Raw genomic sequence first — 55,823 nt, forward strand, 5'->3', positions numbered from 1 at the left:
ACATGAGCTGGGGTGAACTGGACGCTCTGCGCCTCTCGGACGAGTTGCAGCGGCTGGGCCTGACCGGCGCGCCGCTGGCCGAGCCGCCGTCGTTTGCCGACGAGTTGGAACAGATCTCGCGGATCCATGGCGGGCCGATGACCCGGTTGCCGGTCGCAGCGCCGGGTTAGGCTGCGGCCCGGGCGTGGCGCGAGGACGCAAGGTCACGCGACGGCGGTCTTGGGCTTGGCGGGGTGGCGGATTATCTGTGGGGGACCGGAACCCGCGCAATGGACGCAACACGACCCGGAGAAGGGGGACATGTGACAGAAAAGGTCATCGAAACCATCAGGCTGTCGGGCCAGGACCTGCGCTATGCGCTGTTCGGGCCGGCCACGGCAAAGCGTACCTTGCTGGTCTTCAACGGAATCGGCGCAAGCCTCGATACGGTGTCCGGCTTTGCGGCGCGCTTTGACGACACGCGGATCCTGACCTTCGACATGCCGGGGATCGGCGGCTCGGCCGTTCCGCTGCTGCCCTATCGCATGCCCTGGGTGGCCCGGCTGGCCGCACGGCTTCTGGACGCGCTGGACATCGCGCAGGTCGATGTCTTCGGCATCTCCTGGGGCGGCGCGCCGGCACAGCAATTCGCCCGCGACTTTCCCCGGCGCACCCGCAGCCTGACGCTGGCGGCGACCTCGGCCGGTTTTGTGATGGTGCCGGGAAACCTGAGCGTGCTGATGAAGCTGGTCACGCCGAAACGCTATCTGCAGCCGGATTACATGCTGAGCATCGGCCCCGAGATCTATGGCGGCCAGTTGCGCATGAACACCGAACTGCTGCGGGAACATGCGGCGGCCATGGTGCCGGCCTCGCAGCGCGGCTATCTGTTCCAGCTCATGGCGGGCATGGGCTGGACCAGTTGGTTGTGGCTGCCGCAGATCAAGGCGCCGGTGCTGATCATGATGGGCGAGGATGACCCGATCGTGCCGGTCGTCAACGGCCGCATCCTTGCGGCGCGGCTGCCGGATGCGCGGATCAGGATCATGGATTGCGGGCATCTGTTCGTGCTGACCGACCCGCAGGGCACCGCCGCGGCCGTCGAGGAATTCCTGCGCCGCGATGCCGGCGGCGCGGCTGCCTGATGTCGGGGGCCGCGTCCGCGGGCGCGGACCCCATGGACGCCCTGCGCCGGACCCGGCGGCTGGCCGGGCAGGTGCTGGCCGGCCTGACGGTCGTCTATTTCGCCACCTATCTGATCGGGGTTCCGCCCGGCTGGCTGATGCTGGTGCGGGCGATGGCCGAGGCCGGCATGGTGGGCGGGCTGGCTGACTGGTTCGCGGTCACGGCGCTGTTTCGCCACCCGCTGGGGATCCCGATCCCGCATACGGCGCTGTTGCCGAAAAACCAGGCGCGGGCGGCCCGGAATGTCGGGCGCTTCTTCGAGACGCATTTCCTCGAGCCCGCGCAGCTGGAGGCGCGGGTGCGGGCGCTTGAGCCCTCGGGCTTCATTGCCGGCTGGGTGTCGCACCCGCAGAATGCGCGGCTGATCGCGCGTGATCTGTCGGGGATGCTGGCGGCGGTCTTGCGCCACGACCCGCCGCCGCGGGCGCTGGCGCGCGGGCGGCAATGGCTGCGCGCGCAGGCCGCGCATCTGGGTTCGGACGCGGCCATCGCCGCCGGCATCGCCGATCTGGTCAAGGTGGGCGCGCGCAGGGGCCTGCTGGACGACACGCTGGCGCTGGTTCAGAGGACCATCGACGAGAACCGCGACACCGCCGTCGATCTGGTGCGCGACCGCAGCCGCTGGTGGATCGCCTCGGGGGTGGATCGCGAGGTCGCCAATCTGGTGGTTCGCGGGGTGCTGTCGATGCTGGACGAGTTGCACAGCCCGGATTCGTCGCTGCGCCGGGGTTTTGAAGAGGCGTTCGACGGCATGGTCGAGCGTCTGGCCGAAACCGGCGCCCTGACCCGCGCCGTCACCGAGGCCCGGCTGCAACTGATCCGCTCGGGCGCCTTCGATTCGGCGCTTGGTGCCTTGACCGAGGAGTTGCGCGCGGATGCGCTGGCGCGGCTGGCCGAGGAACCCGACCTGATGGTCGAGCCGATCGCCGAACTGGTCCGCGGCTTTGCCGGGCGGGCGCTGGCCGATCCGGCCGCCCGCGCCGCCTTCGATGCCCGTCTGGCCGAGCTTGCCGGGCGCATGGTCGGCGAATTGCGCCCGCAGATCGCGACCTATGTCGCCGATGTGATTGCAGGCTGGGAGCCGGCGGAACTGAACGCCCGCTTCGAGGCCGAACTTGGGCCGGACCTGCAATATATCCGCATCAACGGCGCTGTCCTGGGAACACTGATCGGCGGCGCCCTGTTCGGGTTCGAGGCCTTGCTCGGCTGATCCGCAGGCCCGGTGCGGGGCGTCGATCCGGCGCAGGGCGGTCGAGCCGCTATTTGCCAAAGCCCGTCGCCGCCGTCTGGCGCAGGCAGGCCACCACCGGGGCGAGGATCGCGGGATCGGCATCGGCGCAACTGGCCACATAGATCGGATAGGCGAAACTGGGCGCGCCCGGCACCCGATGCAGCCGGCCGGCGTGGATATAGGGGTCGACCACATGCCCCCTGAAATAGCCCGCGCCGCCGTTGTCGAGCACATATTTCAGGGCAAAGCGCCCGAGATTGACGGCGACGGCAGGGACCGGCAGGTCGGGAAAGCCGGCGGTGAATTCGCGAAGGAATTCCGGCCCCCAGTCGACTGAGAAGAACCTGCCCTCATCCAGCGGATCGGCGCCGGGATCGGTCGTGACCAGCACCAGCTTTTCGTTCAGCAGCAGGTCCAGCTTCACGCCTGGGCGCGGCGGCGGGGCATGCAGGACTGCGGCATCGACCCGGCCGGCGGCCAGATTCTCGATCAGGTTCTGCGGCTTGTCGATCTCGATATGCAGGGCGATGTCCGGTCGCTGCCGCCTGAGGGCGGCGGCCCAGTTCAGGACCGTGGGCTGCCACAGGTTGATCTCGCCGCCGATGGTCGCCAGCGCGACATGCCGGCCCGAGGCGGTCACGTGCCGCTGCAGGCGCTGCCAGCTTTGCAGGAATTCCGGCGCATGGCGCAAAAGCCGCTCGCCCGCCGGCGTCAGCGTGGCGCCGCCCCTGCGGCGGACGAACAATTGCTGGCCCAGCCGGTCCTCCAGCGTGCGGATGCGGGCGCTGACGGTGGTCTGGGCCACGTTCAGCCGCTTGGCCGCGCGGATGAAGCTGCGGCATGAGGCAACGTCGAGAAAGGTCTTGATGAGTTCTGTTTCCACACATCAGTCATAGCAAGAAAACTGCACCATAGAAGCAAGAATAATCATTTGCTTGCTGCAAGACTCTCTCATATCGTGGAAATTGCATTGGATAGGCAGCGAAGCTCGGGGAGGCTCGTTTTCCCTCGGGCCGCCACCGGGAGGAAGCTGATGAATATGGACATATCCAGGCGAAGGTTTCTGCAGGGGGCCGGCGCGGGAGTTGCCGGCACCGCACTGGGGGCCTTCGGGTTCGGCGGAGTGGAGGCCGCCTATGCCGCAACCGTGAAGGAATTCCGTCTGTTCCGCACCACCGAAGCCCGCAGCACGTGCCCCTATTGCGCGGTGGCCTGCGGGATGATGGTGTTCTCGGCCCCAAGCGCCGAGACCGGGCGCATGGAGGTCGTTCACATCGAAGGCGATGTGGACAACCCGGTGAACCGCGGCACGCTGTGCCCGAAGGGCGCCGGCGCGCTGGACTATATCCGCTCGCCCCAGCGGGTGAAGGTGCCGATGTACCGCAAGGCCGGCGCCGACGCCTTCGAGGAGGTCAGCTGGGATTTCGCGATGGAACGCATCGCCCAGCTGATGAAGGAGGACCGGGACGCGAATTTCATCGAGACCAATGCGGATGGCGTGACCGTCAACCGCTGGCCGACGATGGGGTTCCTGTCCGGCAGTTCCTGCACCAATGAAACGGGCTGGATCACCTGGAAGGTCGCGCGCGGCCTCGGGATGCTCCAGATCGAGAACCAGGCAAGGATTTGACACGGACCGACGGTGTCCAGTTTGGGCCCATCTTTCGGTCGCGGTGCGATGACCAACAATTGGACCGATATCCAGAACGCTGATATCGTGCTTGTCATGGGCGGCAATGCCGCCGAAGCCCATCCCTGCGGATTCAAATGGGTGACCGAGGCCAAGTCCGAACGCGGGGCGAAGCTGATGGTCGTCGATCCGCGCTTTACGCGGACGGCCGCGGTGTCGGATCACTATGCGCCGATCCGCTCGGGCAGCGACATCGCCTTCCTGTCGGGGGTGATCAACTATCTGCTGAGCAACGACGCCATCCACACGGAATATGTGCGCAACTACACCAATGCCGCCTATATCGTCGGCGAGGGCTATGGCTTCAGCGAGGGCCTGTTCACCGGCTATGAGGAGGATCGCCGGGCCTATGACCGGTCGTCCTGGGAATACGAGATCGGCGAGGACGGATTTGCCAAGCGTGACATGACGCTGCAGCATCCGCGCTGCGTCTATCAGCTGATGAAGGCGCATTTCGCGGCCTATACGCCCGAAATGGTGCAGCGCATCTCCGGCACGCCCGAGGACAAGTTCCTGAAGGTGGCGGAATGGGTCGCCTCGACCGCCAATGGCGAACGCTCGATGACGATCATGTATGCGCTTGGCTGGACCCAGCATTCGCATGGCGCCCAGAACATCCGCAGCGCCGCGATGATCCAGCTTCTGTGCGGCAATATCGGCGTGCCCGGCGGCGGCATCAACGCCCTGCGCGGTCACTCGAACGTGCAGGGGATCACCGATATCGGCACGCTCACGGCATCGCTGCCGGGCTACCTGGCGATGCCGACGGATGCCGAGCCGACGCTGGATTCGCACCTGGCCAAGCGCGCCTTCACGCCCCTGCAGGAAAACCAGGTCAGCTACTGGCAGAACTACAACAAGTTCTATGTCAGCTTCCTCAAGGGGATGTATGGCAGGAACGCGACGGCGGACAACCAGTTCGGCTATGACTGGCTGCCCAAGCTCGACACCACCTATGACGCGCTGAAGATGTTCGATGTCATGCACAAGGGCCAGACCACCGGCCTGCTGTGCCAGGGGTTCAACCCGCTGATGTCGATCGCCTATTCCGGCAAGTCCGTGGCGGCGCTGGCAAAGCTGAAATTCCTTGTCAGCATGGATCCGATCGAGACCGATACCGCCTATTTCTGGCAGAACCACGGCGAGTTCAACGATGTCGATACGGCCAGCATCCAGACCGAGGTCTTCATGCTGCCGGTGACCTCCTTCGTCGAGGAAGAGGGCTCGCTGACCAATTCCAGCCGGAACATCCAGTGGAAGTGGCGGGCGGCGGATCCCTATTTCGAGTCGCGCCGCGATACCGACATCCTGGCCGATCTGTTCCTGCGGCTGCGCAAGCTCTATGACGACGAGGGCGGCACGGCTCCGGGGCCGATCCAGGCGATCGACTGGTCCTACGCGGATCCGATGGCGCCCGCCGCCGAGGAGATCCTGCGCGAACTGAACGGCCGCGCGCTGACCGATCTGCGCGATGCCGAAGGCAAGGTCGTGCGCCGCGCCGGCGAACAGCTTGCCGGTTTCGGCGAGATGCGGGCGGATGGGTCCACCGATGGCGTGCAATGGATCTATACCGGGGTCTACAGCCCCGAGGGCAACCTGTCGCAGCGGCGGGACAATTCCGACCCCTCGGGCAAGAACGTCTATGGATCCTGGGGGTTCTGCTGGCCTGCCAACCGGCGGATCCTGTACAACCGGGCCTCGGCGGATCCGGACGGCAAACCCTGGAGCGAAGAGAAGGCCTATGTCTTCTGGGACGGCCAGCGGTGGGGGGGCGCGGATGTTCCCGACTTCCCACCGACCAGCAATCCGTCCCTGCGGACGGGGCCGTTCATCATGACGCCCGAGGGCACCTCGCGCCTGTTCGCGCGGGGCTTCATGGCCGAGGGTCCGTTCCCGGTGCACTACGAGCCGTTCGAGGCGCCGGTCCTGAACCCGATGTTCCCCGCGATCCGGGGCAATCCGGCGGCACGGGTGTTCGACAACGACATGGAGATCTTCGGCGATGCCGAGGAATTCCCCATCGTCGCCACCACCTACCGGCTGACCGAGCATTTCCACTACTGGACCAAGTCGGTGCGCTACAACGCCGTCGTCCAGCCCGAGTTCTTCGTGGAAATGTCGCATGCGCTGGCCGAGGAACGCGGCATCAGCCCGGGCCAGATGGTCAGCGTGCGGTCGCATCGCGGCGAGGTGAAGGGCCGGGCCATGATCACCAAGCGGCTGCAGCCGCTGCAGGTGGATGGCCGGACCCTGCACTATGTCGGCTTGCCGCTGCATTTCGGCTTTGTCGGACAGGCCCGCAAGGCGTCGCCGGTCAATTCGCTGACGCCGCCGGTCGGGGATGCCAACGCCCAGACGCCCGAATTCAAGGCGTTCCTGGTCGATGTCACACCGCTGGCCGATCCGGTCGCGTGAGGGAGGAAAGATCATGTTTCCACCAGTCCCCAATCCCGGCACCGAAGCCACCGACCAGACCTTCGGTGCGGGTGATCTGATGCGGCGGTCGGCGTCCAAGGTGACGCCGCCCGCCGAACGGCAGACCGAGGTCGCCAAGCTGATCGACGTGTCGAAATGCATCGGCTGCAAGGCCTGCCAGGTGGCCTGCCTCGAATGGAACGAGCAGGTCGAGGAGATCGGCTTCAACGACGGCCGCTACGAGAACCCGCCCGACCTGACCGAGCATTCCTGGACCCTGATGCGCTATGCCGAATACGAGAACCCGGAAACGGGCAATCTGGAATGGCTGATCCGCAAGGACGGCTGCATGCATTGCGAGGATCCGGGCTGCCTGAAGGCCTGCCCGGCGCCCGGTGCCATCGTGCAGTATTCCAACGGCATCGTGGACTTCAAGCAAGAGAACTGCATCGGCTGCGGCTATTGCATCCAGGGCTGCCCGTTCAATATCCCGCGGCTCTCCAAGACCGACAGGAAGGTCTATAAATGCACGCTCTGCGTTGATCGCGTGGCCGTGGGGCAGGGGCCGGCCTGCGCCAAGGCATGCCCGACCCAGGCCATCGTCTTCGGCACCAAGGCCGAGATGACCGAATATGCCCAGACCCGGATCGCGGATCTGAACTCGCGCGGCTATGATAAGGCCGGGCTCTACGATCCGCCCGGCGTCGGCGGCACCCATGTCATGTATGTGCTGCAGCATGCCGACCAGCCCGAACTGTATTCCGGGCTGGCGAACGCGCCGAAGATCAGCGGGCTTGTCGAAACCTGGAAGAGCGGGGCGGCCAAATATACCGGGCTGGCCGCCGTCGGGATCTTCGCGGCTGCGGGCTTCCTGCACTACCTCGTCAACGGCGCCAACCGCGTCAGCGCCGAGGATGAGGCGAAGGCCAGGGATCTGGTGGAAGGAGACAGGACATGACGGCCGAGCCCAATGTCTCGAAAAATCCCGCCATCCATCGCGGCGATCCGGTCACGGTCGACCGCTATTCCGGGCTGGCGCGGCTCAATCACTGGATCACGGCCGTCGGCCTGATCCTGCTGGCGCTGTCCGGGCTGGCGCTGTTCCATCCGGCCTTCTTCTTCCTGACGGTGCTGTTCGGCGGCGGCCAGATGGCGCGGTTCCTGCATCCCTGGATCGGGGTGATCACCGCGGTCAGCTTTGCCGGCCTGTTCCTGCGCTTCTGGCGTTACAACCTGTGGCGCGGCGATGACAGCCGCTGGATGGGGCGGCTGTCGAAGGTGCTGGCGGGCGATGAGGAAGGCGTGCCCGAGGTCGGACGCTACAATGCCGGCCAGAAGGTCTATTTCTGGGTCATGTCGCTCTGCATTGCCGTGCTGTTCTTCAGCGGGCTGGTGATCTGGATGGAATACTTCGCCGACAGCTTCACGATCGAGCAACGCCGGGTCGGTGTGCTGGTGCATTCGACCGTGGCGATCCTGGCGATCTGCACCTGGATCGTCCATGTCTATGCGGCGATCTGGGTCCGTGGCACGATCAGCGCGATGACGCGCGGCAACGTCACCGGCGGCTGGGCCTGGCGACACCACCGCAAGTGGCTGCGCGATCTGGCCTCGGGGAAACCCTCGGACTCCGAATGAACCCTGTGCGGGGCCGGCCACGGCCCCGGATCCTTTCAACCCCGATGTGATCCGTGTGATTCATGAGGTGAACCATGGCCGCTAGCACGGCGCCCCAGCCCGACCCGTCCGCAATCGGACGCATCCCCAAACCCCCCTTCGCCCATGTTCCCGGCACCGAGGCGCTGTTTGCCACCCGCGCGGCGCGGTTCGAGGCGCTGGCCGGGGGCGGGCACGGGCTGGCCCCCTATCTGGGTTTCCTTGCCGGCCTGACCCGGGTCCAGCAGCAAGTGGCAGCCGCGGCGCCCGAGCCAGCCATGCCCTCGTCCGGGCAGCTTGAACGGGCCCGGACCCATGCCATGCCGCCGCTGGATCGTGCGGGCTTTAGCCCCGATGCGACCAGTTTTGCGATTGTCGCCGCGGTGATCGAAGGTGCGGCCGCCCTGCCGATGCCGGCCGAGGCCGGCGCGGCGCTGGCGCGGCTGCAATCGGCCGAACGACCCACGCTGGCCGCCCTGATCGGCAATGTCCTTGCGAATGCGATCCCCCCGGACGAAGTGGCCGAGCATGTGTTCATCGCCGCGGCCCTGCAGGTCGATTTCGCCCGCCGCGCGGCCAAGTTGAACGCAGCCGATCTGCAGCCGGTCGCCGATGGCGTCTGCCCCTGCTGTGGCGGCGCCCCCGCGTCCAGCCTCATCGTCGAATGGCCGCGCTATGAGGGCAACCGTTACTGCGCCTGCGCGCTGTGCGGGACAATGTGGCATTATGTGCGGGCGAAATGCACCCTCTGCGCCCAGACCGGCAAGATCAGCTTTCGCGAGATCGAGGGCGGCGGCCGCGTCAAGGCCGAGATCTGCGGCGACTGCAACGGCTATGCGAAGGTCCTCTATACCGCGCAGGAGGCGACGCTGGATCCGGTCGCCGATGACGTGGCCAGCCTGGCGCTGGACCTGCTGCTGCGCGACGAGGGGTTCCATCGCGCTGCGGTCAATCCGTTCCTGACCGGATACTAGGGGATGAGCGACCGCAAGGCTCAGGGGCGGCCCCCGTCCGTCGATCAGGTGTTGCGCAGCGAAGCCGGTGCCGCATTGCGTGCCCGGCACGGCCATGCGCCGACCGTCGAGGCGATCCGGGCGGTGCTGGCCGAGCTGCGGGCCGATGGCGGGCCGGCCGCCCTTCCCGACGCGGTTGCGCTGAGCGCCGGGCGGCGCCTTGATGCGGCGGGCCGGTCGCGGCTCAGCCCGGTGCTGAACCTGACCGGCACGGTCCTGCACACCAATCTGGGCCGGGCGCTGCTGGCCGAAGAGGCGATCGAGGCCGCGACCACCGCCATGCGCGCGGCACTGGCGCTGGAATTCGATCTGGGCAGCGGCCGGCGCGGCCAGCGGGATTCGATCCTGCGCGATCTGCTGGTCGACCTGACCGGGGCCGAGGATGCCACCGTCGTCAACAACAACGCCGCCGCGGTCCTTCTGGTGCTGAACACGCTTGGCCTCGGGCGCGAGGCGATCATTTCGCGTGGCGAATTGATCGAGATCGGCGGCAGTTTCCGGATGCCCGACATCATGGCCCGCGCCGGCACCCGGATGATTGAGGTCGGCACCACCAACCGCACCCATCCCCGCGACTATCAGGGCGCCATCGGACCCGAGACGGCGCTGATCCTGAAGGTGCATACCTCGAATTTCCGGGTCGAGGGGTTCCACAAGGAGGTGCCGGCCGCCGATCTGGCCGCGATCGCGCATGAGGCCGGGCTGCCCCTGGTCAACGACCTCGGCTCGGGCACGCTGGTCGATCTGGCGCAATGGGGTCTGGGGCACGAGCCGACGGTTGCCGGGGCCCTGGCCGAAGGCGCCGATCTGGTCACCTTCTCGGGCGATAAGCTGCTGGGCGGGCCGCAGGCCGGGTTCATTCTGGGCCGCGCCGAACTGATCGCCCGGATCAACCACAACCCGATGAAGCGGGCCATGCGGCTGGACAAGATCCGCATGGCGGCGCTGGAGGCGACGCTGCGGCTTTATCGCGCGCCCGATCTGCTGGTCGAGAGGCTTCCGACCCTGCGCCATCTCGCGCGTCCGAAGGCCGAGATCGCGGCGCTGGCCCGGCAGTTGCAGCCCGAACTGGCGCGGCTGCTGGCCCCGGATTTCAGCGCCGAGGTGATCGACTGCGACAGTCAGGTCGGCTCGGGCGCGCTGCCGACGCGGACCACGCCCAGCAGCGGGCTGGCGCTGCGCGCGGCCGGCGCGGCGGCGGGTGGCAGCGCCGTGATCCGGCTGTCGGCCGCCCTGCGCGCCCTGCCGGTGCCGGTCATCGGGCGGATCGCGCAGGATGCGCTGATCCTCGATCTGCGCTGCCTCGACGACCCGGACGCCCTGCGGTCGGCCCTGTCGGCGCTGGAGCCGGACCAATGGCGGCGCTGATCGACCGTATCCGCCGCGCCATCCGGCCCGCGCCCGCGCTGGCCGAACAACTGGCGCTGGCCGATCAGGCGGCGCGGCGGGGCGATCACGATGCCGCACTGGCGATCTGGGGGCCCTTGGCGCAGGAGGGCCAGCCCGAGGCCCAGACCCGGGTGGGGATGTGTTTTGCGGAAGGTACCGGCCTCGGGCGCGACCCTGCGCTGGCCTTTCGCTGGTTCTCGCTGGCGGCAGCCCAGGGCGACCCGGCTGGATGCAGGCTGCTTGCCCATGCCTTCTTTCGCGGCGAGGGAACGGTCGAGGATCCGGCCCGCGCGGCCGAACTGTACCGGCAGGCGGCGGAGGCGGGGGATGCCGAGGCGATGGACATGCTCAGCTGGATGCTGACCGAGGGCGAGATTCTGCCCCCCGATCCGGCCGAGGCCCTGCGTCTGGCCGAGGCCGCCGCCGCAGTTGGAAACGCCGCCGCGACGACCCGGCTGGGGATGTTCTATCACAACGCGCTTGGCGTCGCCCGCGATCCGGCCCGCGCCGCCGGCTATTGGCAAAAGGCCGCGGTCATGGGGGATGCGGATGCGCAGGCGATGCTGGGCGCGGCGCTGCTGCTGGGGACGGGTATCGCCCGCGATCCCGTCATGGCCTTCGTCTGGCTGCTGCGCGGTCACGCCGGCAACAGCCCGCTGGCCTATCCCTTCCTGCAACGCGCCGCCGCCGCCCTGCCGCCCGAGGAACAGGGCCGCGCGCGGCGGCTGGCCGGGATGCCGCCTGACGGGGCCGCGCCATGATCGTCGGCACGGTCGGGCATATCGATCACGGCAAGACGGCGCTGGTTCGGGCGCTGACCGGCACCGAAACCGACCGCCTGAAGGAAGAGAAGGCGCGGGGCATCACCATCGATCTGGGCTTTGCTTATATGCCCGCGGGCGATTGCGGCGTGGTCGGCTTCATCGACGTGCCGGGGCACCAGCGGCTGATCCGCAACATGCTGGCCGGCGCCACCGGCATCGATCTGATGCTGCTGGTCGTCGCCGCCGATGACGGGGTGATGCCGCAGACGCGCGAGCATCTGGCGATCCTTGACCTGCTGGGCATTTCGCGCGGGCTCGTGGCGATCACCAAGGCCGATATCGCCACCCCCGACCGGATCGCCGGGATCCGCAACCAGATCGACAACCTGCTGTTGGGCAGCGCCTTGCAGGGAAGCCCGATCCTGCCGGTCTCGGCCGTGACCGGGGAGGGGGTGGATGAGTTGCGCCAGCGGATCGCGTCGCTGGCGCCAGAGATCGGCAGCCGCCCGGCGGATCGTCTGTTCCGCCTGGCCGTCGATCGCAGCTTTTCCATCCGCGGCGCCGGAACCGTGGTGACCGGCACGGTGCTGTCGGGCAGCGTGCGTCCCGGTGACGAGCTGATGCTGAGCCCGCGGGGCCAGCTGGTGCGGCTGCGCGGCCTGCATGCCCAGAACCGGCAGGCCGAGGAGGGCCGCGCGGGCGAGCGCTGCGCCCTCAATCTGGCCGGCATCCATCACGAGGCGATTTCGCGCGGGGACATGATCCTGTCGCCCGCCCTGCACGCGCCCAGCACCCGCATCGATGCCCGGTTGAAGGTACTGGCCTCGGAACGCGGGCCGATCACGCAATGGATGCCCGTGCATCTGCATCACGGCGCGGCCGAACTGCCCGCGCGTGTCGTGCACCTGTCGGATGATCCGATCCCGCCCGGCGGCGAGGCCTTCGTCCAGCTGGTGACCGAACGCCCGATCGCGGCGGTCAGCGGCGACCGTTTCGTGATCCGCGACACCAGCGCCTCGCGCACCGTCGGCGGCGGCGTGCTGATCGACCTGCGCGCCCCCGCCCGCCGGCGCCGCACGCCCGCGCGGCTGGCCCGGATCGCCGCGCAGGATTGCGCCGATGACGCGGCGGTTCTGGCGGCGCTGCTGCGGCAGCCGCCGAACCATCTGGACCCGGATGCCTTCGCCCGCGACCGGGCGATACCCCCGGATCGGATGGCGCGGATCCTGCGCGATCACGATCCGGTCCTGATCGACACGCCGCGCGGCCGGCTGGCGATTTCGCGGGGGCGTGTCGCGGCGTTGATGGCGACGGCGCAGGGGGCTCTGGCAGAGTTTCACGCCGCCCACCCGCATTTCGTCGGCATCGGGCTGGAGCGGCTGCGCCATCGCTGCGATCCCCTGATGCCCGCGCCGGCCTTCCGGGCGCTGCTGCTGGACCCGGCGATGGCGGGGCGGGTGGCGCTGGACGGGGCATGGGTGCGGCTGACCAGCCATGAATTGCGCCTCGATCCCGAGGCCGAGGCGCTGTGGCAGCGGATCGAGCCGATGCTGGGCGGCGAGGCCCGGTTCCGGCCACCAAGGGTGCGCGATTTCGCCGCCGATCTGGACCGGCCCGAGGACGAGATCCGCGATCTGCTGCGGGCGCTGTCGCGCATGGGCAGGCTGCATGAGATAGGCCGCGACCGCTTTTTTTTGCGCGATACGGTGGGCGAGATGGTCGAGATCGTGTTCGTGCTTGAGGCCGATGGCCCGCAATTCGCCGTCGCCGCCTTCCGCGACAGGGTCGAGAACGGGCGCAAGGTGGCCATCGAGATCCTCGATTTCTTCGACCGCCACGGCGTCACCATCCGCCGCGGCGACCTGCGCCGGCCGAATTCCCATCGCCGGCACCTGTTCCCGCGTGATAACCACACAGAAGACAAGGATTTTTCAGGAGGAGAATCGTCCCCGGTGGGGCGTCCGGACTTCAAATCCGGGAGGGGCTGTCAGACGGTCCCTGGTGGGTTCGACTCCCACTCTCTTCCGCCAGAAATCGAGGAGGCTTCGTCATGAGCGCAGATGCGTTCGGAAACTGTCTGTCCGCGTTGAAGGCCCGCGCCGAAGAGGCGAACCGTAACGAGATCCGGCATCAGCAGGAGGCTGCCCGCAGGGCGGCCGAGTTGCGGGATATCCGCGCCTTCGCGTGGCGGCGGCTGAACATATTGCGGGCGGTGGCCGCGGCCGTGCGCGGCGAGGCCGAGGAAGAGCCGGCATTGCTGGCCGGGCAGGCGGCGATGCTGCGCGACACCGGCCTCAACCTGGCCACCCAGCCGCGCCGCGATCTGGCCGAGCGGTTCAGACCCGTCACCCGGGCGGTCTGGCTGGCCACGCGCGAGGAGGCCGAAGATGCCGCCGCCGAGGCTGCGCTGGCCGCCTTTGCCGAATTCGAGGCCTGGCATCTGCAGGATCGGGAGACGCCGTTCCTTGCGCTGATGGAGCGCGAGATCCCCGAACTGCCGCTGGTTGAGGTCTGAGATGGCGGCGCGGCCCAACAGCTTCGACGACTGGTTCCGCCACGAATTCGGCGCGGGCGGCGCCTTCACCGCGCTGATCGTCCTTTTCGCCATCGACGAGCAGACCGCGCGGCCGCTGCGGTCCAGCCATGTGCATGTCATCGGCGACGCGCTCGACTGGTCGGCGATGGAGGCGCTGCTGGACGGTGGCGGATCCGACTGGGACGCGGTGCTGTTCTCGCCGCGCCGTGATCCAAGGGATGGCGGGGTGATCGGGGATACGGCGGCGCGGCAGGATCTGGCCGAACATGTCGAGGCCATCGTCGCGGATCGCTCATTGCTCAATCAGGGGCATTTCTTCGATCGGAAGGGACGGCGCCTGCGCATTGACGAGGTGGCGGCGCAATGACGCCTTTGCGGGTGATCGACAGCGGTCTGGCCGATGCCTGCGCCAATGTGGCGATGAGCGGCGCCTTGGCCGAACTTCATCAGGCCGGCAGGATCGGTGACACGCTGCGGCTGCACCGCTATCCGCGCTCGGTCCTGCTGGGGTTGCATTCGCCCGAAGAGGCGGTGGACCGCGCGGCCTGCGCAAGGCTTGGCGCGCAGGTCGTGCGCCGGGTCTCGGGCGGGGGCGCGATCGCCATGGAGCCGGGGATCCTCGCCTGGGATCTGCTGGTCACACGGCCGCCGAACCGGGCGCCCGAGGATCTGAGCCGCGATCTCTGCGAGGCCATCGCGGCGGCGCTGGCCGGATGCGGGGTCGAGGCCGCGTTCCGCGCCCCGGGCGATATCGTCGCCCGCGAGGGCAAGCTGGGCGGGACCGCGGGCCTTTTCGAGGGCATGACGATGCTGCATCAGGGCAGCCTGCTGATCGACGCCGATCCGGGGGTGATGGCGCAGCTGCTGGGCATGGCCGACCTGCCGGTGACGACGCTGGCGCGGATCGCGGCGGAACCGCCCGAGGCCGGCCGCGTGGCCGGGGTCATCGCCCGGGCCATTGCCGCCGCCCTCGGGCGCGACCCGGTGCAGGGGGATCTGAGCACCGAGGAAATCGCCATGGCCCGCCGCATGGCAGGGAAAGAGATGCCATGGCCCGCCGCCTGCTGATCGTTCTGGTCAATACCGACCCGCGCAATGGCGAGGAACTGGGCGCGCCCTTCTATCACGCGGCGATCGCGGCGGCGATGGAATACCAGGTCGACGTGGTCTGCGCCGCGACCGCGGGCAAGCTGATGATCCGCGGCGTGGCCGAGGCGCTGCATGTCAAGCCGGGCCATCCGATGACGGTCCTCGACTGGATCCGCGAGGCCCATGGGCATGGCGCCCGCTTCTGGGCCTGCCCGGCCAATCTGGACCTGTTCGAGATCAGCGAGGCGGATCTGATCGAGGAATGTTCGGGACTGATGGGGGCGGCCACCATGATCGCGGGGATCATGGAGGAGGATTGCCGGGTGCTGACCTATTGACGGCAAGGGAAGGGGGCGTTCATGGCAATCGTGCGCGGCTGCGCGTTTCCCGACGGGCTGTGGTATGACCTGCCGCATCATGTCTGGTATCGCGACGAGGGTGACGCCGGGCTGCGCGCCGGAATCACCCCGGTCGGGGTCTGCCTCGCGCGCGAGGTGCTGATCTTCACGCCGCGCCGGATCGGTTTTGCCTTCTCGGCCGGTCGCGCCCTTGCCACCATCGAAAGCGCGAAATGGGTGGGCACGGTCAAGGCCGGTTTCGACGGCACCATTTGCGGCCTGAACGAGGCGCTGCAGCCGCGCGCGGCGGCGGTGAACGACGACTGCTATGGTGCCGGCTGGATGTTCCTGCTGCAGCCTGCGCGCGCGGACTGGGCCGCCGATCTGGTTCCCGGCGCCCGGATCGGCGCGGCCTATGAGGCCTGGATGGAGAGCATGGGCTTTGACGGCTGCGGCTGATCGCCTGCCCGTGCCGCCGGGCCGGGGCTCAGCCGATCGACAGCCCGGCGCCTTCGGTCACCGATCCGATGACGGCGGCCTGATCGAAACCGTGCCGGCCAAAGCAGTCCAGCACCGCCGGCACGCTGTCCTGGTCGCAGGCGACCAGCAGCCCGCCGCTGGTCTGCGGATCGGACAGCAGCGCCTGATCCAGATCGGTCAGACCGTCAAGCGTGACCTCCGCCCCGTAGCTGGCCCAGTTGCGTGCCGAGGCGCCGGTGACATGGCCGGCCTCGGCCAGGTCGCGCACCCCGGGCAGCAGTGGAACCTTGGGCCAGTCGATCCGGATGCCGCAGCCCGATCCGCGCGCCATCTCGAGCGCGTGACCGGCGAGGCCGAAGCCGGTCACGTCGGTCATGGCGTGAACGCCTGAAAGCCGCGCCAGGTCGGGGCCGGCACTGTTCAGCCGGGTGGTGCTGCCGATCATCGCCGCATATCCGTCCGGGTCCAGAACGCCCTTCTTCAGCGCCGAGGAATAGATGCCGACGCCCAGCGGCTTGCCCAGCACAAGCCTGTCTTTTGGTCGGGCATTGCGGTTGCGCTTCAGATGCGCGGGATCGACGATGCCCAAGGCCACCAGCCCGTAGATCGGCTCGACCGAGTCGATGGTGTGGCCGCCGGCGATGGGGATGCCCGCAGCCCGGCAGGCCTCGGCGCCGCCATCGAGAATGGCCCGGATGGTCGCGCGTGACAGCGTGTTGACCGGCATGCCCACAAGCGCCAGGGCGAAGATCGGCGTGGCGCCCATGGCATAGACATCGCTGATCGCGTTGGTCGCCGCGATCCGCCCGAAATCACGCGGATCGTCCACGACCGGCATGAAGAAATCGGTGGTGGCGACCACCGCCTGATGCGCGTTCAGTTGCCAGACCGCGGCGTCGTCCGAGGTCTCGATGCCGACCAGAAGTTCGGGCGGAACCGGCAGGGCGGTGCTGCCGCGCAGGATTTCGTCCAGAACGCCCGGGGCGATCTTGCAGCCGCAGCCGCCGCCATGGGCCAGCGAGGTCAGCCTCGGTTCGGTCGGTTCGGTCATCGGTGCGGCTCCTGTGCGGCGGCAAGTGGTCCTGCCATGCTGGCTATATCGGCGGCGAGCCTTTCAAGGCCGTCCGGCGCGAGGCTGGGGGCGGTGACGGCGGTGCTGCTGGCCCCGATCCGCGCCCGGTGGCGAGCGTAGCGCGGATCGTAATGCCATTCCATCAGTTCCGCGGCCAGGGTCTCGAACTCTCCGGCAAGGACCAGCGCCTCCCAGTCCGCGATCCGCGTGGCGGGCTGATAGGGGCGCAGCTTGCCGATGGTGGCCAGCAGGCGTTCGGGATCGGCAGTCATGTCGGCATAGGCGTGCGTCAGATAGCGGGCGCGTTCGGCGCGGTCCGCCTCGATGGTGATACGGGGCGCGTGGCACATCGCCTTCCACAGACCGGGCGGCAGCTTGACCCGGCCGATGGCCGAGTTTTCGGCCTCGATCACCACCGGACGCGCCGGATCGAGACCGGCGAGGTGTTGGGCAAGCCGCCCCTCGAAGGCGCGTTGCCCCGGCTGCGTTCCGGTCGCGCCGAACAGCGATCCGCGGTGGTTGGCAAGCCCCTCAAGATCGATGGTCTGGATCCCGTGCGCGGGCAGCAGGTTGAGGATCGCGGTCTTGGCCGAGCCGGTATTGCCGTCGATCAGAACCACCGGCGCCGGGACCGGGCGGTCATACAGCGCCTCGACCACCAGCCGGCGCCAGGCCTTGTAGCCGCCATCGAGGATGCTCACGCGCCAGCCGATCTGTTCGAGGATCAGGGCGAAGGATCGTGATCGCTGGCCGCCGCGCCAGCAATGGACCAGCGGCCGCCAGCCGCCGGTCCGGTCTGCCAGCGCCGTCTCGATATGGTGGGCGGCATTGCGGGCCACCGTCGCGGCACCCAGCCGGCGCGCCTCGAAGGGCGAGACCTGCTTGTAGATGGTGCCGATCCGGGCGCGTTCGTCATCGTCCAGCACCGGCAGGTTGATCGCGCCCGGCAGATGATCCTCGGCGAATTCCGAGGGTGAGCGGACATCGATGATCTCGTCGAAGCCGAGGCTTGTCAGATCGGACAGGGTATTCAGGGTTATCAGCATCGGGCGGCATCTGGGGTTGCGGGCATGAGATCACGCTCTACGCCCAAGCCGGCCGGGACGCCAGCGCCGGCTGGCCGGACGGGGCTGCTGACAACGGCGCTGCAAGCCCTTAGACTCGGCAGGAACCGGGGGGGTCGGCAGGTTGGGGCAACAGGCAGCGCAGGAGGCAGGAACGGCATCGGTCGCGGTGATGCAGGCCCTATCCACCGATGGTCCGCCGCGCGCCTCCTCGTTCATCGTGACCATTTATGGCGATGTGGTCGAGCCGCGCGGCGGCGTGCTGTGGATGGGCACCCTGATCGATTGCTGCGCCGGGCACGGGATCAGCGAAAGCCTCGTGCGGACGGCGGTTTCGCGGCTGGTCGGCGCCGGGCGGCTGGAAGGCCAGCGGATCGGACGCAAGAGCTATTACCGGCTGTCGGCGGCGGGCCGGGCCGAATTCCGGCGGGCGTCCCGGATCCTGTTCGCGCCGCCGGTGCCCGCCGAGGGTTGGTTGATCGCGCTGCCGGGCGAGGATGCGCCGCTGCCTGACGGCTGGGTGCGGCTTGCGGCCCCGGTCGCGATGGCCCCCGGACGCAAGGACATTTCGCTGCCGAAGGCCCCGGTCATGGCCGCGCAGAGTATTTCCGGGGTCAATGATCTTCCCGGCTTTGCGGCACGGCACTGGCCGCTGGCCGAGGTTGCGCAGACCTACCAGTGCTTTGTCGCGCGGTTTCGGCCGGTCGGGGATGACGCGCGGGACGTGGCATCAGGGCCTGCCGACGCTCTGGCCCTGCGGTTGCGGCTGGTGGACGAGTTCCGCCATGCGGCGCTTGCCGATCCGCGACTGCCGCCCGAGGCCTTGCCCCCGGATTGGCCCGCCCCTGAGGCGCGCGATCTGTTCCGGCGAATCTATCTGGCGCTGTCGCCTGCGGCGGATCGTCATGTCGGAAGGCACTTCGCCGATTCTCGCGGTCTTCTGGCCGAGATGACCGGGGACACGGCGCAAAGATATGCGGACCTGCGGGAATGATCCTTTCAGGGCTTTGTCTGTAAAGGGTAATTTTACGTTGAGCAAAGCATTACAGGGTTGGTAAAAAAATTGCTTCCGAAGTGATGCTTTTGGCGGTATATTGATGACCGAACGGTCGGTTAATTATGAAACCGGATCGCTTCGAGGGGGGGATAACATGACCGACGCATTCGTCTGCGACGCAGTGCGCACGCCCATCGGCCGCTATGGCGGTGCCCTGTCAGCGGTCCGGGCGGACGATCTGGCCGCGGTTCCGCTGCGCGCCCTGGCCGAGCGGAACCCGGCGGTCGACTGGCAGAGCGTCGATGACGTGATCCTTGGCTGTGCCAATCAGGCCGGCGAGGACAATCGCAACGTGGCCCGCATGGCGGCGCTCTTGGCCGGGTTGCCGGTCGAGGTGCCGGGCACGACGATCAACCGGCTCTGCGGCTCGGGCATGGATGCGATCGGCATGGCGGCGCGGGCGATCCGGGCGGGCGATGCCGACCTGCTGCTGGCCGGCGGCGTCGAAAGCATGAGCCGCGCCCCCTTCGTGATGGGCAAGGCCGATACGGCCTTCTCGCGCAAGGCCGAGATCTTTGACACCACCATCGGCTGGCGTTTCGTGAACCCGGCGATGAAGCGGGGCTTCGGCATCGATTCCATGCCCCAGACGGCGGATAACGTGGCCGCCGATTTCGGGATCGGCCGCGCCGATCAGGACGCCTTCGCCCTGCGCAGCCAGGCGCGTTGGGCCGCGGCAGAGGCCGCGGGGCTGTTCGACGACGAGATCGTCGCGGTGACGATCCCGCAGCGCAAGGGCGATCCGAAGGTCGTCGACCGCGACGAGCATCCGCGCCCCGAGACCACCGGCGAACAGCTGGCCCGGTTGCGCGGGGTGAACGGGCCGGATATGTCGGTGACGGCCGGCAATGCCTCGGGCGTCAATGATGGCGCGGCCGGGGTGATCGTGGCCTCGGAGGCCGCCGCCCGGGCGAACGGTCTGACCCCGCAGGCGCGTGTCGTCGCCATGGCGGCGGCGGGCGTGGCGCCGCGGGTCATGGGCATCGGGCCGGTGCCCGCCACCCGCAAGGTGCTGGCACGCGCGGGGCTGAGCCTGAATCAGATGGATGTGATAGAGTTGAACGAGGCCTTTGCCGCGCAGGGCCTTGCCGTCCTGCGCGAGCTGGGGCTGCCCGATGACGCGCCGCATGTGAACGCCAATGGCGGGGCGATCGCCATGGGCCATCCGCTCGGCATGTCCGGCGCGCGGCTGGTCCTGACCGCCGCGCGCCAGTTGCAGCGGACGGGCGGGCGCTATGCGCTCTGCACCATGTGCGTCGGCGTCGGGCAGGGGATCGCGATGATCCTGGAACGGGTCTGAGAGGGGAGGCAGAACCATGTATGCACAGATGGTGAAATCGGAAGGCATGAAGGCGCGGGACGAGATGTCCCCCGAGGAGCTTGCCTTTCAGGAACGCATCGACCGGGGCGAGAAGATCGAGCCCAAGGAATGGATGCCCGAGGGCTATCGCAAGACGCTGGTCCGCCAGATCGGCCAGCACGCCCACAGCGAGATCGTCGGGCAATTGCCGGAAGGCAACTGGATCACCCGCGCCCCGACGCTGGAGCGCAAGGCGATCCTGCTGGCCAAGGTGCAGGACGAGGCCGGGCATGGTCTTTATCTTTACAGCGCCGCCGAGACGCTGGGGGTCAGCCGCGACGATCTGGTCGAGAAACTGCATTCGGGCGCGATGAAATACAGCAGCATCTTCAACTATCCGACGCTGAACTGGGCCGATATGGGCGCGGTCGGCTGGCTGGTCGACGGGGCCGCGATCATGAACCAGGTGCCGCTGCAACGCACCTCCTACGGCCCATACAGCCGCGCGATGATCCGCATCTGCAAGGAAGAAAGCTTCCACCAGCGGCAGGGCTATTCGATCATGATGAAGATGGCGCAGGGTACGCCCGAGCAGAAGGAGATGGCGCAGGACGCGCTGAACCGTTTCTGGGGGCCGGCGCTGATGATGTTCGGGCCGTCGGACAAGGACTCGGTCCATTCGGCGCAGTCGATGGCGTGGAAGATCAAGATCAACACGAATGACGAACTGCGCCAGAAATTCGTCGACGAGACGGTGCCGCAGGCCGAATATCTGGGCCTGACCATCCCCGATCCGACGCTGAAGTGGGATGATGAGCGCGGGCATTACGATTTCGCCCAGCCCGACTGGGACGAATTCTTCGAGGTGCTGAAGGGCAACGGTCCCTGCAACGAGGAACGCCTCGGCGCGCGCCGCCGGGCCTGGGACGAAGGCGCATGGTTCCGCGAGGGACTGGTCGCCTATGCCGAAAAATCCGCGGCACGCCGGGCAGCGGCCGGCGTCGCCGCCGAATAAGGGAGGAAACCGAGATGACCAAGAAGGAATGGCCGCTCTGGGAGGTCTTCATCCGGGGCCAGCACGGGCTGAACCACCGCCATGTGGGCAGCCTGCATGCGCCCGATGCCGAGATGGCGATCAACCACGCCCGCGATGTCTATACCCGCCGCAAGGAGGGGGTGTCGATCTGGGTCGTGAAATCGGCCGATATCACCGCCTCCTCGCCCTCGGAAAAGGGGCCGCTGTTCGATCCGGCGGAAAGCAAGGTCTATCGTCATCCGACCTTCTTCGACATCCCCGACGAAGTGGGTCACATGTGATGTCCGTGCAATCCGAAACCATCACGCCGCAAGCCCCGGCGGCCGATCCGCTGGTCGCCGACGAGGCGCTGCGCCCGGCCTTCTTCGACTGGCTGTGCCGGATGGGCGACAATACCGTGGTGCTGGGCCATCGCATCTCGGAATGGTGCGGCCACGGGCCGGTGCTGGAAGAGGATATCGCGCTGGCCAATACCGCGCTGGACCTGATCGGCCACACGCAGATGTGGCTGGGACTGGCCGGCGAGGTCGAGGGCCGGGGCCGTTCCGCCGACGATCTGGCCTTCCTGCGCGATGCCTACCGGTTCCGCAATGCCAAGCTGGTCGAACTGCCGAATGGCGACATGGCCGTCACGCTGATGCGGGAATTCCTGTTCGATGCCTGGCATTTCGAGATGCTGACCGCGCTGACCCGCTCGGCCAGCGCGCGGGTGGCCGAGATCGCCGCCAAGGCCCTTAAGGAGGTCAGCTATCACCTCGAACGATCCTCGGATCTGGTCGTGCGGCTGGGCGACGGCAGCGCCGAAAGCCACGCCCGGATGCAGGAGGCGCTGGACCGGCTGTGGTCCTATGCGGGCGAGCTGTTCACCGCCGATGCCACCGACGACGCCATGGCCGCGGCGGGGATCGCGCCGAGCCTGGCCGATCTGCTGGCGCAATGGCAACGGACCGTGGATGAGGTTCTTGAAGAGGCCACGCTGAGAAAGCCCGAGGGGCGTTTCGACGTGCATCAGGGCGGCAAGCAGGGCCGGCATACCGAGCATCTGGGCTATATCCTGGCCGAGATGCAGTTCCTGCAGCGCGCCTATCCGGGTGCGAGCTGGTAAGCGCCATGCCTGACACGCTGCCATCGACCGATCAGGTCTGGGACTGGCTGGGCGAGGTGCCCGACCCCGAGATCCCCGTGGTTTCGGTGACCGAGCTTGGCATCGTCCGCGAAATCCGCTGGGAGGGCGACCTGCTGGTGGTGGCGGTCACGCCCACCTATTCGGGCTGCCCGGCAACGGCGGTGATCGATCTGGCGATCGAAAGCCATCTGCGCGGCAAGGGGCTGGAAAAGCTGAGGCTGGAGCGTCGCCTGTCGCCGCCCTGGACCACCGACTGGGTCAGTGACGCGGCCCGCGACAAGCTGCGCGCCTATGGCATCGCCCCGCCGGTGGACGGCACCGCCTCGGACGGGCGCACCGCGTCGCGGGCGGCGCGCATCGCCGGACGCTCGAACCTGGCGATTGCCTGCCCGCGCTGCGGCTCGACCCATACGGAACGGATCAGCCAGTTCGGCTCGACCCCGTGCAAGGCCAGCTATCGCTGCAGGGACTGCCTCGAGCCCTTCGACTATTTCAAATGCCACTAGGGCCGGTAACGGCCCGGTCAATCACGAGATGTCCGGACAGGGAGGCCAGACATGCCCCGATTCCATCCGCTTGAAGTCACCGATATCCGCAGGGAGACGCGCGATGCCGTGGTGGTCACGCTGCGCCCGCGCGACGAGGACGCGGCGGCCTTCGCCTTCACGCAGGGCCAGTATCTGACCTTCCGGCGCGATTTCGACGGCGACGAGCTGCGCCGGTCCTATTCGATCTGCGCAGGGCTTGACGAGGGCTGCCTCCGGGTCGGCATCAAGCGCGTCGATGGCGGCGCCTTCTCGACCTGGGCGAACGAGGAACTGAAGGCGGGCGATGTGCTGGAGGCGATGCCGCCGCAGGGTCGCTTCTTCACCGCGATCCAGCCCGGCGCGGCCCGAACCTATCTGGGCTTTGCCGGCGGTTCGGGCATCACGCCGCTGCTGTCGATCGTCAAGACCGTGCTGACGCGCGAGCCGAAATCGACCTTCACGCTGGTCTATGCCAACCGTCAGGTCGGCTCGATCATGTTCCGCGAGGAACTGGAGGATCTGAAGAACCTGCATCTGGGCCGGCTTTCGGTCGTGCATATCCTCGAAGCCGAGGGGCAGGAGATCGACCTGTTCACCGGCCGCATCGACGCCGAGAAGATGGACATGCTGTTCCGGCTGTGGATCGACGCCGAAAGCGTCAACACCGCCTTCATCTGCGGACCCGAGCCGATGATGCTGACCATCGCCGACAGCCTGCGCCGGCATGGCCTCGGCGACGACCAGATCAAGTTCGAGCTTTTCGCCTCGTCCCAGCCGGGCCGGGCGAAGAAGCGCGCGGTCTCGCAGCAGGTGGCGGGCTCGGCCAACAGTTGCGAGGTGTCGGTGACGCTGGACGGTGCCACCCGCAGCTTCCAGATGCCGAAGGACGGCACCTCGGTGCTGGACGCGGCGCTGGATAACAGCATGGACGCGCCCTATTCCTGCAAGGCCGGCGTCTGTTCGACCTGCCGCGCCAAGGTGCTGGAAGGCGAGGTCGAGATGGAAGTGAACCACGCGCTGGAGGATTACGAGGTCCGGGCCGGCTATGTCCTGTCCTGCCAGTGCATCCCGCTCTCTGACAAGGTGGTGCTCAGCTATGACGAATGATGCCGATACCATGCCGATTGCCGATTACCTCGCGCGCGGCGGCAAGCTGACCTCGCCCGAGAACGTGCCGCCGCGCTATCGCGGCGAATTGCTGCGCCTGATGGCCTCGTTCGTGGACAGCGAACTGGCCGGATCGGCGGGATTCGCCGATGCGATCAATCGGGCGCCGGGGATCCGCGAACGCATCGCCGCCAGCCGGATCACGCTGGAAAAGGCCGACCATGCCGAACGGGTGCTGGACCTGATGGAGGATTTCGGCACCGACAAGGCGCTGTATGAGCGCGCCCATGACTGGGCCGCCCGCGGCCCGCGCGATGCGCAGGTCGATGCCCGCCGGCAGGGCGGCGACATGCGGTTGTCGGTGTTTCACTATCCGCTGGCCGGATGGACCGATGCGGTGGTGATGAACGTGCTGATGGGCATGGCCACGATGCAGGCTCTGGGCGAGTTGTCGCGCTGTTCCTACCAGCCGCTGGCCGAGGTGCTGCGCGATATCCTGCCGCGCGAAAGGCGGCATATGGAACTGGGCATCGAGGGGTTGGAAAAGATCGTCGCGGGCGGCGGCAGCGACGAGGCCGCGGACTCGGTCGCCTATTGGATGCCGCGCGTGGCCGAGACCTTCGGACCGGCGAAATCCGAACGTTTCGAGCGTCTGAAGACCCTCGGCCTGCGTCAGGTCGACAACGAAACCCTGCGTCAGGCCTGGCGCGACGAGGCGCAGGGGCTGCTGGCCTCGCTGGGTCTGAAGAACTGAAGGAAGGACGGGCAATGCTGGACAAGGGACAGGGCGCGCGGCGGCTGGAAAGCTATGTGCAGGGGGCGTGGCGCGCGGGCGCGGGCGAGGGCAAGCCACTGGCCGATGCCGCCACCGGCGAGACGCATGCGCTGATCTCCTCGGACGGGCTGGATTTCGCCGGTGCGCTGGACTGGGGCCGCGAGACCGGTGGCGCCGCGCTGCGCCGCCTCACCATCCACGAGCGGGCATTGATGCTGCGCGCCATCGGCCAGAAGCTGATGGAGATGAAGGACGAGTTCCACGCCGAAAGCCTGGTCACCGGGGCGACGCCGAAGGATGCCTGGCCCGATATCGAGGGCGGAATCGGCACGATGCTGACCTTCGCCTCGAAGGCGCGGCGGGAGCTGCCGAACACGAAGGTCCTGACCGAAGGCGCGGTCGAGGGGCTGTCGCGCGACGGCAGCTTTCTGGGACAGCACATCCTGACGCCGCTGCGCGGCGTGGCGATCCATATCAACGCCTTCAACTTCCCGGTCTGGGGGATGCTCGAGAAGATCGCGCCGGCGCTGATCGCGGGCATGCCCTGCCTTGTCAAGCCGGCCTCGCAGACCGCCTACCTGACCGAACTGGTCGTCCGGCGGATGCTGGCGATGGACATCCTGCCCGACGGTGCGTTGCAACTGGTCTGCGGCGGGGTGGGGGATCTGCTGGATCATGTGGACGGGCAGGACGTGGTGACCTTCACCGGCTCGGCCGCGACCGGCCAGAAGCTGCGCAGCCACCCCGCCATCGTCGCCAATTCCGTGCGCTTCACGATGGAGGCGGACAGTCTGAACGCCTCGATCCTCGGCCCCGATGCCGGGCCGGGCACGCCCGAGTTCGACCTTTTCGTGAAGGAGGTCCAGCGCGAGATGACCTCGAAGGCGGGGCAGAAATGCACCGCGATCCGCCGCGTCCTGGTGCCTGTCCAGCATGAGGCGGCGGTGATCGAGGCGCTGTCGGCGCTGCTGGCGAAAACCGCCGTGGGCCTGCCCGGCGATGCCAATGCACGGATGGGGGCGCTGGCCTCGCAGGGGGACCGCGACAGCGTGCGCGAGAAGATCGCGGCGATCGCGCGCGAGGCCGAGATCGTCTGCGGCGATCCGGACCGGGCAAGCGTGATCTCGGGGGATGCGGCCAAGGGGGCTTTCCTGAACCCGGTCCTGCTGCGCTGCGCCGATCCGATGGCGGCCAGCGCGCCGCATGAGATCGAGGCCTTCGGGCCGGTCGCCACGGTCATGGCCTATGACGGTATCGATCAGGCGGTGGCCCTGGCCCGGAAGGGCAAGGGCTCGCTGGTGTCCTCGGTCTTCACCAACGACCCGGATGTCGCGGCCGAGGCGGTTCTGGGCGTCGCTTCGTTCCACGGCCGGGTGATGATCGGGAACCGCGACTCGGCCAAGAGTTCGACCGGGCATGGCTCACCCCTGGCGCCGCTGGTCCATGGCGGGCCGGGACGGGCCGGCGGCGGTGAGGAAATGGGCGGCATGCGCGGCGTGAAGCATTTCATGCAGCGCACGGCGGTTCAGGGCGCGCCGCGCCTGCTGTCGGCGGTGACCGGGCAATGGGTCCAGGGCGCGCCGGTCCGCGAGGACCTGCACCCGTTCCGCAAGTCGCTGGCCGAGCTGCGCATCGGCGACCGGATCGTGACCGGTCGCCGGGTCGTGACCGAAGATGATGTCGAGCATTTCGCCCGCTTCACCGGCGACACCTTCTATGCCCATATGGACAGTGCGGCGGCGAAGGCGAACCCGTTCTTCGAGGACCGGGTGGCGCATGGCTATCTGATCGCCTCCTTCGCGGCGGGCCTGTTCGTCGAGCCCAGTCCGGGTCCGGTTCTGGCGAATTACGGGGTCGATAACCTGCGTTTCCTGACCCCGGTCTATTTCGGCGACAGCCTGCAGGTGCAACTGACCTGCAAGGAAATCAACCCGCGCGAAAACGCCGTTTACGGCGAGGTCCGCTGGGATTGCCGGGTCAGCAACCAGAACGACGAAGTTGTGGCGCAATACGATGTTCTGACTATGGTGGCGAAGGAGTGGCCGGTCAGGGAATCGTAACAGGATGGACCCGCGCAAGCTGGAGATGACCGTGCTGATGACGCCGGACATGGCGAATTTCAGCGGCAAGGTACATGGCGGGGCGTTGCTGAACCTGCTTGATCGCGTGGCGTTTTCATGCGCCTCGCGATATTCGGGCTGCTATGCGGTGACGCTGTCGGTTGATCAGGTGACCTTCAAGGAGCCGATCAATGTCGGCGAACTGGTCACCTTCCGGGCCAGCGTCAATTTCACCGGGCGCACCTCGATGGAGATCGGCATCCGGGTCGAGGCTGAGGATATTCGCGCCGGCACCAGGCGGCACACCAATTCCTGCTATTTCACCATGGTCGCCGTCGATGCGCAGGGCCGGCCCGCGGTCGTGCCCGAATTGCGGGTCGAGTCCGAGATCGGGCAGAGGCGCCGCCATGCCGCCGCGATCCGCAAGAAGCTGCGCCGGCAGTTTTCCGAGGAATTGCAGCGCGCCGCCGAGGGCGGGCATTAAGCCGCCTCAGCGAACCGCCTTGACGCCTTCGAGGATCAGGGTGGTGGCGACGCGGGCATAGTCCTCGCGGCTGACCGGGCCACCGTCGCGGAACCACATGTAGACCCAGTTCATCATCCCGAACAGCGACATGGTGACCGGCATCAGCAGGGGCCGGCCGGGCTGGTCCAGGTCAGGATGGATCTCGCGGATCAGGGCCGAAAAGCGCCGGACGATGCGCCTCTCGACATCGTGGATCCGCGCCCGCTGCTCATCCGTCAGCGCCGGGCCGGCATTCAGCTGCACCTTGTGCTGATCGTCGGCGCCGCGATATTCCTCAAGCACCGCCCGAACCAGGTTCTCCAGCCGCTGTTTCGCAGGCAGGGCCGGGTCGTCCTGCTGATCCAGCGCGTCGTCAAGCTCGACCAGATGCGTGTGGATGATCGCGAAGATCAAGGCGTCCTTCGACGGGTAATAGTGATAGAGCAGCGATTTCGACACGCCCGCCTCGGAGGCGATCTGCGACATCGAGGCCTTGTCCATCCCCTGGGTCGCAAAGACATGCGCCGCGGTCAGCAGCAACTGGTGCTGCTTTTCTTCGAAATCATCTGCTCGCGTCCTGGCCATCGGCGCGGCGGCTCCTCTGTCTGGCGATCCGGGGAAGGCGGTCCGCCCCTTATCCCCGGATCGGTGGAATTTCCAGCCTTCCGCCGGATTTACTTGGGGCGGTTGTCGATCACCCGCCGCGCCTTGCCCTCCGAGCGGGCGATGCCGTCGGGATCGTGAACCTCGACCCTGGCCGAGATGCCGATGACCGACTTGATGTGATGCGACAGCTCACGCGCCGCCGCCGCGCGCGCCTCGCCGGCGCCGCGATCAGGGGTGCATTCGACATGGACGGTCATCGCGTCCATGCGGTCCTTGCGGGTCAGTTCGATATGGAAATGCGGTGCGAGGCCGGGGCATTTCAGGATCTGCTCCTCGATCTGGGTCGGGAAGACATTGACGCCGCGCAGGATGATCATGTCGTCGCTGCGGCCGGTGATCTTGTCGATCCGGCGCATCGTGCGCGCCGTGCCGGGCAGCAGCCGGGTCAGGTCGCGGGTGCGATAGCGCACCATTGGCAGCCCTTCCTTGGTCAGCGTGGTGAAGACCAGTTCGCCCAACTCGCCGTCGGGCAGCACCGCGCCGGTCTGCGGGTCGATGATCTCGGGGTAGAAGTGATCCTCCCAGACATGCAGCCCGTCCTTGGTCTCGACGCATTCCTGCGCCACGCCCGGTCCCATCACCTCGGACAGGCCGTAGATGTCGACCGCATGCATGTTGAAGGCTTCCTCGATCTCGTGGCGCATGGCATTGGTCCAGGGCTCGGCGCCGAAGATGCCGATCTCGAGCGAGCTTTCGCGCGGATCGAGACCCTGGCGGCGGAACTCGTCCAGGATCGACAGCATGTAGCTGGGCGTCACCATGATGATGCGCGGCCGGAAATCGTTGATCAGCGTCACCTGCCGCTCGGTCATGCCGCCCGAGATCGGGACCACCGTGCAGCCCAGCCGCTCGGCCCCGAAATGCGCGCCCAGACCGCCGGTGAACAGGCCGTAGCCATAGGCATTGTGCAGCATGTCGCCGGTTCGCCCGCCCGCGGCGCGGATCGAGCGCGCGACCAGATTGGCCCAGTGTTCGATATCGGCCGCAGTATAGCCCACCACGGTCGGCTTGCCGGTGGTGCCCGAGGATCCGTGGATGCGCACCAGCTTTGACTGCGGCACGGCGAACATGCCGAAGGGATAGGTGTCGCGCAGGTCCTGCTTGGTGGTGAAGGGAAACTTGGCGATATCGGCCAGCGTCTTCAGATCCTCGGGATGGACGTCATGGGCGATGAAGCTTTTGCGGTAGAAGGGCGAATTCTCGTAGGCATGCTTCAGCGACCGCTTCATGCGGTGAAACTGCAGCGCCGCGATCTCGTCGCGCGAGGCGATCTCGATCGGGTCAAGCTCCTTGGGCGACGGTGCGGGATGTTGCATGGTTTCCTCCCTTGCAGATGGCGCTTCGGTCAGTCCTCGACCGGAAGATGGGTTCCCTTGACGGTGCGCGAATGGCCGCGGAACTCGGCCACATGCGCGCCGTCCTGGTTGGTGATGCGGATGTCATAGATGCCGGACCGGCCGCGGCGCGACACTTCGCGCGCGCGGGCGGTCATGCGGTCGCCGATGCGGCCGGGGATCAGGTAGCTGATCGAGCATTGCTGCGCGACCGTTATCTGGTTGTAGCTGTTGCAGGCGAAGGCAAAGGCCGAATCGGCCAGCGTGAACAGATAGCCGCCATGGCAGTTGCCATGCCCGTTCGACATCGCCGCGGTGATCGTCATCGACAGGGTGGCCTCGCCGGGCGCGATGTGATCGAGGCTCATCTCGAGGCGCTGGCTGGCGGAATCGTCGTTCCACATCGCCCGGGCCGAGGCCTCGGCCAGTTCCTGCGGGGTCATTTCGGTAACGGGTTTCATCTGCCCTTGAACTCCGGTCTGCGCTTTTCGAAGAAGGCGGTGACGCCCTCGGCATAATCCTCGCTGAAGCCCGCCTCGCGCTGGCAATCGCGCTCGCGGTCCAGATGCGTGTCCAGATCATTGCTGGCGGCCTCCTGGATCAGGCGCTTGGTCAGGCCGAGGCCGAAGGTCGGCCCGGCGGCGAGGCCCTCGGCCAGCGCCGTCGCCTCGGCCAGCAGGGCCTCGTCATCGACCGCCTTCCAGATCAGCCCCCAGGCTGCGGCGGTCTCGGCCGGCAGCGGCTCGGCGGTCATGGTCAGCGCTTTGGCGCGCGGCTCGCCCAGGATGCGGGCCAGGTTCCAGCTGCCGCCCGCATCCGGAATCAGCCCGATCTTCGAGAAGGCCTGCACGAACTTTGCCGATTTCGCCGCCAGAACGATGTCGCAGGCCAGGGCGATATTCGCGCCCGCCCCGGCGGCCACGCCGTTCACCGCGCAGATCACCGGCTTCTGCAACGCGCGAAGCAGCCGCAATGCCGGGTTGTAGTAGGTTCCGATCGTGTGACCGAGATCGGGCCGGGGGCCACCCTTGCGCGGGTCGCGGTCGCCCAGATCCTGCCCGGCGCAGAAGCCGCGGCCGGCCCCGCTCAGCAGCACGGCGCGGACGCCCGCATCCTCATGCGCGCGTTCAAGCTGCGCCCGCAGCGCCAGATGCATCTCTTCGTTGAAGGAATTCAGCTTGTCCGGGCGATTCAGCGTCAATTTCAGAACGCCGCCATCAAGCCGGGCAAGCACGGTATCGGATATCGTCATGTGGTCCTCCCGGCCCCTCTTCCTGCGGGGCTGATGAGAATAGTTGTTGCATAAACCGTCCGGTCGGTCAATGATAAGCGGGAGGATTTTGGAGGAATCACGTCGGCAAGGCGCGAAGATTGCCGCGACTGGTGTCGTGGCCCCGGCGGGTTTCGCCGGCTGCCGGCGGACCGCCACGAATACAGACAAAAATCAGGGGAGGAGAACCGATGATGAAGACCATGACCAGCACCGCTCTGGCCAGCCTCGTCGCGCTTGGCGCGCTGAGCGGGGCGGCGCAGGCCGAGATCCGGCTTGGCGCCAGCGTCTCGGCCAGCGGGCCGGCCGCCTTTCTGGGCGATCCCGAGGCCAAGACCATCGAGATGATGATCGAAGAGATCAATGCCGCCGGCGGGGTCAACGGCGAAGAGATCGCGCTGACGCTCTATGACGACGGCGGCGATCCCAACAAGGCGCGCACCTTCGCCACCCGTCTGGTCGAGGATGACGAGGTGGTGGCGATCATCGGCGGTTCGACCACCGGCACCACCATGTCGATCCTCGACGTGGCCGAGGACGAGGGCATCCCCTTCATTTCGCTGGCGGGGGCGATCTCGATCGTCGATCCGGTGCGCGAATATGTCTTCAAGACCCCGCATACCGACCGTATGGCCTGCCAGAAGATCTTCACCGACATGCAGGCGCAGGGGATCGCCAGCATCGGCATGATCTCGGGCACCGACGGCTTCGGCGCCTCGATGCAGGCTCAGTGCAAGGAGGTCGCGGGCGAATTCGGCATCGAGATCCTCGCCGACGAGACCTATGGCCCGCAGGATGCCGACATGACCCCGCAATTGACGCGGATCCGCGATACCGACGGGGTGCAGGCGGTGCTGAACCCGGGCTTCGGGCAGGGGCCGGCGATCGTGACCCGCAACGTCGCGCAGCTGGGCTTCGAGATCCCGCTCTATCAAAGCCACGGCGTCGCCTCGAACGCCTTCGTCGAACTGGCCGGACTAGATGCGGCCGAGGGCGTCCGCCTGCCGGGCACGGCGCTGCTGATCGGCGACCTGCTGGCCGAGGACGACCCGCAATACAAGGTCGTGAACGATTACATCGCCGCCTATCAGGCGAAATACGACCAGGAACCCTCGACCTTCGCCGGCTATGCCCATGACGCGGTGGCGCTGATGGTGGATGCGATCACCCGCGCCGGCAGCACTGATCCCGCCGCCATCCGCGACGCGATCGAGGCCACCTCGGGGCTGGTCGGCACCACCGGCATCTACACCTTCTCGCCCGAGGATCACCTGGGCCTCGATCTCAGCGCCTTCCGCATGCTGGAGATCACCGGGGAGGGCTGGAAACAGCTCGACTGATCCCGCCTCCGGCCGGGCCTACCATGCCCGGCCGGGTTCCGATCATGCTTCTGACGCCCGGGAACCGCCATGGACGCCCTGCTGCAATTCATCTTTTCCGGCGTGACCGTCGGCGCGGTCTATGCGCTGGTCGCCCTGGGATTCACCATCATCTACAATGCCTCGGACGTGGTGAACTTCGCCCAGGGCGAATTCGTCATGCTGGGCGGCATGATCACCGTCTTTGCCCATCAGGCGGGCCTGCCCCTGCCACTGGCCGCGCTGCTGGCGATCCTTGCCACCGCGGCCATCGGGGTCGCGCTGAACAAGCTGGCGATCGAGCCCGCGCGCGGCGCGCCGGTGGTGTCGCTGATCATCATCACCATCGGCGCCTCGATCCTGATCCGGGGCGCGGCGCAGCTGATCTTTGACAAGCAGCTGCACCGTTTTCCCGCCTTTTCGGGGGACGACCCGATCCGGGTGATGGGCGCGACCATCCTGCCGCAAAGCCTCTGGGTGATCGGGGGCGCGCTGGTCGTCTTTTTCGGGCTTTGGCTGTTCTTCACCAGGACCCTGACCGGCAAGGCGGTGCTGGCCACCGCCAACAACCGCGTCGCCGCGCAGCTTGTGGGGATCAATACCAGCTGGGTCATGACGCTGTCCTTCGGCCTGTCGGCGGCCATCGGCGCGCTGGCCGGGGTTCTGGTCACGCCGATCACGCTGGTCGCCTATGATGTCGGCGTCGGTCTGGCCCTGAAGGGCTTTGCCGCCGCCATGCTGGGCGGGATGGGCAATCCCAAGGGGGCGCTGGTCGGCGGGCTGGCCCTCGGCCTGCTCGAGGCGATGACGGCCGGCTATCTCAGTTCGCAATACAAGGACGCGGTTGCCTTCATCGTCATCCTCGCGGTGCTGTTCGTCATGCCGCAGGGCATCTTCGGCAAGAAATCGACGGAGCGGGTCTGATGGAGGCGCGCAGGAAATGGATCCAGCTTGCGGTGCTGGCGGCCCTGATCGCCGTGCTGCCGTTCTTCTTCCCCTCGGGCTATTACTATCGCGTCGGCGCGCTGATCTTCGTCAACGGCTTGTCGGTCATCGGGCTGGTGATCCTGATCGGCTATGCCGGCCAGATCAGCCTCGGCCATGCCGGCTTCGCCGGGATCGGCGCCTATGCCTGCGCGCTTGGGCCGCAGCATCTGGGCCTGCATCCGGGGCTGGCGCTGATCCTCGGCGCGGTCATCTCGGGGCTTCTGGCGCTGCTGATCGGGCGGCCGATCCTGCGCCTGAAGGGCTATTATCTTGCCGTCGCCACGCTGGGCTTCGGCATCCTCGTCTCGATGCTGCTGACCAATGAGCGCGCCCTGACCGGCGGGCCGGACGGCATCTCGGTCGAGGATCTGGGCCTGCGGGCGCTGTTGCGCGATCTTGGCTGGCGCATCTCGGGCGGCGAGTTCTGGTATGGCGCAAGCGGCATCGCGCTGCTGGTCGGGGCGTGGCTGGCGCTGAACCTGTTCGACAGCCCGACCGGGCGTGCGATGCGGTCGCTGCACGGCTCGGAAGTGGCAGCCTCGACCGTGGGCATCGACGTTGCCCGCCAGAAGCTGCGCGCCTTCGTGATCTCGGCCGTCTATGCCTCGGTCGCCGGATCGCTGCTGGCGCTGCAGAACGGCTTTATCACCCCCGATGTCGCGGGCTTCATGCATTCGATCGAGATGGTGACGATGGCGGTTCTGGGCGGGGTCGGCTCGGTCCTCGGGGCGACGCTGGGGGCGGCGATCCTGACCCTGCTGCCGCAGGTGCTGACGGTCTTCGCCGAATACGAACAACTGGTGCTGGGCGCGGTGATGATCCTCGTGATGATCTTCCTGCCGCAGGGGCTGTTGCCCTCGATCGCGCGGCGCCTGCGGGGGAGGGGGGAATGAGCCTTCTGGATGTCAACGGCCTCGGCATCACCTTCGGCGGGCTGAAGGCGGTGAACGATGTCAGCTTCTCGGTCCAGCCGGGCGAGATCGTGTCGGTCATCGGGCCTAACGGTGCCGGCAAGACGACGCTGTTCAACATGATTTCGGGCGTCTATCAGCCCGGCCGCGGGACGGTCGCGCTTGACGGCCGGGACGTGACCGGCATCGCGCCGAACCGGCTGGCCGAGATGGGCCTGTCGCGGACCTTCCAGAATCTGCAGGTCTTTCAGGAAATGACGGTGCTGGAGAATGTCCTGGCCGGATATCACCTGCAGGAACGCGGGCCGGTTCTGGCCGATCTTCTGTCGCTGCCCTCGATGCGCCGCCGCGCGGCCCGGGCACGCGAGGGCGCGCGCGGCCTGCTGGCGCGGGTGCGGCTGGACAAGGCCGAGGGGCAGGAGGCCGGCAGCCTGTCCTACGGCGCGCTGAAGCGGCTCGAGATCGCGCGTGCGCTGGCGCTGCGCCCCAAGATCCTGCTGCTGGACGAACCCGCCGCCGGCTGCAACGCGGTCGAGACCGAGGAAATCGACGCCCTGATCGCGGAACTGGCGGCTGCCGGCATCGCCATCCTGCTGGTCGAGCATGACATGAAGATGGTGATGCGGATCTCGAACCATATCGTCGTGCTGGACCATGGCGAAAAGATCGCCGAGGGCGATCCGGCGACGGTCAGCCGCGACCCGGGTGTCATCGCCGCCTATCTGGGCGCCGAGGAAACGGAGGCCGCCGATGCTGACGGTTGAAAAGCTGCGCTCGCGCTATGGCCGGATCGAGGTTCTGCACGGTGTGGACCTCGAGGTGAATTCGGGCGAGATCGTCACCGTGGTCGGGGCCAATGGCGCCGGCAAGACGACCCTGCTGAAATGCCTGTCGGGCACGCAGCCGGTCAGCGACGGGCAGATCAGCTTTCGCGGCGAAAGCTTTGCCGCGGTCCCCGCGCATCGCCGCCTGCAGCGCGGTCTGGCCCAGTCCCCCGAGGGGCGGCAGATCTTCACCAATCTGAGCGTCGAGGAAAACCTGCGGCTGGGCGCGTTCCTGTTCACCGACGAGCGCGTGGATCAGGACATGGCCGAGGCCTTTGCCATGTTCCCGGTGCTGAAGGAAAAGCGCCATCTTGCAGCCGGCGGGCTGTCGGGCGGCCAGCAGCAGATGCTGGCGATCGCGCGGGCGCTGATGGGCCGGCCCTCCTGCCTGCTGCTGGACGAGCCCTCGATGGGACTGGCGCCGCTGCTGGTCGCCCAGATCTTCGAGGTGGTGCAGGATCTCAAGCGGCGCGGGGTCACGGTCCTGCTGGTCGAACAGAATGCCTTCGGGGCCTTGAAGATTGCCGACCGGGGCTATGTGATGGAAACCGGGCGGATCACCATGTCGGGACCGGCCGCCGAACTGATCGCGGATCCGCGCATCCGCGAAGCCTATCTGGGATTGTGACATGAGCCATGACGCCGAATTTCTGACAGTCCACCGCGATGGCGGGATCGCGGTGGTGACGCTGGACAACCCTCCGGTCAACGCGCTGTCGGCAGGGGTGCGCAAGGCGCTGTGGGACGCCGTTGACCGGCTGGACGCCGACAGGGACATTCGCGCCGTGGTGCTGATCTGTGCCGGCCGTACCTTCATCGCCGGGGCGGATGTGCGCGAATTCGGCCAGCCGCCGGTGCCGCCGCATCTGCCGGATCTGGTCGATCACATCGAGGCGGCGGCCAAGCCGTGGATCGCCGCGATCCATGGCAGCGCCCTTGGCGGCGGGTTCGAGATCGCCATGGGCTGCCGTTTCCGCGTCGCCCTGAGCAGCGCCCGGGTCGGCCTGCCCGAAGTGAATCTGGGGATCGTGCCGGGGGCCTCGGGCACGGTGCGCACGCCGCGTCTGGGCGGTGCCGCGGCGGCGGTCGAACTGGCGACCTCGGGCCGTCCGTGGTCGGCGGGCAAGGCGCAGAAGGCGGGGCTGATCGATACCGTTCTTGAGGACGACCTGCTGGCGGGGGCCGTGGCCTTCGCCCGCGCCGCGCTGGACCGGCCCTTGCCGCCGCCGACCTCGCAGCGCGAGGTCGGGCCGATGGATGACGGCTTCTGGGACGAGGCCCGCAAGACCGCCGCGAGGCAGGGTCATCAGGCACCGCTGCGGGCGCTGGACTGTATCCGTTTTGCCACCGAAGCCCCCTTTGCCGAGGCCATGGCGTACGAGCGCGAGACATTCCTTGAACTGCGCGCCTCGGACGAGGCGGCGGCCCTGCGCCATGTGTTCTTCGCCGAGCGCGCAGCACCTCGCCCGGCCTGGCTGGAGGGGGTGACGGCGCTGCCGATGCGCAAAGTCGGGGTGATCGGTGGCGGCACCATGGGCGCGGGCATCGCCGCCGCCTGCCGCATGGCCGGGCTGCCGGTGGTGCTGATCGAGCGCGACGGCGAGGCGCTGGCCCGTGGCGTGGCAAATATCGACCAGACCTTCGCCGGCGCGGTCAGCCGCGGCAAGCTGACCGACGCGGCGCGGGCCGATCTGCTGGCCGGCGTGACCGGCAGCACGGATTACGCGGCGCTGGCCGATTGCGATCTGGTCATCGAGGCGGTGTTCGAGGAGATCGGCGTCAAGCGGGAGGTCTTTGCCAAACTGGGGCAGGTCTGCCGCGAGGATGCGGTGCTGGCGACCAACACCTCTTACCTCGATCCGCGCGCGATCGTCGCGGGGATGCCGCATGGCCGGCGCTTCATCGGGCTGCATTTCTTCAGCCCGGCCCATGTCATGAAGCTTCTGGAAATCGTGCCGACGCCCGAAACCTCGGATGAGGTTCTGGCGACGGCCTTTGCGCTGGCCCGGACCCTGGGCAAGATCCCGGTGCGGGCCGGCATCTGCGAGGGCTTCATCGGCAACCGCATCTTCAAGCGCTATCGCGCCGAGGCCGAGGCGCTGCTGCGGCAGGGCGTGGCGCTTGCCGATGTCGACGCGGCGATGCGCGGGTTCGGGTTCAGGATGGGACCGTTCGAAGCCCAGGATCTGAGCGGGCTGGACATCGCCTTCCTGCAGCGCGAGGGCGCGCGGGCGGCGGGTCAGGTGATCCCCGACACGCTGAGCGACATTCTGGTGCGTGCCGGGCGCAAGGGCCAGAAGACCGGCGGCGGCTGGTACGACTATCCCGCCGAAAGCCGCAGGCCGCAGGTGTCGCGGGCGACCGCCGAACTGCTGGCCCCGCATGTCGCGGCGCCGCAGGCCATGACCGTCGAGGCGATCGCGGCGCATCTGGTCGGCGCCATGGCTGACGAGGGGCGCGACATCCTTGCCGACGGCATCGCCGCCAGCGCCGCCGATATCGATCTGGTCGAGATCCACGGCTATGGCTTTCCGCGCTGGAAGGGCGGGCCGATGTTCTTCGCCGGCATCCGCTAGGCGCGGCGCCGGCTCAGTCCTTGATCGTGCGCAGCACCAGATTGGTCTGGGCGCTGGCGACGGCCGGAATCGAGAACAGGAAATCCTCGAGAAAGCGGTTATAGGCGTCCAGATCGGGGCAGAGGACATGCAGGTGATAGTCCGAGGCCCCGGTCGTCGCATAGCAGGCGCGGACCTCGTCCTTGGTGCGGATCTGCCGGATGAACTCGCGGACCAGCGCCTGATCGTGCCGGGTCAGGTGGACATGGACGATCGCCCGGAACCCCAGCCCGAGCGCCGCCTCGTCCAGATCGACGGTATAGCGCCGGATCGCGCCGCGCTCCTCAAGCGCGCGCACCCGGCGCCAGCATGACGAGGCGGACAGGCCCACCCGCTCGGCCAGATCGGCATTCGAAATCCGGCTGTCCTGACGCAGCGTGGCGAGAATCCTGCGGTCGGCATCGTCCTGAATCGGCATGATGTTCCGTTCTGATGACAGGTTTCGGTCAGAATATCCAGATATCAACATTCAGGCCATGACCTTGGTCAGATTTTTCGGAAAATTCGGGATAGACTGTCTGTCAGCCACTGCCTTTGGAGGAGGGAGCAGCCGATGACGCGCCATGAATCCGGATTCGACACCTATCAGTTGAACGACCGTTACGACCGGACCGAGGGGCGCGTCTTTCTGACCGGCACCCAGGCGCTGGTGCGGATCATGCTGGATCAGGCGCGCCGCGACCGTGCGGCGGGGCGGAACACGGCCGGTTTCGTGTCGGGCTATCGCGGCTCGCCCCTTGGCGGGCTGGATCAGGAATTGTGGCGGATCGGCGCGCGGCTGAAAGAGGATCGCATCGACTTCCTGCCCGCCGTCAACGAGGATCTGGGCGCGACCGCTGTTCTGGGCGCCCAGCAGGCGGTTCTGGCCTCGGATTGCCGGGTCGAGGGGGTCTTTTCCATGTGGTATGGCAAGGGGCCGGGCGTTGACCGCTCGGGCGACGCGCTGAAACATGGCAATGCCTATGGCAGCTCGCCCAAGGGCGGGGTTCTGGTCGTGGCGGGCGACGATCATGGCTGCGTGTCCTCGTCCATGCCGCATCAGTCGGACGTGGCCTTCATGGCCTGGTTCATGCCGACCCTGAATCCGGCCTCGATCCGCGAATACCTGGAATTCGGCGAATACGGCCTTGCCCTGTCGCGCTTTTCCGGCACCTGGGTCGGCTTCAAGGCGATTTCCGAGACGGTCGAGGCCGGCCAGTCGGTCGAGCTGCCGCGCGACCGGGTGTTTCTGCAGCCCGATTTCACCGGCCCGCCGGGCGGCATCCATGTCCGCCTGTCCGACCTGCCCAGCCCCGAGATCGAGACCCGGATCGAACACAAGCTGCGCGCGGTCGAGGCCTTCGTCGAGGCGAACCCGATCGACCGGCGCATCTATGACCTGCCCGAGGCGAAGTTCGGCATCGTCACCACCGGCAAGGCGCATCTCGACACGATGGAGGCGCTGCGCCTGCTGGGGCTGGACGAGGCGGCCTGTCGCCGCCTGGGCATCGACATCTACAAGGTCGGCATGGTCTGGCCGCTGGCGCGCCGCGATGCGCTGGCCTTCGTCACCGGCAAGGAAGAGGTGCTGGTGGTCGAGGAAAAGCGCGGCATCATCGAAAGCCAGTTCAAGGAATATTTCTATGACTGGCCGGGCGCCAAGCCTAAGAAGATGGTCGGCAAGCACCGCGCCGCGGGGGATCCGCTGCTGCCCTGGACCGGCGAGATGAACCCGCTGATGCTGGTCCCGGTCCTGGCCGATCGCCTGCATGCCTTCTTTCCCGCCGAGGGGCTGACCGAAAAGGCCCGCGGGCTGACCGAGACGCCGCCGCCGATCCTGCAACTGCCGGGTGCTGCGCGGACGCCATGGTTCTGTTCGGGCTGCCCGCACAATACATCGACCCGCCTGCCCGAGGGCAGCCAGGCCGCCAGCGGCATCGGCTGCCATGTCATGGCCGGCTGGATGGATCGCGACACGCTGGGCTATGCGCAGATGGGCGGCGAGGGGGTGACCCTGGCCGTGGCCCAGCACTGGAACGGCGGCAGGCACATGTTCCAGAATCTGGGCGAGGGGACCTGGTATCACTCGGGCTCGCTGGCGATCCGGCAGGCGGTCGCGGCGCGGGCCAACATCACCTACAAGATCCTCTATAACGACGCGGTGGCGATGACCGGCGGCCAGCCCGTCGACGGGCCGGTCAGCGTCGCCGGCATCGCCCAGGCCTGCCGGGCCGAGGGGGTGGTCAGGATCGCGCTGGTCAGCGATCAGCCGAAGAAATTCGATCTGGCCGATTTCCCGGCCGGCACGACGCTGCATGACCGCGCCGCTCTGGATACGGTTCAACGGGAATTGCGCGATATCAAGGGCGTGACCGTCCTGATCTATGAACAGACCTGCGCCACCGAAAAGCGCCGCCGCCGCAAGCGCGGCAGGATCGAGGATCCGCCGAAATTCGCCTTCATCAACGAGCTTGTCTGCGAGGGCTGCGGCGATTGCTCGATCGAATCCAACTGCCTTAGCGTCGAGCCGGTCGAAACCCCGCTCGGGCGCAAGCGCCGGATCAACCTGTCCAGCTGCAACAAGGATTTTTCCTGCCTGAACGGGTTCTGCCCCAGCTTCGTCACCATCGAGGGCGGGCGGCGGCGCAAGCCGGAACCCGCCGGGCTGGATATCGCCGCGCTGCGTTCGGCCCTGCCGGCGCCTCCGCTGGCCGATCTGTCGCAACCTTTCGACCTGCTGGTGGCGGGCGTGGGCGGCACCGGCGTCGTCACCGTCAGCGCGCTGATCACCATGGCCGCGCATATCGAAGGCAAGGGGTCCAGCGTGCTGGACTTCACCGGCTTCGCGCAGAAATTCGGCACCGTCCTGGGTTATGTCCGGATCGGTCGAAGCCCCGAGGCGATCAATCAGGTCCGCATCCAGCCCGGCCATGCCGATGCGGTGATCGGCTGCGACGCGGTGGTCTGTTCATCGCCCAAGGCCTCGGTTCATTACCGCAAGGGCACGCAGGTCGTGCTGAACCGGGCCGAGATGCCGACCGGCGATCTGGTGCTGCATCGCGATGCCGATCTGAAGATCGCGGATCGCGAGGCGATGATCCGCGGCGCCGTCGGCGATGACGCCGTGACCGGGTTCGACGCCAATCTCGCCGCCGAACGGCTGATGGGGGACGCGGTCTTCGCCAATATCATGATGCTGGGCGCGGCCTTCCAGCGCGGGCTGGTTCCGGTCAGCGAGACGGCGATGAAACAGGCGATCCTGCTCAACGGCGTGGCGGTCGAGAAGAATGCCGCAGCCTTCGATCTGGGCCGGGTCCTGGCCGCCGACGCGCAGCTTCTGGCCCCGCATCTGGCCGATCCGGCCCCGGCCGCGCCGCAGACACTCGAGGATCTGATCCGCCACCGGGCCGGGTTCCTGACCGGCTATCAGGACGCGGCCTATGCGCGGCGCTATACCGACCGCATCGCCCGATTCCGCGCGGCTTTGCCCGCTGATGCCGGCGAGGCAGCAATCGAGGCAGCAATCGAGGCGGCGGCGAAATCGCTGTTCCGGCTGATGGCCTACAAGGACGAATACGAAGTCGGGCGCCTGTTCACCGAGGCCGGGTTCGAGGCCCGGGTCGCCGAGCAGTTCGAGGGCGACTATCGCATCGGCTATCATCTGGCCCCGCCGCTGCTTCCGGCCGGGACGGATGCCCGCGGCCGACCGCGCAAGCGGCGCTTTGGCCCGTGGATGCGAACCGGGATGCGCCTTCTGGCCCGGATGAGGCATCTGCGCGGCTCTCGCTGGGACATCTTCGCCCGATCGGCGGATCGCAAGCTGGATCACGACCTGCTGGCCTGGTACGAGGCGATCCTCGATCATGTCGAGCGCCGCTTTGATCCGGCTGCGCGCGATGATGCGATGCGGCTGCTGCGGGCGCCGCAGGAGATCCGGGGCTATGGTCCGGTGCGGCATGAGGCAGCCGACCGGATCCGCCGGCAGGTGGCGCCGCTGCTGGGCTGAGGCCGGCGTTTCGGGGCGCGATCAGATCAGCCGGAAACGCGTGCCCCAGGGGTCGCTCAGCGCGGTTCCGGCGGCATCGGGCGCGCGCAGCACCACCTCGGCCAGCCCGGTCATGTGCGGGTCGCGCGGCCCGGCGCCGCGGCTGTTCCAGACATTGCCGGCAAGGTGGTGGTGATAGCCGTTCCAGCCATACCAGCCGCCGCCCGGCCCCTCGAAGGTCCGGGTGAGGCCCAGATCGCCGGCAAGGAACCCGTCCGCCGCCTCCAGATCGCCGACCTGCAGATGCACATGGCCGACGCGGCTGCCCTCGGGCGCACCCTGCCAGTCGCCGGGCGAGGCGTCGGACAGGCCCTGCAGGTCCAGCCGGCGGGTGAACATCTCGATCCGGTCGCCCTGCCGATTCCAAGCGCTGTCGGGCCGGTCCCAATAGACCTCGATGCCGTTGCCTTCGGGATCGTCCAGATAGATGGCCTCGCTGACGCCGTGATCGCTGGCGCCGGTCAGGCGGGGGCTGCTGTCGGCGACATGGCGCAGCCAGCGGCCCAGATCGGCGCGTTCGGGCAGCAGGAAGGCGGTGTGGAACAGCCCGGCCTGACGCGGATCGCGGGGCGTGGCTGCGGGATCGGCGCGCAGTTCCAGCAGCACCTGCGCGCCCGCGCCCAGGCGCCGGGTCGCCCTATCGCCGCCAAGCGGATGCAGGCCAAGCGCGGTTTCATAGAAGGCCGCCATGCCCGGCAGATCGCGCACGGTCAGGGCAACGTGGTCGATGGATCGTTCGGTGGTCATGGCGTCCTCCGGGGTCAGGTGCGGCTCAGCGCGGCGGTGCCGCCGCCGATCATCGCCTGCACGATCAGCGCCAGCGTCCAGAAGGCAGGATATTCCCATCCGCCGCCCGCATTCGAGAAGAAAAAGCCGTTGGCGCCATGGCTGAAGATGATCGTGCCCAGCATCACCGGCACCAGTGCCAGCGCCACGAGACGGGTCTGCCAGCCGACGATCAGGGCGATTCCGCCCAGAAGTTCGGCGGCGATGACCAGATAGGCCAGAACACCGGGCAGTCCGATCGAGTCGAAGAACTGCGCGGTGCCGGCAGGGGTGAAGACGAAAAGTTTCAGCCCGGCATGGGCCAGAAACAGCACCCCGAGGGTCACGCGCAGGATCAGCGCGGCGGCATCGGGGGCGTTCAGTCGTTGATTGATCCGGGTCAGCATGGGTCGTTCCTTTGCATCTGTTCTCTGCCGACGCATATGAACCTTGCTGGAAGGAATGATAATCCGGCGAATTGGAAGATCATTTGTGCCATTATGGAATCAATCGCTCCAGTCGTGATCCGGGCCCCAGCGGTCGCGCAGGTGATCCAGCAGGATCCGCAGGCGCGAGGGCATGTGCCGGCCGGCCGGGGTCAGCGCATGGACGCCCGAGTCACCGGCGCGGAATGCCGGCAGCAGTTCCACCAGCCGCCCGGCCCGGACCGCGCGGGCCGAGATGAAGTCGGGAACGCGGGTCACGCCCAGCCCGGCCTCGGCGGCAATGACGCAGGCTTCGGCATTCGAGAACCGCAGCCGGCCGGGCAGGGGCAGGGTGAAGATCTGGCCGCCCTCGGCGCGGAACTCCCAGTCGTCGGGGCGGGTGAAATTCGTGTCGGTCACGATCGCATGGCCGGCCAGATCCTCCGGCACCCGTGGCGTGCCGCGCCGCGCCAGGTAGGCGGGGGCGGCGACGATCCGGCTGCGCACCATGCCCAGCTTGCGCGCCTTCAGCGCCGAATCGCGCGGCTGGCCCACGCGGATGGCGGCGTCGAAGCCGTGTTCGGCCAGCCCCATCACGCTGTCGGTGAACTGCACGTCCAGCGCGATGCCCGGATGGGCCTGCGCGAAATCCGCCAGCGCCGGCATCAGCTGCGTGGTGCCAAAGCTCAGCGGCGCGGTCAGGCGCAGCTGGCCGCGCGGGTTCTGCCCGGCCTCGCGCAGGCTGTCATCCAGATCGTCCAGCGCCTCCAGAATGGCGGTGATGCGGGTGAAATAGGCCTCGCCCTCGGGCGTCGGGGCCAGCGCGCGGGTGGTGCGGTTCAGCAGCCGCACCCCCAGATGCGCCTCGAGCTTCGAGACCAGCTTCGAGGCCTGCCCGGGCGAGGTGCCAAGCTGCGCCGCCGCCGCCGAGAACCCGCCCAGCCGGACGACCTGTGCGAACATGCGGTCGGCGGCAAGGCGGTCCATTCACACGGTCGCGGCGAATCCGGCGACGAATTCGGCCAGCCGCTTGCGGGTGTCGTCATCAGTCAGGTTGCCGTCCCTGTCGAACAGGTCGCCCGCCCTCGGGATCAGCAGCCGCCCCTCCCACCAGGGGCGGGTGTTCAGCGTTCGCAGCACTTGCAACCAGTGCGTCTGCGCCTGCGCGGTGCCGAAATGGCCGGGCGAGGTGCCGGTCAGCGCGACCGGCTTGCCCTTCCACAGCTTCAGCCCCTCGCCGCGCGACATCCAGTCGATGGCGTTCTTGAACACGCCCGGAATGCCGTTGTTGTATTCCGGCGTGACCAGCAGCAGCCCGTCCGCCGCCGCCATCTGCCGGTTCAGTTCGGCCACGGCCGGCGGCGTGCCATTGGCGGCCTCGTCATCGCCATCATAGAGGGGCACCCCGGCGATCGAGCCGATGACGATCTCGACCCCGTCGGGCGCGACCTCGCGCGCCGCGCGCAAGAGGCCCGCATTATAGGATGCGCGGCGCAGGCTGCCGCTGAGGCCGAGGATGGTGGTCATGCTGCTCTCCCTGTCTATGGCCGGGGGCGGGCGCCGCCCCCGGAATGCCGGATCAGTCCAGCGGTTTCAGCCCCGCTTCGATCTGCGCCCGCCGACCCTCGAGGAAGGGCGGCAGCGACAGGCCTTCGCCCATGGTCTCGCGCGGCTCGTCCACGTCGAAGCCCGGATCGTCGGTGGCGATCTCGAACAGATTGCCCGCCGGTTCGCGGAAGTAAAGCGACCGGAAGTAATAACGCTCGACCTCGCCGGAATTGGGCAGGCGGAACTGTTGCAGCCGCTGGGCCCATTCGGTCAGTTCCGGCTTGCCGGGCACGCGGAAGGCGACGTGATGGACCGCGCCCGCGCCCTGCTGCGCGATGGGCAGGCCGGGCTGGACGGCGACATGCAGTTCCGCCGCGGCGCCGCCTTCGCCCATCTCGTAGACATGGACCTGGCCTTCGCCGTCGGGGCTGGCATAGTCGCGGACCTTGCGCATGTTCATCACCCGCGTCAGCACCGCCTCGGTCGGGCCGAGATCGGGAACCGAGATGGTGATCGGGCCGAGACCGCGGATCTGGTGCCCGGCCGGGACCGGGCTTTTCGCCCAAGGCTCGCCCACCGGCTGCGGGGCCGCGACAAGCCGCAGGCGCTGCCCCTCGGGATCCTCGAGATCGAGGCTGGCGCGGCCGTCCAGCGTGGTGATCCTGCCGGAGGACACGCCCAGATCGGCCAGCCGCCCGGCCCAGTAGTCAAGGCTGTCCTCGGCCACGCGCAGCCCGGTGCGGCTGATCGAACGGGTGCCGCGCCGTTCGTGCCCCACCGGCCAGTCGAAGAAGGTGATGTCGGTGCCGGGCGAGCCGGCGCCATCGGCGAAGAACAGGTGATAGGCCGAGGTGTCGTCCTGGTTCACCGTCTTCTTGACCCGGCGCAGGCCCAGCGTTTCCGTGTAGAAGCGGTTGTTGCCCGGAGCATTGGCGGTGATCGCCGTCAGGTGGTGAATTCCGGTCAGCTGCATGATGCGGCTCCTTTTCCTAGCGTTGAGCGCAATATGGCGCCTTTGCGCCGTTCGGGGCACCCGGTCCCGAGGCAAAGCGGGGTTCGGTGATTGCGAACGGCGGCGCGCGCGCTATTCTTCCCGGCATGGGCTGGACGATCACCGATATCGAGACCTTTCTGGCGGTGCTGGATGCGGGCAGCATCTCGGGTGCGGCGGCCCGGTCCGATCTGTCGAAATCCGTGGTCAGCAAGCGGATCAGCGATTTCGAGGCGGCGCTTGGCGTGCCGCTGTTCAGCCGCCATGCCGGCCGTATCGCGGCCACCGACAACGCCCATGCGCTGGCCGAGCGGCTGCGCCCGGCGCTGGCCGAACTGGTGGCGGCGACCGAAAGCCTGGGCGGCCCCGAGATCGGGCTGCGCGGCCGGCTGGCGGTTGCCGCGCCGATGAGCTTTGGCATCCGCCATCTGGGACCGGTCATCGCCGGCTTCGCCCGCGCCCATCCGGGGCTGGAGATCGTGCTGGACTATGACGACCAGCTGACCGACCTGGGCCGCACGGGTTTCGATGTCGCCCTGCGGATCGGGCATCTGAAGGACAGCAACCTGATGGCGCGGCGGCTGTGCGAGGATCCGCACACGCTGGTCGCAAGCCCCGATTATCTGGCCATGCACGGGCAAATCGCCTCGCCCGCCGACTTGGGTGGCCATGAGGTGATCGGCTATCTGAACGCCCGGCTGGGCGAGACCTGGCCCTTCGGCCCCGGCATCGCCGCGCCGCGTCCGGGCCGCGTCACCGCGAATAATGGCGAGGCGATGCGCGATCTGGCCATCGGCGGGTTGGGGCTGGCGCTGCTGCCGCTGTTCATCGTCCATGACGCGCTGCGCGACGGGCGGCTGGTGCGGTTGCTGCCCGACCTGCCGCAGCGGGCGCTGCCGGTCAGCGTGGTCTGGCCGCCGATCCGGCCGATGCCGCGCAAGACTCGCCTGTTCGTCGACCATGTCGCCAATGCCTTCGCCGAACAACCACCCTGGCAGGCGGGGATGTAGCTCCGCGCGCTGCGGGGCGATTGGCTTGCCCCGCAATCGCCGCCGGCATCGGGGCCGGGGAAGGGGCGACAGCGTCTTTCAGGGCCATCGGCGCCTGCCCGGGAAGGCCGAGGGGGAACTCTGGCGCGCATCATGGTTTTCGTACTGACGAGTCGGATTTCTCCGGAAAACCATGCATCGATAGGTAAATAAGCGCGAAAAGATAGACGTCTATCGCGGGAAAACTCTACATCTGCCGGCTTTCGCTGCACAGGGCGGGAATGTCGCTGATGCGGGACGAAGCTGCCGTTGCGAACTTTAGGACGGAAACCTATTCAGATCATTTGAACGTATGAGCATGGCCCAAGTATCAGAGGGGTGATCGTGAGATACTTTTCAAGAGGAGTGATGTTGGCTGTTTTGATAGCTACTCCAGCTTCCTCTCAGGAAGACGCCCGCGGGAGGATTTGGGACGGATCCCAGCCAACTCGCGATATGATTACGGTAAGCATGTTGGCACGGTGCACTGGAATGTTCGATGCAATGGCCGAGCATCATCTGAAGACAGGCGACGCAGATGGGATCGGTGCCCAGGAAAGACATAACAAGGAAATCCGGCGATGGGCTACTCGAAGTGATGCTCCTCCCATTGAGGTTCTGGAGAGCGAGCGCGCGATCGGCTACGCGCGGTTTGCAGGCATCTTCGAAGAGGTGCTTGCTGCCGATCCTTCGAGTGCTCTTCCGTCGAACTTCATGATGTCGATGGGGTTCTGCGGCAGCGTGCATGATGCGCTCGATTCGAAGGCTTCCCGATAAAGGGTGGACCAGCTACGCCGAGCAGGGCTGACCGCTAGGCGGCAGTGGAGCAATCCACCTCTGGCACCGCAGATCCTGAACGGCAGCTTTGGGCCGATTCTGTTGAAAAACTCGGGCCAGCCCGAAATCAGCTACCAGGTGGGCGATCTGAAGCGGCAGGAAAACAACATATGGTAGCTTGAATGGGTTTCCGCAGAGTTTTTCAACGAAATCGGCTCGAACCGGGCATTCGTCGTATGTTTCATGAACGGCGGGTTCCGGGCGGCCTTGGAGCCAATACGGCAATTATGGTGTTCAAAGGCGGGAACTATGCTGCATCGCACAGGAACTGGTCGGGGATGGCAGGTTCAGCCATGGCCGGCGGACGGCGCGATGCCTTTGCGGATGGTCGCGGCCCATAGCAATAATGGGCTGCCTCCCGCCTCGGGCTGAGGTAAGCAGGGCCAAGCCGGGGAGGGAACACCATGCTGGTTGATCCGAATGCGCCGTTTTTCCGCCCGCTCTGGGTGCGGGTGCTTTGTGTGGTGCTGCCGCTTGGCTGGGCCGGGGTCGAGATGGCGAATGACAGCCCGTTCTGGGCGGTCCTGTTCGGCGCCGCCGGCATTTATCTGGGATATGAGCTGTTCATCCGCCGCAAGGGCGGATGAGGCCGATCAGCAGGTGATCGCGGGGCGGCTCTCCAGCCAGGCAAAGCCATTGGCCGGCAGCGTCAGCGTGGCTTTTGCCAGACTGCCCTGCGACGGGCCGGCAAGGGCGGCCTGCCCGTCGAGTGTCAATTTCACCGGGGTCTTGCCGAGGTTGAAGAGGCAGGTCAGCACCTCGCCCTCATGGCTGCGGCGGAAGGCAAGGACCGGCTCGGGCAGATCGAGGAACTCGGTCCCGCCCCAACGCAATGCGGGCTGCGCCTTGCGGAAGGCCAGCGTGGCGCGATAGGCGGCCAGCACGCTGCCCTTGTCGGCCTGCTGGGTCGAGACGGCGCGGGCGGCCTGCGGCGGCTTTACCGGCAGCCAAGGCGTGCCGGTGGTGAAGCCGGCATGCGGGGCGCCGGCCTCCCAGACCATCGGCGTGCGGCAGCCGTCGCGGCCCCGGACCTCGGGCCAGAAGCGCAGTGCCGGCGGATCGGTCAGTTCGGCATAGATCAGTTCGGTTTCGGTCTGGCCCAGTTCTTCGCCCTGATAGAGGCAGATCGTGCCGGGAAACGAGGCCAGCATGGCAATCGCCTGCCGGGCCAGCGCGTCCGGGTCCGCGGCATGCTCCGACCAGCGGCTGGCATGGCGGATCACGTCATGGTTGGAAAAGCTCCAGCAAGCATGGCCGTCCGGGGCGCCGTCATGGACGCCCTCGATCGTCTTGCGGAAATGCGCCGCGGTGAAGTCCCGGCTCAGCATCTCGAAGCTGTAGCACATGTGCAGCCGGTCGCCGCCCTCGGTATAATCGGCCATGATGCGGATCGCGGTGTCGCCCTGATCGCCGACCTCGCCGACCATCATCCGCTCGGGGTAGCTGTCGGTCAGCTGCCGCAGCCGTTTCAGGAAGCCGATATTCTCGGGGCGGTTCTTCGAGAACCGGTGTTTCTGGAAACCATAGGTTTCCGGCCCGTCATGGTCGGGATTGGGCGGGTTGTCGCGCAGCTTGTCGTCGTGGAAATAGTAGTTGACCGTATCCAGCCGAAAGCCGTCCACGCCGCGATCCAGCCAGAAGCGCATGGTCGCCAGCAGCGCATCCTGCACCGGCCTGTGGTGAAAGTTCAGGTCCGGCTGCTCGATCAGGAAATTGTGCAGGTAATACTGGCGCCGGCGCGGCTCCCATTCCCAGGCCGGCCCGCCGAAGACCGAGGGCCAGTTCGTCGGCGGCGTGCCGTCGGGCTTCGGATCGGCCCAGACATACCAGTCGGCCTTAAGGTTGCTGCGGTCACGGCGCGATTCCTCGAACCAGTCGTGCCGGTCGCTGGTATGGCTGATGACCTGATCGATGATCACCTTCAGGCCCAGGGCATGGGCGCGGGCGACCAGCGCGTCGAAATCCGCAAGCGTGCCGAACAGCGGGTCGATCCCGGTATAGTCGGACACGTCGTAACCCATGTCCTTCATCGGCGAGGTGAAGATCGGCGACAGCCAGATCGCATCCGCCCCGAGGGCCGCGACATGATCCAGCCGCCCTGTGATGCCCCGCAGATCGCCGATCCCGTCGCCGTCGCTGTCCTGAAAGCTGCGGGGATAGATCTGGTAGATCACCGCGTCGCGCCACCATTCCGTCATCGCGTCCTGCCCTTCCCGCCGAAGATTCGCCCCTGCCTGCGGTGGACTATAGCCGTGCAGGCAAAGAAATGTTAGCGTTAACTCAAGCGTTGCCCGAATCTGTTGAAGGGGTAGAGTGGGACCGATGGGACAGCCGGGCAATCCATTGCATCTTCTGCCGGACGATCTGGCGCGGCTGCGCGAGGGGCGGTGCGATGACCCGTTCCGGATCCTCGGGCCGCACCCGTCCGGCGGCGGGGTCGGGGTGACGGTCTTCATGCCCGGCGCGGCCGGGGTCAGCGCGCTGACCGAAGAGGGCGAACTGCCGCTGGCGCGGATCGCCGATGACCTCTTTTCCGGCCGGATCGGCGCCGGCCCCTACCGGCTGAAGGTGCGCTCGGGCGGTGGCGAGGAACGGGAGTTCGAGGATCCCTATCGTTTCGGCCCGGTGCTGGGCGATATCGACCTGCACCTGATCGGCGAGGGCACGCACCGGCAGCTGTGGCAGGCACTGGGCGCGCATGTGCTGGCGCATGAGGGCGTGGCCGGCACGCATTTCGCCGTCTGGGCGCCGAATGCGCGCCGGGTTTCGGTCGTGGGGGCGTTCAACGGCTGGGACGGGCGCCGTCATCCGATGCGGCGCGCCGGCGCCAGCGGCATATGGGAGATTTTCCTGCCCGGCATCGGCGAGGGCGCGCTTTACAAGTTCGAGATCCTCGGCGCCGACGGCACGGTGATGCAGAAGGCCGACCCGGTCGGCTTCGGCAGCCAGCACCCGCCGGAAAAGGCCAGCATGGTGCGCGACATATCGGGCTATGGCTGGCACGATGGCGCCTGGATGGACAGCCGCGCCACGGCCCAAGACCGCCGCGCGCCGATCAGCATCTACGAGGTGCATCTGGGCAGCTGGCGCCGGCGGCTGGACCAGCAGGGCCGGCCGCTGTCCTACCGGGAACTGGCCCGCGATCTGGTCGCCTATGCCAAGGACATGGGCTTCACCCATCTGGAACTGCTGCCGGTCAGCGAATTTCCCTTCGACGGCTCATGGGGCTATCAGCCGGTGGGGCTGTTCGCGCCGACGATCCGTTTCGGCCCGCCGCATGAATTCCGCGATCTGGTCGATGCCGCGCATCAGGCCGGGCTTGGCGTGCTGCTGGACTGGGTGCCTGGACATTTCCCGACCGACGCGCATGGTCTGGCGCGGTTCGATGGCACCGCGCTTTACGAACATGCCGACGCACGCGAGGGGTTCCATCAGGACTGGAACACGCTGATCTACAATTACGGCCGCACCGAGGTGCAGAATTTCCTGGTCGCCAACGCCCTCTACTGGCTGAAGGAATACCATGTCGACGGGCTGCGCGTCGATGCGGTGGCCTCGATGCTCTACCGCGACTATTCGCGCAGCGAGGGCGAGTGGATACCCAACCGCGATGGCGGGCGCGAGAATTACGAGGCCATCGCCTTCCTGCAGAACATGAATGTCGCCACCTATGACGAGGTGCCCGGCATCATGACCGTGGCCGAGGAAAGCACCTCGTTCCCGAAGGTCTCGGCGCCGGTCGATGCTGGCGGGCTTGGCTTCGGCTTCAAGTGGAACATGGGCTGGATGAACGACACGCTGCGCTATATCAGCCGCGATCCGGTGCATCGCAAATACCATCACGACCTGATGACTTTCGGGCTGATCTATGCGTTTTCGGAAAACTTCATCCTGCCGATCAGCCATGACGAGGTGGTTCACGGCAAGGGCTCGATGCTGCGCAAGATGCCGGGCGACGACTGGCAGCAATTCGCGAACCTGCGCGCCTATTACGGCTTCATGTGGGGCCAACCGGGCAAGAAGCTGCTGTTCATGGGCTGCGAATGGGGGCAGCCCGAGGAATGGAACCACAATGGCGAACTGAACTGGCCCGCCGCCCAACAGCCGATGCACCGGGGCGTGCAGGCGCTGGTGCGCGACCTGAACCGGCTCTACCGCCAGACGCCGGCCCTGCATGTCGGGGATTGCGATGCCGGGGGCTTCCAGTGGATCGCCACCGATGCCGCGCAATCCACCTATGCCTGGATCCGGCGCGGCGAGGCGGGGGATGCGCCGGTGGTGGTTGCCTGCAACTTCACGCCGGTGCCGCGGCCGGGCTTCCGCCTCGGCGTGCCGCAGACCGGGCGCTGGCGCGAGGCGATCAATACCGACGCCGCGATCTATGGCGGCAGCGGCATGGGCAATCTCGGCGGGGTCGAGGCCGACGGCCCGCCGCAGGACGGCCAGCCCGCCTCGATGGCGATCACCCTGCCGCCGCTGTCGGTCGTGATGTTCACGGCAGAAACCTGACTTTCCCAGAAAGGAACCCGCAATGGTCGAAGCCAACAGACTGAGCCGACGGGCCATGGCCTTCGTGCTGGCCGGAGGGCGCGGCAGCCGCCTGAAGGAACTGACCGACAAGCGCGTCAAGCCGGCCGTCTATTTCGGCGGCAAGACCCGGATCATCGATTTCGCGCTGTCCAACGCGATGAATTCCGGCATCCGCAAGATGGCCGTCGCCACCCAGTACAAGGCGCACAGCCTGATCCGCCATTGCCAGCGCGGCTGGAACTTCTTCCGGGCCGAGCGCAACGAATTCCTCGATATCCTGCCCGCCAGCCAGCGCCTGTCCGAGGAACACTGGTATCGCGGCACCGCCGATGCGGTGGCCCAGAATATCGACATCGTCGACAGCTACGGCGTCGATTTCATCGTCATCCTGGCCGGCGACCACATCTACAAGATGGATTACGAGATCATGCTGCGCGAGCATGCCGAAAGTGGCGCCGACGTGACCGTGGGCTGCCTGACCGTGCCGCGCGCCGAGGCTTCGGCCTTCGGGGTGATGGCGGTGGACGATTCGGGCCGGATCACCTCGTTTCTGGAAAAGCCAAAGGATCCGCCCGCCATGCCCGGCGATCCCGACAAGGCGCTGGCCTCGATGGGCATCTATGTCTTCAACTGGGCCTTCCTGCGCGACCTGCTGCGGCGCGATGCGGCGGATGCGAATTCCAGCCATGATTTCGGCAACGACCTGATCCCGGCGATCGTGCGCGACGGCAAGGCGATGGCGCATCGTTTCGACACTTCCTGCGTGCGCAGCAAGGGCGCGCCGCCCTACTGGAAGGATGTCGGCACCGTCGATGCCTTCTGGCAGGCGAATATCGACCTGACCGATTTCACGCCCGAGCTGAACCTGTGGGATCAGGACTGGCCGATCTGGACCTATTCCGAAAGCGCGCCGCCGGCGAAATTCATCCATGACGAGAAGGATCGCCGCGGCTCGGCCGTCTCGTCGATGGTCTCGGGCGGCTGCATCATCTCGGGGACCGAGATCCGCAACTCGCTGCTGTTCACGCAGGTCCATACCAATTCCTACGCCACGCTGGATCATGTCGTGGCGCTGCCCTATGTCACGGTGAACCGCCGGGCGCGGCTGAAGAACGCGGTGATCGACCGCGGCGTGGTCATCCCCGAGGGGCTGGTGGTGGGCGAGGACCCGCAGGAGGACGGTAAATGGTTCCGCGTCAGCGAGGGCGGCGTGACCCTGATTACCCAGGACATGCTGAACCGGCGGGCGGCCGGCCTGTGATGCGGGTGCTGTCGGTCGCCTCGGAATGCGCGCCGCTGGTCAAGACCGGGGGGCTTGCCGATGTGGTCGGCGCGCTGCCCGCCGCGCTGGCCCCCGAAGGCGTCGGGATGCGCGTGCTGCTGCCGGGCTATCCGGCGGTAACCGGGGCGCTGGCCGAGGCCCGGCAGGTGGCGGTCGAGGATGATCTCTTCGGTGGCGCGGGCCGGCTGCTGGCGGGCCGCGTGGCCGGGCTTGATTTGCTGGTGATCGACGCGCCGCATCTGTTTGCGCGCCCCGGCAACCCCTATCTGGGCGCCGACGGGCATGACTGGCCCGACAATCCCGAACGCTTTGCCGCGCTCTGCTGGATGGCGGCGCGGATCGGCGCCGAAGGGGTCGAGGGCTGGCGGCCGCAGATCATCCACGCCCATGACTGGCAGGCCGGATTTGTGACCGAATATCTGCGCCGGATGCCCGGCGCGCAGGATGTCCGCACCGTCCTGACCATCCACAACATCGCCTTCACCGGCGCCACCGATCCCGGCCGGCTGCATGGCTTGCGGCTGGATCCGTCGCGCTTTCACTCGGAAGGCTACGAATTCTGGGGCGGGATCTCGGCGCTGAAGGCCGGGCTGGTGGGCGCCGACCGGCTGACCACCGTCTCGCCGCGCTATGCCGAGGAACTGATGACCCCGGAATTCGGCATGGGGCTGGACGGGGTGATGCGGGCCCGGCGCGAAGTGCTGTCGGGCATCCTGAACGGCATCGACGAGACCGTCTGGAACCCGGCCGGGGATGCCGCGATCCGCCCCTACAGGACCGCGCGCGGCAAGCCGGCCAACAAGGCCGCCCTGCGGGCCGAGCTTGACCTGTCCGAGGATGCGGACGGCCCGCTTTGCGTCATCGTCTCGCGGATGACCCATCAGAAGGGGCTGGATCTGGTGCTCGAGGCGCTGCCGGCCCTGCTCGAGGCGGGCGGCCAGCTGGCCGTCCTCGGCTCGGGCGAGCCGGGGCTGGAACGCGCCTTCCTCGACCTCGCGGCGCAGGTGCCGGGGGTGGCGGTGCGGATCGGCTATGACGAGGGGCTGTCGCATCGCATGATCGCCGGCGGCGACGCGATCCTCGTGCCCTCGCGTTTCGAGCCCTGCGGCCTGACCCAGCTTTACGGGTTGCGCTACGGCACCGTGCCGCTGGTGGCGCTGACCGGCGGGCTGGCCGATACGGTGATCGACGCCTCGCCGGCTGCGCTGGCCCGGCAGGTGGCGACCGGGGTGCAGTTCTCGCCGGTGACGGCCGGGGCGCTGCGCAATGCGCTGACCCGGCTTTGCGCGCTTTACCGGCAGCCGAAGGCATGGTCCCGGCTTCAGGCCAACGCGATGGCCCAGCCCGTCGGCTGGGACCAGTCGGCCCGGGCCTATGCCGCGCTTTACGCCGACCTGACCGCCGCCTGATGATCGCCGGGATCGCGATGACAGCCGGGCGGCCGGCGCCGCTCGGGGCCACATTCGACGGCGCCGGGGTGAATTTCGCCCTGTTCTCGGAACATGCCGAACGGGTGGTGCTGTGCCTCTTCGATGCCAGGGGGCGCGAGACCCGGATCGACCTGCCCGACCGCGAAGGGCATGTCTGGCACGGCTATCTGCCCGGGTTGCGGCCGGGCCAGCGTTACGGCTATCGCGTCCACGGCCCCTATGCCCCGCGCAAGGGCCACCGTTTCAACCCCAACAAGCTGCTGATCGACCCCTATGCCCGGCGCCTGACCGGCAGCCCGGCGATCCATGACGCGCTTTTCGGCTATCGCACCGGCCATGCCGAGGCCGATCTCAGCTTCGACCGCCGCGACAGCGCCGCGCATATGCCGAAATGCGTCGTCACCGACCCGGGCTTCGCCTGGAACGGCGACCGCGCGCCGCGCCATCCGATGACCGGGACGGTGATCTACGAGGCGCATGTGAAGGGCCTGACCCAACAGCATCCGGGCATCGCCGAGCCGGGCACCTATCTGGCGCTTGCCTCCCAGCCGATCCTCGACCACCTGACCCGGCTCGGGGTGACCGCCATCGAACTGCTGCCGGTCCACGCCTTCACCGATCAGCGCTTCCTGACCGACCGGGGCCTGCGGAACTACTGGGGCTACATGTCCTACGGCTTCTTCGCGCCCGAGCCGCGCTACATGCGCGACGGCGATATCGGCGAGTTTCAGCAGATGGTCGCCCGCTTTCACCGCGCTGGGATCGAGGTGATCCTCGATGTGGTCTACAACCACACCGCCGAGGGTGACGAGACGGGGCCGACGCTCAGCTTCCGGGGCATCGACAATGCCGCCTATTACCGGCTGGCCGAGGATCCGCGCTATTATGTCAATGAGGCCGGCACCGGCAATGTGCTGAACCTCGACAACCCCTTCGCGCTGCGGCTGGTGATGGACAGCCTGCGCTACTGGGTCGAGGTGATGCATGTGGACGGCTTCCGCTTCGATCTCTGCTCGGTTTTAGGCCGCAGCCGTGGGGTCTTCGACCGCAACGGCCCGTTCTTTCAGGCGGTGCGGCAGGATCCGGTGCTGAACCGCGTCAAGCTGATCGCCGAGCCATGGGATCTGGGGCCGGATGGCTATCGGCTGGGCAGCTATCCGGCGCCCTTCGCGGAATGGAACGACCGCTACCGCGACCAGATCCGCAGCTTCTGGCGCGGCGATGCCGGGATGGTCGGCAAGCTGGCCAAGCGCATCGCCGGCTCGGCCGCGCGCTTCGATCATGACGGGCGGGCGGCGACCTCGTCGGTGAATTTCATCGCCGCCCATGACGGCTTCACGCTGATGGACACGGTCAGCTATCGCGACAAGCACAACGAGGCGAATGGCGAAGGCAACCGCGACGGCCACGGCCACAATGTCTCGGACAATTGCGGCATCGAGGGGGTGACAGGCGACCCGGCCGTTCTGGCCTGCCGCGCCCGCCGCCGCCGCAACCTGATGGCCACGCTCCTGCTCAGCCAGGGCACGCCGATGATCCTCGCGGGTGACGAGCTGGGCAATTCGCAGGGCGGCAACAACAACGCCTATGCCCAGGACAATCCC

53 protein-coding genes, 1 tRNA gene and 1 pseudogene (2 of these 55 running past the window's edge) are annotated in these 55,823 nt (G+C 67.4%); 41 read left to right on the forward strand and 14 right to left on the reverse strand.

Annotated features, from left to right (window positions below; translation table 11 throughout):
- The 3 genes from KNW02_RS04745 to KNW02_RS04755 form a co-directional block, all read left to right on the forward strand.
- Positions 1 to 170, forward strand: the 3' portion of a protein-coding gene (locus KNW02_RS04745) for a glycosyltransferase family 61 protein (protein ID WP_216032124.1). The gene continues 952 nt to the left of window position 1, outside the view; 170 of the gene's 1,122 nt are visible here — the last part of the coding sequence; the start codon falls outside the window, past its left edge; its stop codon occupies positions 168 to 170.
- 132 nt (positions 171 to 302) lie between these two features.
- Positions 303 to 1,124: a poly(3-hydroxyalkanoate) depolymerase gene (gene phaZ / locus KNW02_RS04750; protein WP_216032125.1), complete on the forward strand. Its 822-nt coding sequence runs from the start codon at positions 303 to 305 to the stop codon at positions 1,122 to 1,124.
- A 32-nt stretch (positions 1,125 to 1,156) separates the two neighbouring features.
- Positions 1,157 to 2,374, forward strand: a complete 1,218-nt coding sequence (locus tag KNW02_RS04755; RefSeq protein WP_216032126.1) for a DUF445 domain-containing protein — start codon at positions 1,157 to 1,159, stop codon at positions 2,372 to 2,374.
- Positions 2,375 to 2,423: 49 nt separating this feature from the next.
- Here the strand turns inward: KNW02_RS04755 and KNW02_RS04760 are convergent, their stop codons facing one another.
- Positions 2,424 to 3,278 carry a LysR family transcriptional regulator gene (locus KNW02_RS04760; RefSeq protein WP_216032127.1) on the reverse strand — a complete coding sequence of 285 codons (855 nt, stop codon included), beginning with the start codon at positions 3,276 to 3,278 and terminating at the stop codon, positions 2,424 to 2,426.
- Between the two features lie 150 nt (positions 3,279 to 3,428).
- Between KNW02_RS04760 and KNW02_RS21355 the strand changes: the two genes are divergently transcribed.
- The 14 genes and pseudogenes from KNW02_RS21355 to KNW02_RS04830 all read left to right on the forward strand — a co-directional run bounded on the left by KNW02_RS21355 (position 3,429) and on the right by KNW02_RS04830 (position 15,744).
- Entirely contained in the window at positions 3,429 to 4,025 is a 597-nt protein-coding gene (locus KNW02_RS21355; RefSeq protein ID WP_216032128.1) for a twin-arginine translocation signal domain-containing protein, read from the forward strand.
- Between the two features lie 12 nt (positions 4,026 to 4,037).
- The gene (fdnG, locus tag KNW02_RS04770) at positions 4,038 to 6,500 is read left to right on the forward strand and encodes a formate dehydrogenase-N subunit alpha (protein ID WP_216032129.1); all 2,463 of its coding nucleotides are present in this window, start codon (positions 4,038 to 4,040) and stop codon (positions 6,498 to 6,500) included.
- 13 nt (positions 6,501 to 6,513) lie between these two features.
- Entirely contained in the window at positions 6,514 to 7,458 is a 945-nt protein-coding gene (gene fdxH / locus KNW02_RS04775) for a formate dehydrogenase subunit beta (RefSeq protein WP_216032130.1), read from the forward strand.
- Complete coding sequence (locus tag KNW02_RS04780; protein ID WP_216032131.1) at positions 7,455 to 8,138, forward strand: formate dehydrogenase subunit gamma; 684 nt, start codon at positions 7,455 to 7,457, stop codon at positions 8,136 to 8,138. The genes fdxH and KNW02_RS04780 overlap by 4 nt, the downstream gene beginning before the upstream one ends.
- Before the next feature lie 74 nt (positions 8,139 to 8,212).
- Positions 8,213 to 9,130 carry a formate dehydrogenase accessory protein FdhE gene (gene fdhE / locus KNW02_RS04785; protein WP_216032132.1) on the forward strand — a complete coding sequence of 306 codons (918 nt, stop codon included), beginning with the start codon at positions 8,213 to 8,215 and terminating at the stop codon, positions 9,128 to 9,130.
- 3 nt (positions 9,131 to 9,133) lie between these two features.
- Entirely contained in the window at positions 9,134 to 10,537 is a 1,404-nt protein-coding gene (selA, locus tag KNW02_RS04790) for an L-seryl-tRNA(Sec) selenium transferase (protein WP_216032133.1), read from the forward strand.
- On the forward strand, positions 10,525 to 11,319 hold the full coding sequence (locus tag KNW02_RS04795; RefSeq protein ID WP_216032134.1) for a tetratricopeptide repeat protein: 795 nt from the start codon (positions 10,525 to 10,527) through the stop codon (positions 11,317 to 11,319). Before selA ends, KNW02_RS04795 begins: the two co-directional genes overlap by 13 nt.
- Positions 11,316 to 13,133, forward strand: a pseudogene (gene selB / locus KNW02_RS04800) (selenocysteine-specific translation elongation factor); the annotation flags it as partial. The gene KNW02_RS04795 and the pseudogene selB, both read left to right, overlap by 4 nt.
- Positions 13,134 to 13,256: 123 nt before the next feature.
- Positions 13,257 to 13,352 (forward strand) — tRNA-Sec (locus tag KNW02_RS04805).
- Positions 13,353 to 13,372: 20 nt separating this feature from the next.
- On the forward strand, positions 13,373 to 13,837 hold the full coding sequence (locus KNW02_RS04810; protein WP_216032135.1) for a hypothetical protein: 465 nt from the start codon (positions 13,373 to 13,375) through the stop codon (positions 13,835 to 13,837).
- A gap of 1 nt (position 13,838) precedes the next feature.
- Positions 13,839 to 14,225 (forward strand): hypothetical protein, encoded by a 387-nt coding sequence (locus tag KNW02_RS04815; protein WP_216032136.1) that lies wholly within the window; start codon positions 13,839 to 13,841, stop codon positions 14,223 to 14,225.
- A complete protein-coding gene (locus tag KNW02_RS04820; protein ID WP_216032137.1) occupies positions 14,222 to 14,926 on the forward strand; it encodes a lipoate--protein ligase family protein in 705 nt (234 codons plus the stop codon). The genes KNW02_RS04815 and KNW02_RS04820 overlap by 4 nt, the downstream gene beginning before the upstream one ends.
- A complete protein-coding gene (locus KNW02_RS04825) occupies positions 14,908 to 15,285 on the forward strand; it encodes a DsrE family protein (RefSeq protein ID WP_216032138.1) in 378 nt (125 codons plus the stop codon). Before KNW02_RS04820 ends, KNW02_RS04825 begins: the two co-directional genes overlap by 19 nt.
- 21 nt (positions 15,286 to 15,306) lie before the next feature.
- Entirely contained in the window at positions 15,307 to 15,744 is a 438-nt protein-coding gene (locus KNW02_RS04830; protein WP_216032139.1) for a glycine cleavage system protein H, read from the forward strand.
- A 28-nt stretch (positions 15,745 to 15,772) separates the two neighbouring features.
- Here the strand turns inward: KNW02_RS04830 and selD are convergent, their stop codons facing one another.
- Positions 15,773 to 16,816 carry a selenide, water dikinase SelD gene (gene selD / locus KNW02_RS04835; protein WP_216032140.1) on the reverse strand — a complete coding sequence of 348 codons (1,044 nt, stop codon included), beginning with the start codon at positions 16,814 to 16,816 and terminating at the stop codon, positions 15,773 to 15,775.
- Entirely contained in the window at positions 16,813 to 17,883 is a 1,071-nt protein-coding gene (mnmH, locus tag KNW02_RS04840; protein ID WP_216032141.1) for a tRNA 2-selenouridine(34) synthase MnmH, read from the reverse strand. The genes selD and mnmH overlap by 4 nt, the downstream gene beginning before the upstream one ends.
- A gap of 190 nt (positions 17,884 to 18,073) precedes the next feature.
- Between mnmH and KNW02_RS04845 the strand changes: the two genes are divergently transcribed.
- The 10 genes from KNW02_RS04845 to KNW02_RS04890 all read left to right on the forward strand — a co-directional run bounded on the left by KNW02_RS04845 (position 18,074) and on the right by KNW02_RS04890 (position 27,373).
- Positions 18,074 to 18,895, forward strand: a complete 822-nt coding sequence (locus KNW02_RS04845; protein WP_216032142.1) for a PaaX family transcriptional regulator C-terminal domain-containing protein — start codon at positions 18,074 to 18,076, stop codon at positions 18,893 to 18,895.
- Positions 18,896 to 19,052: 157 nt separating this feature from the next.
- Positions 19,053 to 20,258, forward strand: a complete 1,206-nt coding sequence (pcaF, locus tag KNW02_RS04850; protein ID WP_216032143.1) for a 3-oxoadipyl-CoA thiolase — start codon at positions 19,053 to 19,055, stop codon at positions 20,256 to 20,258.
- 16 nt (positions 20,259 to 20,274) lie between these two features.
- Positions 20,275 to 21,273 (forward strand): 1,2-phenylacetyl-CoA epoxidase subunit PaaA, encoded by a 999-nt coding sequence (paaA, locus tag KNW02_RS04855; protein ID WP_216032144.1) that lies wholly within the window; start codon positions 20,275 to 20,277, stop codon positions 21,271 to 21,273.
- A gap of 14 nt (positions 21,274 to 21,287) precedes the next feature.
- Complete coding sequence (gene paaB / locus KNW02_RS04860; protein ID WP_216032145.1) at positions 21,288 to 21,575, forward strand: 1,2-phenylacetyl-CoA epoxidase subunit PaaB; 288 nt, start codon at positions 21,288 to 21,290, stop codon at positions 21,573 to 21,575.
- Positions 21,575 to 22,399, forward strand: coding sequence for a 1,2-phenylacetyl-CoA epoxidase subunit PaaC (gene paaC / locus KNW02_RS04865; RefSeq protein ID WP_216032146.1), 825 nt, complete (start codon positions 21,575 to 21,577; stop codon positions 22,397 to 22,399). The genes paaB and paaC overlap by 1 nt, the downstream gene beginning before the upstream one ends.
- Positions 22,400 to 22,404: 5 nt before the next feature.
- Positions 22,405 to 22,926: a 1,2-phenylacetyl-CoA epoxidase subunit PaaD gene (gene paaD, locus KNW02_RS04870; protein ID WP_216032147.1), complete on the forward strand. Its 522-nt coding sequence runs from the start codon at positions 22,405 to 22,407 to the stop codon at positions 22,924 to 22,926.
- A gap of 51 nt (positions 22,927 to 22,977) precedes the next feature.
- Positions 22,978 to 24,054, forward strand: a complete 1,077-nt coding sequence (gene paaE, locus KNW02_RS04875; protein WP_216032148.1) for a 1,2-phenylacetyl-CoA epoxidase subunit PaaE — start codon at positions 22,978 to 22,980, stop codon at positions 24,052 to 24,054.
- The gene (locus KNW02_RS04880; protein WP_216032149.1) at positions 24,044 to 24,808 is read left to right on the forward strand and encodes a Phenylacetic acid catabolic protein; all 765 of its coding nucleotides are present in this window, start codon (positions 24,044 to 24,046) and stop codon (positions 24,806 to 24,808) included. Before paaE ends, KNW02_RS04880 begins: the two co-directional genes overlap by 11 nt.
- A 14-nt stretch (positions 24,809 to 24,822) precedes the next feature.
- Positions 24,823 to 26,889, forward strand: a complete 2,067-nt coding sequence (gene paaZ, locus KNW02_RS04885) for a phenylacetic acid degradation bifunctional protein PaaZ (protein ID WP_216032150.1) — start codon at positions 24,823 to 24,825, stop codon at positions 26,887 to 26,889.
- Positions 26,890 to 26,893: 4 nt separating this feature from the next.
- Positions 26,894 to 27,373, forward strand: coding sequence for an acyl-CoA thioesterase (locus KNW02_RS04890; protein ID WP_216032151.1), 480 nt, complete (start codon positions 26,894 to 26,896; stop codon positions 27,371 to 27,373).
- A gap of 6 nt (positions 27,374 to 27,379) precedes the next feature.
- Here the strand turns inward: KNW02_RS04890 and KNW02_RS04895 are convergent, their stop codons facing one another.
- The 4 genes from KNW02_RS04895 to paaG all read right to left on the reverse strand — a co-directional run bounded on the left by KNW02_RS04895 (position 27,380) and on the right by paaG (position 30,640).
- Positions 27,380 to 27,979, reverse strand: a complete 600-nt coding sequence (locus tag KNW02_RS04895) for a TetR/AcrR family transcriptional regulator (protein ID WP_216032152.1) — start codon at positions 27,977 to 27,979, stop codon at positions 27,380 to 27,382.
- A gap of 89 nt (positions 27,980 to 28,068) precedes the next feature.
- A complete protein-coding gene (paaK, locus tag KNW02_RS04900) occupies positions 28,069 to 29,376 on the reverse strand; it encodes a phenylacetate--CoA ligase PaaK (RefSeq protein ID WP_216032153.1) in 1,308 nt (435 codons plus the stop codon).
- Between the two features lie 29 nt (positions 29,377 to 29,405).
- Entirely contained in the window at positions 29,406 to 29,837 is a 432-nt protein-coding gene (gene paaI / locus KNW02_RS04905) for a hydroxyphenylacetyl-CoA thioesterase PaaI (protein ID WP_216032215.1), read from the reverse strand.
- Between the two features lie 14 nt (positions 29,838 to 29,851).
- Positions 29,852 to 30,640 carry a 2-(1,2-epoxy-1,2-dihydrophenyl)acetyl-CoA isomerase PaaG gene (gene paaG, locus KNW02_RS04910; RefSeq protein ID WP_216032214.1) on the reverse strand — a complete coding sequence of 263 codons (789 nt, stop codon included), beginning with the start codon at positions 30,638 to 30,640 and terminating at the stop codon, positions 29,852 to 29,854.
- Between the two features lie 215 nt (positions 30,641 to 30,855).
- On the opposite strand from paaG, the gene KNW02_RS04915 reads away from it, so the two are divergent.
- The 6 genes from KNW02_RS04915 (at position 30,856) to KNW02_RS04940 (ending at position 37,320) form a co-directional block, all read left to right on the forward strand.
- The gene (locus KNW02_RS04915; RefSeq protein ID WP_216032154.1) at positions 30,856 to 32,004 is read left to right on the forward strand and encodes an ABC transporter substrate-binding protein; all 1,149 of its coding nucleotides are present in this window, start codon (positions 30,856 to 30,858) and stop codon (positions 32,002 to 32,004) included.
- Positions 32,005 to 32,073: 69 nt separating this feature from the next.
- Positions 32,074 to 32,946, forward strand: coding sequence for a branched-chain amino acid ABC transporter permease (locus tag KNW02_RS04920; RefSeq protein WP_216032155.1), 873 nt, complete (start codon positions 32,074 to 32,076; stop codon positions 32,944 to 32,946).
- On the forward strand, positions 32,946 to 33,902 hold the full coding sequence (locus KNW02_RS04925) for a branched-chain amino acid ABC transporter permease (protein WP_216032156.1): 957 nt from the start codon (positions 32,946 to 32,948) through the stop codon (positions 33,900 to 33,902). Before KNW02_RS04920 ends, KNW02_RS04925 begins: the two co-directional genes overlap by 1 nt.
- Positions 33,899 to 34,684, forward strand: coding sequence for an ABC transporter ATP-binding protein (locus tag KNW02_RS04930; protein ID WP_216032157.1), 786 nt, complete (start codon positions 33,899 to 33,901; stop codon positions 34,682 to 34,684). The genes KNW02_RS04925 and KNW02_RS04930 overlap by 4 nt, the downstream gene beginning before the upstream one ends.
- Positions 34,671 to 35,372, forward strand: coding sequence for an ABC transporter ATP-binding protein (locus tag KNW02_RS04935; RefSeq protein WP_216032158.1), 702 nt, complete (start codon positions 34,671 to 34,673; stop codon positions 35,370 to 35,372). Before KNW02_RS04930 ends, KNW02_RS04935 begins: the two co-directional genes overlap by 14 nt.
- Position 35,373: 1 nt before the next feature.
- Positions 35,374 to 37,320, forward strand: a complete 1,947-nt coding sequence (locus KNW02_RS04940; RefSeq protein WP_216032159.1) for a 3-hydroxyacyl-CoA dehydrogenase NAD-binding domain-containing protein — start codon at positions 35,374 to 35,376, stop codon at positions 37,318 to 37,320.
- A 13-nt stretch (positions 37,321 to 37,333) separates the two neighbouring features.
- Here KNW02_RS04940 and KNW02_RS04945 read toward each other — a convergent pair whose 3' ends face one another.
- Positions 37,334 to 37,777 carry an Lrp/AsnC family transcriptional regulator gene (locus KNW02_RS04945; RefSeq protein WP_216032160.1) on the reverse strand — a complete coding sequence of 148 codons (444 nt, stop codon included), beginning with the start codon at positions 37,775 to 37,777 and terminating at the stop codon, positions 37,334 to 37,336.
- Between the two features lie 135 nt (positions 37,778 to 37,912).
- On the opposite strand from KNW02_RS04945, the gene KNW02_RS04950 reads away from it, so the two are divergent.
- Positions 37,913 to 41,344 carry an indolepyruvate ferredoxin oxidoreductase family protein gene (locus tag KNW02_RS04950; protein WP_216032161.1) on the forward strand — a complete coding sequence of 1,144 codons (3,432 nt, stop codon included), beginning with the start codon at positions 37,913 to 37,915 and terminating at the stop codon, positions 41,342 to 41,344.
- Positions 41,345 to 41,365: 21 nt separating this feature from the next.
- Here KNW02_RS04950 and KNW02_RS04955 read toward each other — a convergent pair whose 3' ends face one another.
- The 5 genes from KNW02_RS04955 to KNW02_RS04975 form a co-directional block, all read right to left on the reverse strand.
- Positions 41,366 to 42,130 (reverse strand): VOC family protein, encoded by a 765-nt coding sequence (locus KNW02_RS04955; RefSeq protein WP_216032162.1) that lies wholly within the window; start codon positions 42,128 to 42,130, stop codon positions 41,366 to 41,368.
- Positions 42,131 to 42,144: 14 nt separating this feature from the next.
- Positions 42,145 to 42,555: a DoxX family protein gene (locus KNW02_RS04960; protein ID WP_216032163.1), complete on the reverse strand. Its 411-nt coding sequence runs from the start codon at positions 42,553 to 42,555 to the stop codon at positions 42,145 to 42,147.
- A 99-nt stretch (positions 42,556 to 42,654) separates the two neighbouring features.
- Positions 42,655 to 43,560, reverse strand: coding sequence for a LysR family transcriptional regulator (locus KNW02_RS04965; protein WP_216032164.1), 906 nt, complete (start codon positions 43,558 to 43,560; stop codon positions 42,655 to 42,657).
- Positions 43,561 to 44,100, reverse strand: a complete 540-nt coding sequence (locus KNW02_RS04970) for an NADPH-dependent FMN reductase (protein WP_216032165.1) — start codon at positions 44,098 to 44,100, stop codon at positions 43,561 to 43,563. It lies immediately after the preceding gene.
- 52 nt (positions 44,101 to 44,152) lie between these two features.
- Positions 44,153 to 45,094, reverse strand: coding sequence for a ring-cleaving dioxygenase (locus KNW02_RS04975; RefSeq protein ID WP_216032166.1), 942 nt, complete (start codon positions 45,092 to 45,094; stop codon positions 44,153 to 44,155).
- 86 nt (positions 45,095 to 45,180) lie between these two features.
- Here KNW02_RS04975 and KNW02_RS04980 point away from each other — a divergent pair, with 86 nt between their 5' ends.
- The 3 genes from KNW02_RS04980 (at position 45,181) to KNW02_RS04990 (ending at position 47,564) form a co-directional block, all read left to right on the forward strand.
- Positions 45,181 to 46,122, forward strand: a complete 942-nt coding sequence (locus tag KNW02_RS04980; protein ID WP_348524680.1) for a LysR family transcriptional regulator — start codon at positions 45,181 to 45,183, stop codon at positions 46,120 to 46,122.
- A 522-nt stretch (positions 46,123 to 46,644) separates the two neighbouring features.
- Positions 46,645 to 46,917, forward strand: a complete 273-nt coding sequence (locus tag KNW02_RS04985) for a hypothetical protein (protein WP_216032167.1) — start codon at positions 46,645 to 46,647, stop codon at positions 46,915 to 46,917.
- A gap of 464 nt (positions 46,918 to 47,381) precedes the next feature.
- Entirely contained in the window at positions 47,382 to 47,564 is a 183-nt protein-coding gene (locus KNW02_RS04990) for a hypothetical protein (protein WP_216032168.1), read from the forward strand.
- A 6-nt stretch (positions 47,565 to 47,570) separates the two neighbouring features.
- Here the strand turns inward: KNW02_RS04990 and KNW02_RS04995 are convergent, their stop codons facing one another.
- The gene (locus tag KNW02_RS04995; RefSeq protein WP_216032169.1) at positions 47,571 to 49,175 is read right to left on the reverse strand and encodes an alpha-glucosidase family protein; all 1,605 of its coding nucleotides are present in this window, start codon (positions 49,173 to 49,175) and stop codon (positions 47,571 to 47,573) included.
- 124 nt (positions 49,176 to 49,299) lie between these two features.
- On the opposite strand from KNW02_RS04995, the gene glgB reads away from it, so the two are divergent.
- The 4 genes in view from glgB to glgX are tightly spaced (at most 22 nt apart) and all read left to right on the forward strand, a layout consistent with a single transcriptional unit that may run on beyond the window.
- Positions 49,300 to 51,486, forward strand: coding sequence for a 1,4-alpha-glucan branching protein GlgB (gene glgB / locus KNW02_RS05000; protein ID WP_216032217.1), 2,187 nt, complete (start codon positions 49,300 to 49,302; stop codon positions 51,484 to 51,486).
- A gap of 22 nt (positions 51,487 to 51,508) precedes the next feature.
- The gene (gene glgC / locus KNW02_RS05005) at positions 51,509 to 52,768 is read left to right on the forward strand and encodes a glucose-1-phosphate adenylyltransferase (RefSeq protein ID WP_216032170.1); all 1,260 of its coding nucleotides are present in this window, start codon (positions 51,509 to 51,511) and stop codon (positions 52,766 to 52,768) included.
- The gene (gene glgA, locus KNW02_RS05010; protein WP_216032171.1) at positions 52,768 to 54,198 is read left to right on the forward strand and encodes a glycogen synthase GlgA; all 1,431 of its coding nucleotides are present in this window, start codon (positions 52,768 to 52,770) and stop codon (positions 54,196 to 54,198) included. The genes glgC and glgA overlap by 1 nt, the downstream gene beginning before the upstream one ends.
- Positions 54,198 to 55,823 carry the 5' portion of a glycogen debranching protein GlgX gene (glgX, locus tag KNW02_RS05015; RefSeq protein WP_216032172.1) on the forward strand. Its footprint extends 459 nt past the window's final position, so only the first 1,626 of its 2,085 coding nucleotides appear in the window; it begins with the start codon at positions 54,198 to 54,200; the stop codon falls past the right edge of the window. Before glgA ends, glgX begins: the two co-directional genes overlap by 1 nt.

It is taken from the genome of Paracoccus marinaquae, assembly GCF_018860165.1.
GTDB lineage: Bacteria > Pseudomonadota > Alphaproteobacteria > Rhodobacterales > Rhodobacteraceae > Paracoccus > Paracoccus marinaquae.

Bases quoted from the DNA above. Each gene is read 5' to 3' on its own strand.
- KNW02_RS04755 (WP_216032126.1), top strand. From the start codon at position 1,157: ATGGACGCCCTGCGCCGGACCCGGCGGCTGGCCGGGCAGGTGCTGGCC.
- KNW02_RS21355 (WP_216032128.1), top strand. From the start codon at position 3,429: ATGAATATGGACATATCCAGGCGAAGGTTTCTGCAGGGGGCCGGCGCG.
- fdxH (WP_216032130.1), top strand. From the start codon at position 6,514: ATGTTTCCACCAGTCCCCAATCCCGGCACCGAAGCCACCGACCAGACC.
- KNW02_RS04780 (WP_216032131.1), top strand. From the start codon at position 7,455: ATGACGGCCGAGCCCAATGTCTCGAAAAATCCCGCCATCCATCGCGGC.
- fdhE (WP_216032132.1), top strand. From the start codon at position 8,213: ATGGCCGCTAGCACGGCGCCCCAGCCCGACCCGTCCGCAATCGGACGC.
- selA (WP_216032133.1), top strand. From the start codon at position 9,134: ATGAGCGACCGCAAGGCTCAGGGGCGGCCCCCGTCCGTCGATCAGGTG.
- KNW02_RS04795 (WP_216032134.1), top strand. From the start codon at position 10,525: ATGGCGGCGCTGATCGACCGTATCCGCCGCGCCATCCGGCCCGCGCCC.
- KNW02_RS04810 (WP_216032135.1), top strand. From the start codon at position 13,373: ATGAGCGCAGATGCGTTCGGAAACTGTCTGTCCGCGTTGAAGGCCCGC.
- KNW02_RS04815 (WP_216032136.1), top strand. From the start codon at position 13,839: ATGGCGGCGCGGCCCAACAGCTTCGACGACTGGTTCCGCCACGAATTC.
- KNW02_RS04820 (WP_216032137.1), top strand. From the start codon at position 14,222: ATGACGCCTTTGCGGGTGATCGACAGCGGTCTGGCCGATGCCTGCGCC.
- KNW02_RS04825 (WP_216032138.1), top strand. From the start codon at position 14,908: ATGGCCCGCCGCCTGCTGATCGTTCTGGTCAATACCGACCCGCGCAAT.
- KNW02_RS04830 (WP_216032139.1), top strand. From the start codon at position 15,307: ATGGCAATCGTGCGCGGCTGCGCGTTTCCCGACGGGCTGTGGTATGAC.
- selD (WP_216032140.1), bottom strand. From the start codon at position 16,816: ATGACCGAACCGACCGAACCGAGGCTGACCTCGCTGGCCCATGGCGGC.
- mnmH (WP_216032141.1), bottom strand. From the start codon at position 17,883: ATGCTGATAACCCTGAATACCCTGTCCGATCTGACAAGCCTCGGCTTC.
- KNW02_RS04845 (WP_216032142.1), top strand. From the start codon at position 18,074: ATGCAGGCCCTATCCACCGATGGTCCGCCGCGCGCCTCCTCGTTCATC.
- pcaF (WP_216032143.1), top strand. From the start codon at position 19,053: ATGACCGACGCATTCGTCTGCGACGCAGTGCGCACGCCCATCGGCCGC.
- paaA (WP_216032144.1), top strand. From the start codon at position 20,275: ATGTATGCACAGATGGTGAAATCGGAAGGCATGAAGGCGCGGGACGAG.
- paaB (WP_216032145.1), top strand. From the start codon at position 21,288: ATGACCAAGAAGGAATGGCCGCTCTGGGAGGTCTTCATCCGGGGCCAG.
- paaC (WP_216032146.1), top strand. From the start codon at position 21,575: ATGTCCGTGCAATCCGAAACCATCACGCCGCAAGCCCCGGCGGCCGAT.
- paaD (WP_216032147.1), top strand. From the start codon at position 22,405: ATGCCTGACACGCTGCCATCGACCGATCAGGTCTGGGACTGGCTGGGC.
- paaE (WP_216032148.1), top strand. From the start codon at position 22,978: ATGCCCCGATTCCATCCGCTTGAAGTCACCGATATCCGCAGGGAGACG.
- KNW02_RS04880 (WP_216032149.1), top strand. From the start codon at position 24,044: ATGACGAATGATGCCGATACCATGCCGATTGCCGATTACCTCGCGCGC.
- paaZ (WP_216032150.1), top strand. From the start codon at position 24,823: ATGCTGGACAAGGGACAGGGCGCGCGGCGGCTGGAAAGCTATGTGCAG.
- KNW02_RS04890 (WP_216032151.1), top strand. From the start codon at position 26,894: ATGGACCCGCGCAAGCTGGAGATGACCGTGCTGATGACGCCGGACATG.
- KNW02_RS04895 (WP_216032152.1), bottom strand. From the start codon at position 27,979: ATGGCCAGGACGCGAGCAGATGATTTCGAAGAAAAGCAGCACCAGTTG.
- paaK (WP_216032153.1), bottom strand. From the start codon at position 29,376: ATGCAACATCCCGCACCGTCGCCCAAGGAGCTTGACCCGATCGAGATC.
- paaI (WP_216032215.1), bottom strand. From the start codon at position 29,837: ATGACCCCGCAGGAACTGGCCGAGGCCTCGGCCCGGGCGATGTGGAAC.
- KNW02_RS04915 (WP_216032154.1), top strand. From the start codon at position 30,856: ATGATGAAGACCATGACCAGCACCGCTCTGGCCAGCCTCGTCGCGCTT.
- KNW02_RS04920 (WP_216032155.1), top strand. From the start codon at position 32,074: ATGGACGCCCTGCTGCAATTCATCTTTTCCGGCGTGACCGTCGGCGCG.
- KNW02_RS04925 (WP_216032156.1), top strand. From the start codon at position 32,946: ATGGAGGCGCGCAGGAAATGGATCCAGCTTGCGGTGCTGGCGGCCCTG.
- KNW02_RS04930 (WP_216032157.1), top strand. From the start codon at position 33,899: ATGAGCCTTCTGGATGTCAACGGCCTCGGCATCACCTTCGGCGGGCTG.
- KNW02_RS04935 (WP_216032158.1), top strand. From the start codon at position 34,671: ATGCTGACGGTTGAAAAGCTGCGCTCGCGCTATGGCCGGATCGAGGTT.
- KNW02_RS04940 (WP_216032159.1), top strand. From the start codon at position 35,374: ATGAGCCATGACGCCGAATTTCTGACAGTCCACCGCGATGGCGGGATC.
- KNW02_RS04945 (WP_216032160.1), bottom strand. From the start codon at position 37,777: ATGCCGATTCAGGACGATGCCGACCGCAGGATTCTCGCCACGCTGCGT.
- KNW02_RS04950 (WP_216032161.1), top strand. From the start codon at position 37,913: ATGACGCGCCATGAATCCGGATTCGACACCTATCAGTTGAACGACCGT.
- KNW02_RS04955 (WP_216032162.1), bottom strand. From the start codon at position 42,130: ATGACCACCGAACGATCCATCGACCACGTTGCCCTGACCGTGCGCGAT.
- KNW02_RS04960 (WP_216032163.1), bottom strand. From the start codon at position 42,555: ATGCTGACCCGGATCAATCAACGACTGAACGCCCCCGATGCCGCCGCG.
- KNW02_RS04965 (WP_216032164.1), bottom strand. From the start codon at position 43,560: ATGGACCGCCTTGCCGCCGACCGCATGTTCGCACAGGTCGTCCGGCTG.
- KNW02_RS04970 (WP_216032165.1), bottom strand. From the start codon at position 44,100: ATGACCACCATCCTCGGCCTCAGCGGCAGCCTGCGCCGCGCATCCTAT.
- KNW02_RS04975 (WP_216032166.1), bottom strand. From the start codon at position 45,094: ATGCAGCTGACCGGAATTCACCACCTGACGGCGATCACCGCCAATGCT.
- KNW02_RS04985 (WP_216032167.1), top strand. From the start codon at position 46,645: ATGGCCGAGCATCATCTGAAGACAGGCGACGCAGATGGGATCGGTGCC.
- KNW02_RS04990 (WP_216032168.1), top strand. From the start codon at position 47,382: ATGCTGGTTGATCCGAATGCGCCGTTTTTCCGCCCGCTCTGGGTGCGG.
- KNW02_RS04995 (WP_216032169.1), bottom strand. From the start codon at position 49,175: ATGACGGAATGGTGGCGCGACGCGGTGATCTACCAGATCTATCCCCGC.
- glgB (WP_216032217.1), top strand. From the start codon at position 49,300: ATGGGACAGCCGGGCAATCCATTGCATCTTCTGCCGGACGATCTGGCG.
- glgC (WP_216032170.1), top strand. From the start codon at position 51,509: ATGGTCGAAGCCAACAGACTGAGCCGACGGGCCATGGCCTTCGTGCTG.
- glgA (WP_216032171.1), top strand. From the start codon at position 52,768: ATGCGGGTGCTGTCGGTCGCCTCGGAATGCGCGCCGCTGGTCAAGACC.